This window comes from Corynebacterium poyangense, assembly GCF_014522205.1.
Taxonomy (GTDB): domain Bacteria; phylum Actinomycetota; class Actinomycetes; order Mycobacteriales; family Mycobacteriaceae; genus Corynebacterium; species Corynebacterium poyangense.
Map to the genome: position 1 here is coordinate 2,362,155 of NZ_CP046884.1, position 57,671 is coordinate 2,419,825.

General features: G+C 53.9%; 52 protein-coding genes and 1 tRNA gene (1 of these 53 only partly in view). 28 read left to right on the forward strand and 25 right to left on the reverse strand.

Annotated elements, in window-relative coordinates; all coding sequences use genetic code 11:
* Positions 1 to 258: 258 nt before the first annotated feature.
* Positions 259 to 1,569, forward strand: a complete 1,311-nt coding sequence (locus GP475_RS11230) for an ATP-grasp domain-containing protein (protein WP_187974452.1) — start codon at positions 259 to 261, stop codon at positions 1,567 to 1,569.
* Between the two features lie 626 nt (positions 1,570 to 2,195).
* Here GP475_RS11230 and GP475_RS11235 read toward each other — a convergent pair.
* The 4 genes from GP475_RS11235 to GP475_RS11250 all read right to left on the reverse strand — a co-directional run bounded on the left by GP475_RS11235 (position 2,196) and on the right by GP475_RS11250 (position 8,504).
* Positions 2,196 to 3,965: an ATP-binding cassette domain-containing protein gene (locus GP475_RS11235; RefSeq protein ID WP_187974453.1), complete on the reverse strand. Its 1,770-nt coding sequence runs from the start codon at positions 3,963 to 3,965 to the stop codon at positions 2,196 to 2,198.
* Positions 3,949 to 5,577, reverse strand: coding sequence for an ATP-binding cassette domain-containing protein (locus tag GP475_RS11240; RefSeq protein WP_187974454.1), 1,629 nt, complete (start codon positions 5,575 to 5,577; stop codon positions 3,949 to 3,951). Before GP475_RS11240 ends, GP475_RS11235 begins: the two co-directional genes overlap by 17 nt.
* Positions 5,578 to 6,420: 843 nt before the next feature.
* Positions 6,421 to 7,131, reverse strand: coding sequence for an ABC transporter ATP-binding protein (locus tag GP475_RS11245; RefSeq protein WP_187974455.1), 711 nt, complete (start codon positions 7,129 to 7,131; stop codon positions 6,421 to 6,423).
* A complete protein-coding gene (locus GP475_RS11250) occupies positions 7,131 to 8,504 on the reverse strand; it encodes an FtsX-like permease family protein (protein WP_394367388.1) in 1,374 nt (457 codons plus the stop codon). The genes GP475_RS11245 and GP475_RS11250 overlap by 1 nt, the downstream gene beginning before the upstream one ends.
* A 261-nt stretch (positions 8,505 to 8,765) precedes the next feature.
* Here GP475_RS11250 and GP475_RS11255 point away from each other — a divergent pair, with 261 nt between their 5' ends.
* From GP475_RS11255 to GP475_RS11265, 3 genes are all read left to right on the forward strand, one after another.
* A complete protein-coding gene (locus GP475_RS11255; protein ID WP_187974457.1) occupies positions 8,766 to 10,286 on the forward strand; it encodes a sodium:solute symporter in 1,521 nt (506 codons plus the stop codon).
* 236 nt (positions 10,287 to 10,522) lie between these two features.
* Positions 10,523 to 13,987, forward strand: coding sequence for a bifunctional proline dehydrogenase/L-glutamate gamma-semialdehyde dehydrogenase (locus tag GP475_RS11260; RefSeq protein ID WP_187975924.1), 3,465 nt, complete (start codon positions 10,523 to 10,525; stop codon positions 13,985 to 13,987).
* Positions 13,988 to 13,992: 5 nt separating this feature from the next.
* Positions 13,993 to 15,354, forward strand: a complete 1,362-nt coding sequence (locus tag GP475_RS11265; RefSeq protein ID WP_262485187.1) for an AI-2E family transporter — start codon at positions 13,993 to 13,995, stop codon at positions 15,352 to 15,354.
* A 9-nt stretch (positions 15,355 to 15,363) separates the two neighbouring features.
* Here GP475_RS11265 and GP475_RS11270 read toward each other — a convergent pair whose 3' ends face one another.
* On the reverse strand, positions 15,364 to 16,713 hold the full coding sequence (locus GP475_RS11270) for a M20 family metallopeptidase (protein ID WP_262485188.1): 1,350 nt from the start codon (positions 16,711 to 16,713) through the stop codon (positions 15,364 to 15,366).
* A gap of 32 nt (positions 16,714 to 16,745) precedes the next feature.
* On the reverse strand, positions 16,746 to 18,314 hold the full coding sequence (locus GP475_RS11275) for an AbgT family transporter (RefSeq protein WP_394367389.1): 1,569 nt from the start codon (positions 18,312 to 18,314) through the stop codon (positions 16,746 to 16,748).
* 147 nt (positions 18,315 to 18,461) lie between these two features.
* On the opposite strand from GP475_RS11275, the gene GP475_RS11280 reads away from it, so the two are divergent.
* From GP475_RS11280 to GP475_RS11295, 4 genes are all read left to right on the forward strand, one after another.
* Positions 18,462 to 18,995 carry a type 1 glutamine amidotransferase domain-containing protein gene (locus GP475_RS11280; RefSeq protein WP_187974459.1) on the forward strand — a complete coding sequence of 178 codons (534 nt, stop codon included), beginning with the start codon at positions 18,462 to 18,464 and terminating at the stop codon, positions 18,993 to 18,995.
* A 50-nt stretch (positions 18,996 to 19,045) separates the two neighbouring features.
* Positions 19,046 to 19,621 (forward strand): DUF1707 SHOCT-like domain-containing protein, encoded by a 576-nt coding sequence (locus tag GP475_RS11285; protein WP_187974460.1) that lies wholly within the window; start codon positions 19,046 to 19,048, stop codon positions 19,619 to 19,621.
* 63 nt (positions 19,622 to 19,684) lie between these two features.
* The gene (locus GP475_RS11290) at positions 19,685 to 20,875 is read left to right on the forward strand and encodes a pyridoxal phosphate-dependent aminotransferase (protein WP_187975927.1); all 1,191 of its coding nucleotides are present in this window, start codon (positions 19,685 to 19,687) and stop codon (positions 20,873 to 20,875) included.
* Positions 20,875 to 22,137, forward strand: coding sequence for a YibE/F family protein (locus GP475_RS11295; RefSeq protein ID WP_187974461.1), 1,263 nt, complete (start codon positions 20,875 to 20,877; stop codon positions 22,135 to 22,137). Before GP475_RS11290 ends, GP475_RS11295 begins: the two co-directional genes overlap by 1 nt.
* Here the strand turns inward: GP475_RS11295 and GP475_RS11300 are convergent.
* The gene (locus tag GP475_RS11300) at positions 22,031 to 23,362 is read right to left on the reverse strand and encodes a UDP-glucose dehydrogenase family protein (RefSeq protein ID WP_187974462.1); all 1,332 of its coding nucleotides are present in this window, start codon (positions 23,360 to 23,362) and stop codon (positions 22,031 to 22,033) included. The two genes, GP475_RS11295 and GP475_RS11300, sit on opposite strands and share 107 nt — an antisense overlap.
* A gap of 38 nt (positions 23,363 to 23,400) precedes the next feature.
* Entirely contained in the window at positions 23,401 to 23,967 is a 567-nt protein-coding gene (gene dcd, locus GP475_RS11305; RefSeq protein ID WP_187974463.1) for a dCTP deaminase, read from the reverse strand.
* A gap of 79 nt (positions 23,968 to 24,046) precedes the next feature.
* Between dcd and GP475_RS11310 the strand changes: the two genes are divergently transcribed.
* Positions 24,047 to 24,120 (forward strand) — tRNA-Gly (locus GP475_RS11310).
* Positions 24,121 to 24,526: 406 nt separating this feature from the next.
* Here GP475_RS11310 and GP475_RS11315 read toward each other — a convergent pair.
* The 7 genes from GP475_RS11315 to GP475_RS11345 are packed head-to-tail and all read right to left on the reverse strand — an operon-like array spanning position 24,527 to position 34,132.
* Entirely contained in the window at positions 24,527 to 27,535 is a 3,009-nt protein-coding gene (locus GP475_RS11315; RefSeq protein WP_187974464.1) for a DEAD/DEAH box helicase family protein, read from the reverse strand.
* A 5-nt stretch (positions 27,536 to 27,540) separates the two neighbouring features.
* A complete protein-coding gene (locus GP475_RS11320; protein WP_187974465.1) occupies positions 27,541 to 28,704 on the reverse strand; it encodes a restriction endonuclease subunit S in 1,164 nt (387 codons plus the stop codon).
* Positions 28,701 to 30,785 carry a type I restriction-modification system subunit M gene (locus GP475_RS11325; RefSeq protein WP_187974466.1) on the reverse strand — a complete coding sequence of 695 codons (2,085 nt, stop codon included), beginning with the start codon at positions 30,783 to 30,785 and terminating at the stop codon, positions 28,701 to 28,703. The genes GP475_RS11320 and GP475_RS11325 overlap by 4 nt, the downstream gene beginning before the upstream one ends.
* The gene (locus GP475_RS11330) at positions 30,782 to 31,039 is read right to left on the reverse strand and encodes a helix-turn-helix domain-containing protein (protein ID WP_187974467.1); all 258 of its coding nucleotides are present in this window, start codon (positions 31,037 to 31,039) and stop codon (positions 30,782 to 30,784) included. Before GP475_RS11330 ends, GP475_RS11325 begins: the two co-directional genes overlap by 4 nt.
* Positions 31,032 to 32,693, reverse strand: coding sequence for a DUF2326 domain-containing protein (locus tag GP475_RS11335; RefSeq protein ID WP_187974468.1), 1,662 nt, complete (start codon positions 32,691 to 32,693; stop codon positions 31,032 to 31,034). Before GP475_RS11335 ends, GP475_RS11330 begins: the two co-directional genes overlap by 8 nt.
* Positions 32,674 to 32,910 (reverse strand): ABC-three component system middle component 7, encoded by a 237-nt coding sequence (locus GP475_RS11340; protein ID WP_187974469.1) that lies wholly within the window; start codon positions 32,908 to 32,910, stop codon positions 32,674 to 32,676. The genes GP475_RS11335 and GP475_RS11340 overlap by 20 nt, the downstream gene beginning before the upstream one ends.
* Positions 32,897 to 34,132 (reverse strand): ABC-three component system protein, encoded by a 1,236-nt coding sequence (locus GP475_RS11345; RefSeq protein WP_187974470.1) that lies wholly within the window; start codon positions 34,130 to 34,132, stop codon positions 32,897 to 32,899. The genes GP475_RS11340 and GP475_RS11345 overlap by 14 nt, the downstream gene beginning before the upstream one ends.
* Positions 34,133 to 34,538: 406 nt before the next feature.
* On the opposite strand from GP475_RS11345, the gene GP475_RS11350 reads away from it, so the two are divergent.
* The 8 genes from GP475_RS11350 (at position 34,539) to GP475_RS11375 (ending at position 40,122) form a co-directional block, all read left to right on the forward strand.
* Positions 34,539 to 35,087 (forward strand): sigma-70 family RNA polymerase sigma factor, encoded by a 549-nt coding sequence (locus GP475_RS11350; RefSeq protein WP_187974471.1) that lies wholly within the window; start codon positions 34,539 to 34,541, stop codon positions 35,085 to 35,087.
* 327 nt (positions 35,088 to 35,414) lie between these two features.
* Positions 35,415 to 35,816 (forward strand): hypothetical protein, encoded by a 402-nt coding sequence (locus tag GP475_RS11355; protein ID WP_187974472.1) that lies wholly within the window; start codon positions 35,415 to 35,417, stop codon positions 35,814 to 35,816.
* A complete protein-coding gene (locus GP475_RS12690; protein WP_262485189.1) occupies positions 35,809 to 36,381 on the forward strand; it encodes a DUF2800 domain-containing protein in 573 nt (190 codons plus the stop codon). Before GP475_RS11355 ends, GP475_RS12690 begins: the two co-directional genes overlap by 8 nt.
* Positions 36,363 to 36,971: a DUF2800 domain-containing protein gene (locus tag GP475_RS12695; protein WP_262485266.1), complete on the forward strand. Its 609-nt coding sequence runs from the start codon at positions 36,363 to 36,365 to the stop codon at positions 36,969 to 36,971. Before GP475_RS12690 ends, GP475_RS12695 begins: the two co-directional genes overlap by 19 nt.
* Before the next feature lie 16 nt (positions 36,972 to 36,987).
* A complete protein-coding gene (locus GP475_RS11365) occupies positions 36,988 to 37,554 on the forward strand; it encodes a DUF2815 family protein (protein WP_449506119.1) in 567 nt (188 codons plus the stop codon).
* An 83-nt stretch (positions 37,555 to 37,637) separates the two neighbouring features.
* A complete protein-coding gene (locus GP475_RS11370) occupies positions 37,638 to 38,159 on the forward strand; it encodes an NUMOD4 motif-containing HNH endonuclease (RefSeq protein WP_394367437.1) in 522 nt (173 codons plus the stop codon).
* The gene (locus GP475_RS12395) at positions 38,156 to 38,893 is read left to right on the forward strand and encodes a hypothetical protein (RefSeq protein ID WP_223144661.1); all 738 of its coding nucleotides are present in this window, start codon (positions 38,156 to 38,158) and stop codon (positions 38,891 to 38,893) included. The genes GP475_RS11370 and GP475_RS12395 overlap by 4 nt, the downstream gene beginning before the upstream one ends.
* A gap of 17 nt (positions 38,894 to 38,910) precedes the next feature.
* The gene (locus tag GP475_RS11375) at positions 38,911 to 40,122 is read left to right on the forward strand and encodes a DNA polymerase (RefSeq protein ID WP_223144662.1); all 1,212 of its coding nucleotides are present in this window, start codon (positions 38,911 to 38,913) and stop codon (positions 40,120 to 40,122) included.
* A 4-nt stretch (positions 40,123 to 40,126) separates the two neighbouring features.
* Here the strand turns inward: GP475_RS11375 and GP475_RS11380 are convergent, their stop codons facing one another.
* Positions 40,127 to 41,074, reverse strand: coding sequence for an Abi family protein (locus tag GP475_RS11380; protein WP_262485190.1), 948 nt, complete (start codon positions 41,072 to 41,074; stop codon positions 40,127 to 40,129).
* A gap of 391 nt (positions 41,075 to 41,465) precedes the next feature.
* Here GP475_RS11380 and GP475_RS11385 point away from each other — a divergent pair, with 391 nt between their 5' ends.
* From GP475_RS11385 to GP475_RS12405, 4 genes are all read left to right on the forward strand, one after another.
* Positions 41,466 to 42,245: a phage antirepressor gene (locus GP475_RS11385; protein ID WP_187974473.1), complete on the forward strand. Its 780-nt coding sequence runs from the start codon at positions 41,466 to 41,468 to the stop codon at positions 42,243 to 42,245.
* Positions 42,245 to 42,688, forward strand: coding sequence for a DUF7768 domain-containing protein (locus GP475_RS11390; RefSeq protein ID WP_187974474.1), 444 nt, complete (start codon positions 42,245 to 42,247; stop codon positions 42,686 to 42,688). The genes GP475_RS11385 and GP475_RS11390 overlap by 1 nt, the downstream gene beginning before the upstream one ends.
* Positions 42,689 to 43,569: 881 nt before the next feature.
* The gene (locus tag GP475_RS12400; protein ID WP_223144663.1) at positions 43,570 to 44,127 is read left to right on the forward strand and encodes a hypothetical protein; all 558 of its coding nucleotides are present in this window, start codon (positions 43,570 to 43,572) and stop codon (positions 44,125 to 44,127) included.
* Positions 44,103 to 44,642 carry a virulence-associated E family protein gene (locus tag GP475_RS12405; RefSeq protein WP_223144664.1) on the forward strand — a complete coding sequence of 180 codons (540 nt, stop codon included), beginning with the start codon at positions 44,103 to 44,105 and terminating at the stop codon, positions 44,640 to 44,642. Before GP475_RS12400 ends, GP475_RS12405 begins: the two co-directional genes overlap by 25 nt.
* 226 nt (positions 44,643 to 44,868) lie before the next feature.
* Here GP475_RS12405 and GP475_RS11400 read toward each other — a convergent pair whose 3' ends face one another.
* Together GP475_RS11400 and GP475_RS11405 are read right to left on the reverse strand one after the other, a co-directional pair.
* Complete coding sequence (locus GP475_RS11400) at positions 44,869 to 45,090, reverse strand: hypothetical protein (protein WP_187974475.1); 222 nt, start codon at positions 45,088 to 45,090, stop codon at positions 44,869 to 44,871.
* Between the two features lie 121 nt (positions 45,091 to 45,211).
* Positions 45,212 to 45,994, reverse strand: coding sequence for a class I SAM-dependent methyltransferase (locus GP475_RS11405; protein ID WP_187974476.1), 783 nt, complete (start codon positions 45,992 to 45,994; stop codon positions 45,212 to 45,214).
* A gap of 243 nt (positions 45,995 to 46,237) precedes the next feature.
* Between GP475_RS11405 and GP475_RS12570 the strand changes: the two genes are divergently transcribed.
* The gene (locus GP475_RS12570) at positions 46,238 to 46,366 is read left to right on the forward strand and encodes a GNAT family N-acetyltransferase (protein ID WP_262485191.1); all 129 of its coding nucleotides are present in this window, start codon (positions 46,238 to 46,240) and stop codon (positions 46,364 to 46,366) included.
* A 136-nt stretch (positions 46,367 to 46,502) separates the two neighbouring features.
* Here the strand turns inward: GP475_RS12570 and GP475_RS11410 are convergent, their stop codons facing one another.
* Positions 46,503 to 47,024 carry a DUF1453 domain-containing protein gene (locus GP475_RS11410; RefSeq protein ID WP_187974477.1) on the reverse strand — a complete coding sequence of 174 codons (522 nt, stop codon included), beginning with the start codon at positions 47,022 to 47,024 and terminating at the stop codon, positions 46,503 to 46,505.
* A 114-nt stretch (positions 47,025 to 47,138) separates the two neighbouring features.
* Between GP475_RS11410 and GP475_RS11415 the strand changes: the two genes are divergently transcribed.
* Positions 47,139 to 47,576: a MarR family winged helix-turn-helix transcriptional regulator gene (locus tag GP475_RS11415; RefSeq protein WP_187974478.1), complete on the forward strand. Its 438-nt coding sequence runs from the start codon at positions 47,139 to 47,141 to the stop codon at positions 47,574 to 47,576.
* Between the two features lie 124 nt (positions 47,577 to 47,700).
* Here GP475_RS11415 and GP475_RS11420 read toward each other — a convergent pair whose 3' ends face one another.
* The 3 genes from GP475_RS11420 to GP475_RS11430 are packed head-to-tail and all read right to left on the reverse strand — an operon-like array spanning position 47,701 to position 49,847.
* A complete protein-coding gene (locus GP475_RS11420) occupies positions 47,701 to 48,399 on the reverse strand; it encodes a CoA transferase (protein WP_187974479.1) in 699 nt (232 codons plus the stop codon).
* Between the two features lie 23 nt (positions 48,400 to 48,422).
* The gene (locus tag GP475_RS11425; protein WP_187975931.1) at positions 48,423 to 49,277 is read right to left on the reverse strand and encodes a nucleotidyl transferase AbiEii/AbiGii toxin family protein; all 855 of its coding nucleotides are present in this window, start codon (positions 49,275 to 49,277) and stop codon (positions 48,423 to 48,425) included.
* Positions 49,278 to 49,289: 12 nt separating this feature from the next.
* A complete protein-coding gene (locus GP475_RS11430; RefSeq protein WP_187974480.1) occupies positions 49,290 to 49,847 on the reverse strand; it encodes a type IV toxin-antitoxin system AbiEi family antitoxin domain-containing protein in 558 nt (185 codons plus the stop codon).
* Between the two features lie 541 nt (positions 49,848 to 50,388).
* On the opposite strand from GP475_RS11430, the gene GP475_RS11435 reads away from it, so the two are divergent.
* Positions 50,389 to 50,796 (forward strand): SRPBCC family protein, encoded by a 408-nt coding sequence (locus GP475_RS11435; protein ID WP_187974481.1) that lies wholly within the window; start codon positions 50,389 to 50,391, stop codon positions 50,794 to 50,796.
* Between the two features lie 63 nt (positions 50,797 to 50,859).
* A complete protein-coding gene (locus GP475_RS11440; protein ID WP_187974482.1) occupies positions 50,860 to 51,357 on the forward strand; it encodes a MarR family winged helix-turn-helix transcriptional regulator in 498 nt (165 codons plus the stop codon).
* A gap of 343 nt (positions 51,358 to 51,700) precedes the next feature.
* On the opposite strand, the gene GP475_RS11445 is transcribed toward GP475_RS11440, so the two are convergent.
* From GP475_RS11445 to GP475_RS11455, 3 genes are all read right to left on the reverse strand, one after another.
* On the reverse strand, positions 51,701 to 52,771 hold the full coding sequence (locus tag GP475_RS11445; protein ID WP_187974483.1) for a DUF4272 domain-containing protein: 1,071 nt from the start codon (positions 52,769 to 52,771) through the stop codon (positions 51,701 to 51,703).
* 479 nt (positions 52,772 to 53,250) lie between these two features.
* A complete protein-coding gene (locus tag GP475_RS11450; protein WP_262485192.1) occupies positions 53,251 to 53,853 on the reverse strand; it encodes a cation transporter in 603 nt (200 codons plus the stop codon).
* Between the two features lie 77 nt (positions 53,854 to 53,930).
* On the reverse strand, positions 53,931 to 54,623 hold the full coding sequence (locus tag GP475_RS11455; protein ID WP_187974484.1) for a type 1 glutamine amidotransferase: 693 nt from the start codon (positions 54,621 to 54,623) through the stop codon (positions 53,931 to 53,933).
* Positions 54,624 to 54,837: 214 nt separating this feature from the next.
* Between GP475_RS11455 and GP475_RS11460 the strand changes: the two genes are divergently transcribed.
* The 3 genes from GP475_RS11460 to GP475_RS11470 all read left to right on the forward strand — a co-directional run.
* Complete coding sequence (locus tag GP475_RS11460; protein WP_187974485.1) at positions 54,838 to 55,467, forward strand: GNAT family N-acetyltransferase; 630 nt, start codon at positions 54,838 to 54,840, stop codon at positions 55,465 to 55,467.
* Positions 55,468 to 55,740: 273 nt separating this feature from the next.
* A complete protein-coding gene (gene uriR, locus GP475_RS11465) occupies positions 55,741 to 56,739 on the forward strand; it encodes a transcriptional regulator UriR (RefSeq protein WP_187974486.1) in 999 nt (332 codons plus the stop codon).
* An 18-nt stretch (positions 56,740 to 56,757) separates the two neighbouring features.
* Positions 56,758 to 57,671, forward strand: the 5' portion of a protein-coding gene (locus GP475_RS11470) for a sugar ABC transporter ATP-binding protein (RefSeq protein ID WP_187974487.1). Its footprint extends 616 nt past the window's final position; 914 of the gene's 1,530 nt are visible here — the first part of the coding sequence; the start codon lies at positions 56,758 to 56,760; the stop codon falls past the right edge of the window.

Sequence of the window (57,671 nt, forward strand, 5' to 3'; positions counted from 1 at the left end):
GGGGCATTCTTTACCCCACACGGAGAGCTCCATTTTTAAGAATAACTGTTTTTAGTCACGATATTTCCACACGTTATCGCCTAGGTACGACGTCAATCTCCCCCAACCACTATTGAAGCAATAACAAAATCTGATTAGCATTTGGGAATCAGATGACACTCATACCCCATTCTCTGAGATAAGCGATCAGCTTTACTCTCATTGAGGTTTCCGGTGGTCATTACGCACATACTGACTCGGAGGAAGGAAAATGCAGAGGTGTCCGTAGCTGAAGATGAACTCAAGAAAGCAGAGTGGGCGCTATTGGTGGGGGTAACCACCACCGGTTCTCACGCGGCAGATCAATGGTTCCGAGGTTTTCTGCAGGCTTGTCGACAACGGAATCTATTGATCTGCGGGATCGATTTCGAAGAATCCCTACGCGACGGAGTACCTCGAATCCCGCTTGACTGTTTAATTACACTTCCTGGTGCGTTTTCCCGGGATATCACCTCAGCCCACCTCATAACAGCAATCTCAACCATCCGGCAACGCTGCCCAGGTTCGGTGGTTGCTTCCGCCGCGTTGCGGGAAAACTACCAATTGCTCAACAGCCGTTTCGCGAAAGAACTTCATATAACAGCAAATACCCCTGAATGTATTCAGCTGATTCAAGACAAGCCTGCGTGCCGGGCTCGTCTTCACCAGGCAGGGTTTTACCAGCCACGCAGTCTTCGAATTCGTGGTGTTGGACCTGGGGACACTATTGAATTTGAAGACGTCTTCGGATGCAGGGTAAGCCATCCTTCAGACAACCCACGTGGCTGGATTGTTAAGCCGGCGACGGGAATGGGAAGTATAGGCGTCGAATTCATTAGCTCTCTTGATGAGATCTCGGCCCTTAACCTGAGTCTTTCTGACGATTATTGTTGCGAGGAATTTATTGAGGGCGACGAATTCTCTATTGAAGGCTTAGTGACGGCAAGCACAGTGCGTGTGTATGCAGTTACCGAAAAGACAACCAACGAGCGGTTCGTGGAAACTGGACATCGCCAACCAGCAGGAACGCAACAGCTGCCTAACCAAGCTGAACTAGAACAAGAGTTTCAAGACTGTATTACTGCGTTAGGAATTCAATGCGGACACCTCCATGCAGAATTCTGGAGGACACCGGAAGGGACAATAGTGTGGGGAGAATTCCATGTTCGACAAGGAGGAGATTTAATTGCGCCTGACCTGGTCACAGCCATCCGCCCGGAATTAGATTACTACGGTGAACTCATCGACTCTCTGCGTGGACTACCGCTACCACCTCTTCCTCCAATTCGCTACTGCGCCGGAGTTCGATTCATCGAGGTTAACGCGGGGATGGTTCAAGGAATCAGCGTGAGAAACACGCTGCCACCGGCCACCAAGGTTTACTGGCAAGCACAACCACTGGAACACCCCCACGCCGTTAACTCGTCCACTGCCAGAGGCTCGGTGCTCTTTAGTTATGGACGTGATCAAACCACAGTCAACGACAACCTCAACCAGGCAGAGAATTTATGCAAGATCGAAGTGGCTCAACTATCCAATGAGGGGCAATGATCATAATGTGAATAAAATCCGATACTGGGTAACTACTACTTCCCCATTGCGGTCAGTATTTAACTAAACCTAGAGATATATTTTCGCCCTTTAGTTCTTGTAAAAGCAGGATACCAATATCAATGGTATTGGCAATATATTAATCTATACCGGTTGCACCCATCCTTTCCTCGCATTATCCTGATATACACCGCATTAAATTAGCAGCTTCTAAATCTTCCTCATTCGGGAATTCTTCTTAGCCTGGAACTAAAATCCATATTATCCGGCTGCGAGCAACTTGGTGGTGAGCACTCATTAAAATTAAGATTTCCGATATTTTATGGTCTACAGGCCTTCTCATCGCTGTTATAACTGCAGCTCACAGTGTCAAGTTAGCTATTTTCCTGGCACTCCTTAACGCAGCATGGTATTTGACAATCAACCTCTTCTATAAATACAGAGATTAGCCGGTCCACTTTTATTTTTATAAACACAAATCATTTTAGATTACATTGCAGGACTGTTTCTTTCCCTAGGGGGAGATAATTTCTTTTCTTTAACTTTATATCTTGGTTTCACGGACCCGCCTAGACACTTGAGCATTCCTCAATCAGTTACCTATATCCGTGCTGCACTAGTGGCACTCAGTCTTTATGAAGTTTCCATTCGTGCACTAAACCACTAAAGGGATTTGCACCTCTAAGAAGCTCTTCGGGTTTGCCTTGAGCAGCAACACGTCCGGCATCAAGCATAATCACGTAGTCAGCGCGCAAAGCAGAAGAAAGTCGATGAGTAATCACCACTACTGACCCACCACAGCTTGACTCCTCAACCACACGACGCGCAGCGTCGACCATTCTTTTTTCAGCAAATGGATCTAAAGCTGAGGTTGGTTCATCAATAATAGTGATCAGCGCCTCATTAGCACCGAGTAGCCCGCGAGCATTTCCCAACCGTTGCCATTGCCCACCTGATAATTGATAAGGAGTTGACCAACTTTCCCCCAGGCGGGTCGCCGGCCCCTTAGGAAGCGCATCGACCACCTGGTGTGCGCCACTCGCCTTCATTGCGGTCTCGTGGTTTGTAAAAGGTCCAAAGTTTCCTAATTGTGGAAGTGTTGCGGTTTCACCAGCGGTTAGTTCCCAACGGCTGGGATGTTGAGGAACACCAGCTACAAACGGTTTCCTAGTGGTACTCGCCCAGGTTACCGTTCCATGGGTGGGGCGTCGGACTCCCCTGATTATCTGCGCCAGCGTTGACTTTCCGGATCCGTTTTCACCAACAATGGCAATCAGCGAGTGGCTAGGAAGTGCCACCGTAACGGCATTAAGCGCTGGAGTAGCGCTATGCGGATAGCTATAACTTACCTCGTTAAGAACAACATGACTTCCCTTGTTCTCGATACTAAAAAGCTGCTCTTCCTTAGCTAGTTGGGGTACTTCGGTTACAATTCTGCAGAATCGCAGGTACTCTCGTCGTGACCGCGCTATATCCGTGTAGGCGAAACGGACACCCGAAAGAACTGAGTAGAGCTGGAAGCTAGCTAATATAGCGAATATTGCGCCCGCGGTATCGTGTGATGTGATACTTCGCCACATAACCAGGAAGACAATCAGAAAATATGCCGCGCAAGAGCCCTCGTTCAGTAGGACCGCAGAGGTATTTGCCTTCAGGCTATGAGATGCCCAACGACGCACGATACGAGCATAACGGGAAATAAACCACTCGGTTGCCCCGTAAATGCGTAACTCCGTCGACGCTGAATCTTTGCTTGCCGTATTCGCAATTGCTGCCAGTTCAACCTGGTCAGATGCCATATCAGCCTCGGCTTTTTCCGCGAGTTTCTCGGCATGAACCCCAGCCCACACCACAGGCACACACGCTGGGAGTAATAACAAGAAATAGAGGTTAGTAACCACAGCAGAAAGCAGAATGACACAAGGGACAGCCAACGTGATAAGTGCGAAGTAGCCTCGTGCCAGTGCTTCACCTAGTACTGATTGACGAGAGCGGAACATCTCTAAGTCTTCCACTATCGACTTGTTCTCTAATCCATCAAGGTACTGAATGGCATTCAGGCTGTTGGCGATTTGTTTGTCCGTCGCAAACCCGATCCGAAAAGCCAGCTCAAGTTGTGCATGCCCGGCCACAGGACCAAGAACACTAAGCAAAGCCGCCACGACCAGGAAATATGTAACGCCCACCCACCGAGCAACAGGGAGATCTAGAAAGCGCCCGGATAGTGCGACGTTGACAGCAACCGGATACAGTGCTGTCCCGATAGTAAGCACGGTATAAACAAAAAGAACAATCGCAATCGGTAACGACAGATTGCCAACAAATAGGCGTAGCAATGAATCCAGCGGACCACTGCGTTTGGATGAAGACTGGACGTTGTTAAAGCGCTGAAACATCAGTGTCTCCCTCCCCCACCGAATTGATTATCCCTTCCATATCTGTTTCTGCAGGTTGCGAGCGAAGATATAAGTCCTGCTGAGCGTTAAACATCCGGGCATAAAGGCCTGACGCCTCAGCAAGAAGCTCTACGTGAGTTCCTTGCTGAATAATTTTTCCGTCATCAATAACAATGATCCGGTCGACGTTAACTACCGAGTGCAACCGATGAGTGACAACCACGACAATGTCGTCGTCCTGCGTGTTCTGAATCACCGAATCGTACAGTGCCTGTTCTGCTCGAATATCTAAAGAAGCGGTCGGCTCATCTAAAACGATAATCCGTCCCCAGGGGCCGGGCGGAGAAACAAGAGCACGTGCGATTGCTAGTTTTTGCCACTGCCCACGAGAAAAGCTGCGCTTACCCTTGTCATCCAAAAGCAATTCTGAAATCCCGAGTTGCTGTACGATGCGTGGAAATTCTTTATGCAAAACCGGCCGGCCCAGTCTCATTCCATCATCGGCGGATCCAGGAAACAACATGAAGTCTTGCGCAACGTATCCCACGCCTTTACCAGCGAACTGAAGTGTGGGAGAAACCCCACCGACGCATACTATTCCTGAAGTAGGCTCGCTATGGCCAGTAATAAGCTTGATGAGCGTCGATTTTCCGGCACCGTTTGGCCCAACCACGGCAACCTTTTCACCTGAACGAATAGACAGCGAAAGCCCGTTGAATATCAGCTCGTCTGAATAGCGAAAGTTGACATCGCGTAATTCAATTACTGTTTTTGAAAGATCACAATCCGTGGATATCGGAGCACCGGTTTTAGTTTTTCGCAGTTCAGTTGATTTTCTCACCATGTCATCGAAGTGATGAGCCCTAAGTTGAATTACACCCTGGTTTCCGAGCCCAGCAAGTCCAGGTAAAGCAATGATGACAGAGCTAAGGAAAGCCGGATAATCAATGTCATTTTGGGTAAGGACCCACGCAAAATAAAGGCCTAGGGCAATTATAAAAGGTGTATGAGCACAAAGACTGCGAGAAAACCCACCAAGTAAATCTTGCCGAATACCTCCGAGTCTTTGTTTCATGTGCTTGTGATAGCGCTGGGCCAACAATTGACCGACACCATAAAGCCTGCTTTCTTCAGCAAATTCAGGTGAGGTCAATGTCCGCCAGAAGAATTGGCTGCGGAGAGCATGTTCATCTGCGGTATTCTCCAGTTGCTTGTGCTGTTGCTGCGCAAAGACGAACGTTTTATGCCCTGAATACCAGGTTGTCAGAGCGAGCAGCAGAGCTAAAATAACATTCCATTGAGCAAGCACGACGAAGCAGACAAGCCCACTGAGCCGCTGCTGGAGAATATAAAACTGTAAAGATACACCTTCCTGACCAACCCACGATCTGGTTTGCTCACTGAAATCCGATTGGTGGTGTTCTAAGTCATAACGCAGAGCGTGCGGCTGCAGTGTTTCCTGTATTGAATACTGCAAGCGATAAATCATTAAATCAGCACATGCGTCTACTAACGGCACACCGATAAGTAGACCCCCAAAGAAAATCATCTCTCTTGCTGATAAGCCGCCAGAAGACGACAAATGTCCAATAGCATGTGATACTTCAAACATAAGGAGCAGTTGAAGTATTCGTGATAGTACAGTGGCAAACAACGCCCCTATAACCAGAGTGGGGGACATAAGCCGAGCAGACCGAAAAGTATTAAGAAATATTCCCTTGTACATAGGCGTGAATTGAAAGAGCAAACAGCCCTCCCATTTCCTCCATCATTTGGATATACCACGGGACAAAGATGATACTTCCGTGGCAGACAAACCGGTCACGGTCACAGCATGATAGCCACCGACCTAGCGCGGCTAATGCTGCTGCTCCAAAAAATCAGTGTGGATGAACATAGTTTTCTACCGCCTTCCACCGTGCATCCTTTTCGATTGTCATAATACCCTGTGTCACAAAATCGGGTGTGGCAATCCCCGAGCAGAAATCACCCACATCTAGTGAAAGATGAGGTAAAGAATTTAATTGGTCTCCTTCTATAAAAAGAAGGAATATCTTTTTTCTTTCATAGTACTCAAGCTATTTCGACCGGTCTCGGAATTAGTGCTTTATCTGTACTGATCCATCAGCATAAGCCGATTTTCGTTGACAATAGCTTTCATGGCCCTACCTTTAGCGCGGAGTTCTTCTGCGAAATCACGGCTGTGGCTGGTCGATTTTACCTGGGGGCCTCAAATCAGGTTTATGTCATTCGCCCTAGTAGCGTTTAATCTCCGCTGATCCCCTAATCCAAGACTATCGAATACTACCTAAACCCTGAGCTTGTAGGGCACGGCAGCTAAATTATGCAGTTTCTTTCTTCACGCGTTGTGCGCAGATAAACTAGTTCCTCTGGGAACTATGTCCTACGTCGGCTCGAAAGCAAACTCACCGGATACGCTATGTCCCTCAAGTAACTAATGCAAAGCGCTAAATACTTCCGCGGCCGAGGGGCGGCACAGTATTCTCCCTGTCCGGCCATCTTGAAGGACTACAACTCTATCTGCCGTCGCCGCTACATCTAGGTCATGCGTAACCATGACTAGAGACGTTTTCTCACTCACGGTTTTACGTAGCAAATCCAATACGCCGGAGCTGGTTTCCACATCCAAAGCTCCCGTAGGCTCATCGGCAAAAAGCACTTTCGGGGCACGCACTAGCGACCTTGCGATAGCTACGCGTTGCTGTTGTCCCCCGGATAGCTGGTTGGGGTACCTATTTGCATATTCCGCTAGGCCGACGTCGTGAAGAACCTGCTTGATCTTTCCTCTGCTTGGGTTGCGGCCGGATAGCTTCGCAGGTAGCCGGACATTATCAGCAACGGTCAGTGAACTGATGAGGTTGAGGTCCTGGAAAATGAAACTTGCATTGTCTCGTCGTACCGCCGCGACTTTACCCGGAGGTAGGGAACTGATGCCCTGGCCCGCTAGATACACAGATCCAGAATCAGGTGTGAGCAAACCGCTCAGGCAATACAATAACGTAGATTTTCCCGAACCTGACTTACCAACGATAGCGAGGAACTCACCCGAGAAAACCTCAAGGTCGATACCCTTCAAGACGTCGACCCTCTGCTTACCTTTCCCAAAGGATTTTTGTATTCCGGTAGCGGTAATAAGAGCGGACACTATTTACCCCCTAAAACGACCATAATAGATTGCTTCCTGAACCCGGCCAGCGTCACTACCATCAGCATCACAAGCGTAAGTCCCATCCCCAATGCGACCACCCCGACACCTGCCAAGCCCGGCAGTGTGAACGGTGCAGAGGGGATCGGCCCAGCAGAGAGGGCGAGGACCATCGCGCCCTCATTGAAAACAATGATTACATAAGCGCACACTAACGAGATGACTGTATAGATCAGTACTTCTACTACAGCCTTGATATAAGCTGCGCTTGGCGTAGAACCAGATACCACCAGGAGAGCATTATCTTCCTGTCGATGTGAAGCTGTTGCAAACACAATGGAAGAGGCTGAGACACAGGCTGCGATGACAGGTCCGGCAAGTAAGAGAGCCATTTGCTCAGGGGGAGCTGACACTGAATCAGAAGACCCGGCAGCGGTATAAAGAATATCTTTTAACTTCTCCACCCACGTGGTCATAACACCAACTGCAGCGGCTGCCAGGCTAATCGGTAATACGAGGGATGTAGTTAGGGAAGGGCGAGCAATTACTTCTCGGGAAGCTAAGAAGTGAGGTACATTGCCAGGCAGATAGGTGGTGAGTTTGGCAAGGACTCGGATCAGGGGTGAACCGATGACAGCGAATGTAAGACACAGAAGGATGCCCATACCGGGGTAAGTCGTAAGGAAATCACCTATTTTGTGCTGATCTGTAATAAGCTTTCCGTGGCCGATTGCTAAATATATCGCGATTACCCCTGCGACAAGAGCCACCCCCGTGATGCTTTTGAGCAAACGCGCAGGCAGAGAGGGAGTTTTGCCCCAAAAAGCAGATGATGCTCTAACACTTTCAACAAGGTTAGTCTGCACCACGTTGCGTGAGGTGCGAATACCAGTGAGCACACTCACAACTGCGGTAGTTCCCACACCGATTATCAAGGCAAGAGTTGGGATATTTTGCTGAAGTACCTCGCTGTGAGGAAGTCCACTGTGACCAACAAATCCAGCATAGGCAGGCCAGACCGCTATAGCAGCTAATACACCTATCACTGCCGACGTTGCACTAACAAGAAGTACTTCCAACAACAGAATCACTAAGGCGGTGCGCGGTAGAATACCGGCGATCTGCCACAGTGCGACGTCCCTTCGTTGCAAACGCAGGCAGGTACTCACTACCAAACTAAATGATGCAATACCTGTCAGGACGGTAAACGATAAGGCAACACCACCCATACTCACATAAGCCTGTTGCGCTTCTCCACTGATAGATACACCCGCGATGATCAGCGCCACATTCAGTGTGAGGACAATGGAGAGCGCAACTGCGGTGATGATGAGCGCAACCCAAGAACTCATCCCTTTAAGGACGGAGTTCACAGCGATTTTGGTTATCAAAAACCTTGCTCCCTAGAAGAAAAATATGTTCGGGCTTGCATTCACATTTTGGCACAGTAGCCATAACAGTACTCTTTACCTCCGGTGGCGCGCTCGCTCCACTACTCCCGGCGCGCCTTTAGGCGGCAACCCAAAGTTGTTGCATATTTAACAACTCATGTTTATCATAAGTCTACATAATGTGATCTGCAATACACTATTTGCGGGTTGAAGAACCCCGAACGCCAGATAGCGAGAACTCACATGAACTGGATTAATAGCCTGGTCATCATCGCCTACCTATGCTCCATGATGCTCTTCGGGGTATGGGGCCGAAAACGCACCTCTACTACGTCGGACTATCTTGTTGCCGGACGGAGACTAGGAACCACGCTCTACACCGGAACAATGGTGGCCGTAGTTCTTGGCGGTGCCGCTGCCGTGGGTGGGGTAGGACTGGGCTACAAATTCGGGATTTCCGGAGCCTGGCTGGTTATTGCCATCGGAGTTGGAGTGCTACTCCTCTCTGTTGCCTTCGCCCCGATTATTCAACGCCTGAAAATCTACACAGTCTCCCAAATGCTCACCTTGCGATACGGCACCGAATCCACCCAAGCGGCTTCCGTCATCATGCTCGCCTACACCCTCATGCTGGCAGCTACCTCCACCGGCGCCTACGCCTCTATTTTTGTGGTCCTCTTCGGCTGGGACCGCTGGCTCTCTATCCTGGTTGGCGGCTGCGTCGTTCTGATCTACGCAGTCGTAGGCGGAATGTGGTCCATCACCCTCGCTGATATGGCCCAATTCATCCTCATGACAGTAGGCACCTTCGCTCTCATGCTCCCCATCTCCCTATATCAAGCCGGCGGATGGACTGGACTTCAGCAACGGCTCGACGCAGAATTCTTCTCTCTCAGCGGCATCGGCGCCCAATCCATCATCACCTACTTCGTGGTCTACACCCTTGGTCTCCTCATTGGTCAAGATATTTGGCAGCGTGTCTTTACTGCTCGCACTCCAGAAGTTGCCCGCTGGGGCGGGGCACTGGCCGGGGTGTACTGCATTCTCTTTGGGTTAGTCGGCGCCATCATCGGCATGTCCACCAGGGTTCTTATCCCTGGCATAGAAGCTAGAGATGACGTATTCGCGCGGGTAGCTACTGATCTTCTTCCGGTAGGGCTCGGCGGTGTAGCCCTCGCCGCTGGTGTGGCAGCCATGATGTCCACGGCCTCCGGTGGACTCATCGCAGCCGCTACAGTAGCTCGCGCAGATGTCCTCCCTCTCGTTCGGAAAATGATGGGACAACACCACCCTCACCGGCTCAGCGCCTACGAAGCAGCAACCCAAGCCGAAGACAATGTCAGCGCCACTCATCATGCTGAGGAAGATCTCGATTCCAACCGTTGGTGGGTCCTGGGGCTAGGCGTCATCGTCCTCGTTCTTTCGCTCGCTGTGCCGGATGTGGTCGCCGCCCTCACCATCGCCTACGACATTTTGGTCGGCGGACTATTGGTCGCCATTATCGGCGGGCTAATCTGGCACCGCGCCACCGGCACAGCGGCAATGTGGTCCATGATTGTTGGCACCATAGGAACCCTCGTAACCATGGGCATCCTTGAAGCCCAAGCCACCGAAAGATTCGACGGGGTCTTCGCCAATGAACCTATCTACGTGGGATTAGGCTCGGCGCTCGTCGTTTTTATAGTAATCTCGCTGCTGAGTAAACCCACTGATCCGGCTGTGCTCGAAGCATGGAAAAACCGTGCGAAAACCGGTTCCGCATAGGAGGTAAAACTAGCGCCATGTGGTTTGACCAACAAGCAGAACTTCACCAGTTTCACAACGAAGCACGCGATCGTAGAACGTTTCCTCTTAGCCACTCTGGCTGATGAACTCACCGCGCGGAATACCTATCGCGCATACTCACCGAAGTGGGAACCACCAAACCTCACGTCGGTGAGTCGTCGACAATGAAAAATCTTTTCCAGCAATCCACACCCAGGAAAGCAGTGAAGATCAGCATGACTTCTCTTACCCCTCCGAAGAATAGTTCTGATATTGAATCCGTTATCGACGCAGCCGTCCGCCGCGCCCATGGATGGATCAACGCTACGAATTCTCCCACCGCTCAACAAAGCGCCAAGGAAACTAAAGCCGCCGAACAACTAGCAGCACTTCTCCGCGACCCCGAGGGGGTGCGCTTCACCATGGATTTCGTTGACCGGGTGGCTCGCCCGGAAGACAATGACGTGGCCATTAAGGAGATGGCGAAACTCAAAAACGCCCCTGATTTCTTGGGTCGAATAAATAAAGCCATGCTTGGGGCGGGAGCCTTGGCTGGACGTGCTCTGCCGGGGGTTGTTATGCCTATTGCCCGGAAGCGACTTCGCCAGATGGTAGGCCACCTCGTCCTTGATGCAGACTCTAAAGCACTCGACGCACGGCTACTGGAGGCGGAGAAAGACCACGTCCAGCTCAATCTCAACCTCTTAGGTGAGGCGGTGTTAGGAGAAGATGAAGCCCGACGCCGCACCCAACGCACCATCGAGCTCATTAAAAACCCTAAGGTCACCTATGTTTCAGTGAAAGCCTCAAGCCTATGCGCCCAACTCAACCATTGGGACATCGACGGCTCGACCGCCCGGCTGAAAGAACGTCTTCGCCCGGTGTATCGCGAAGCTCTCAAACAATCTCCGAATGTGTTCGTCAATCTTGATATGGAGGAATATCATGACCTCCACCTCACCATTCGGCTCTTTTGTGAACTGCTCAGCGAAAAAGAGTTTCTTTCTTTGCGCGCCGGGATTGTGCTTCAGGCCTATTTACCGGACACTCTCGAAGCCTTGGAACAGCTTATTGAGTTTGCGCATGAGCGTCGCGCTCAAGGCGGAGCCCCCATTAAAGTACGCCTCGTTAAAGGCGCCAATCTATCCATGGAGAAAGTCCAAGCAGAATCTCACGGCTGGGCGCAAACACCCTACCCCACCAAAGCCGAGGTTGACGCCAACTATCTGCGGCTTTTGGATGTAGCTTTGCAACCGGAGCACGCCGATGCCCTTAGCATTGGGGTGGCTAGCCACAATCTCTTTAGTATGGCCTTGGCGTGGGAGTTAGCGAAGAAACGCGGCGTCACTCAGCAACTTGAAGCGGAAATGCTTCAAGGCATGGCACCGGCCCAAGCCCGCGCGGTGCACGAGGTGGTGGGAACCATGATTCTCTACACCCCGGTAGTCCACGCCGAGGACTTTGACGTAGCAATCAGCTACCTGGTGCGACGTCTGGAAGAAAATAGCGAAAAACATAATTTCCTTCCCTCTCTTTTCGCTCCTGACATTGAGGGGCCGGATGAGCAAACACCAATCGACGAGCAGGAGCGTCGTTTCCGTACTGCCGCAGCCCGACGCTGGGAGGTTGCCGCTGGGCCACGCCGCACTCAAAATCGGCTTCACGAACATGGTGCCCAAGCACCAGGAGGACGTTTCCATAATGAACCCGACACCGATCCATCTTTAGCAGCTAACCGAGAATGGGCGCGCCACGTCTTAGCACATCACCCAGGCCCAGTAGAAACCCCCAGTATTTCTGATCCGGAGAGCATTGACACCTACGTGGAAATCGGTCTCCAGTACCAAGAAAAGTGGAGTGAACTCAGCGGAGCGCAACGAGCCGAAGCTCTAGAGAAAATAGCCGACGCTCTGGCAGATGCCCGGGGAGAACTCATCAGCGCTATGACGCATGAAGCGGGTAAAACCATTGGTCAATCAGATCCCGAAGTATCCGAGGCCATTGACTTTACTCATTATTATGCCCAGTGCGCTGCCCAACTTGACCAGGCTCGGAGCACCTTTAATCCTTACCGCCTCATAGCAGTAGTTCCTCCGTGGAACTTCCCGGTGGCGATTCCGGTAGGAGGCATGGTCTCCGCCCTAGCGGCTGGATCCGCGGTTCTGATTAAACCCGCACCGCAGGTTGTCCGCTGTGCGGAAATAGCGGTGGCAGCTATTCAGCGTGGGTTAACAGCAGCCGGCCATAGTCCGGAGTTGGTGCAGCTAGTCAATGCTGATGAAGGTGAGGCTGGGCGTCGTCTTATCACCCACCCGCAGGTGGACGCCGTAACTTTCACGGGGTCTTCGGACACGGCAAAACTGTTCCGCAGTTGGCGCCCGGACTTGCGGATCAATGCGGAAACCTCGGGGAAGAATGCGCTGATTGTCACCCCGGCGGCTGATCCTGATTTAGCAGTGGCGGACTTGTATCAGTCCGCATTTGGGCACGCCGGTCAAAAGTGCTCCGCAGCGAGTTTGGTGATTCTCGTTGGTTCTCAGGGTGAGTCAGAGCGTTTTATGAATCAGCTCCTGGATGCCGTTCGTACTATTGAAGTGGGGTACGGCACGGATATTTCCACCAATATGAATGCGTTGATTGAACCCCCTGGAGATAAATTGCGACGGGGTCTGACCGTGTTAGATCCGGGCGAAGAATGGTTGATTACCCCCAAACCATTGAATTCCGAAGAAACACTCTGGTCCCCAGGGGTGCGCGATCATGTGCAACCCGGCAGCTGGTATCACACCCATGAATGCTTTGGCCCCATCCTCGGAATCATGCGAGCCAAAGATTTAGCTGAGGCGGTCCAGTGGCAAAACTCCACCGGATACGGGCTTACCGGAGGAATCCACTCCCTAGATGATGATGAAATCCGCTACTGGATGGATCACGTTGAGGTGGGAAATGGCTACGTCAATCGTGGCATTACTGGAGCGATTGTGCAGCGCCAACCCTTTGGCGGGTGGAAGGCTTCCAGTCTCGGAGCTGGCGCTAAGGCAGGCGGCCCCAACTATGTGGCACAACTCGGCCAATGGTCCGACGCTGAACTCCCGGTTTCCCAACCGGCAGCCAGCATCAACCCCACCATTGCTCGGATCATTCGAGAAGCAAGTCCCGTTCTTGATGTCACTGACCAAGAATGGTTATGGCAAGCAGCTGATCTTGATCAACTGGCTTGGGACCAGGAGTTTAGCCGCTCTCATGATCCCTCGGCTCTGGTCAGTGAGGCCAATATTTTCCGCTACCGACCACTACCGGCACCGTTGACTGTTCGGGTCGGTGCTGGGGCTCAACCCAGAGACTTGCTACGCCTGAAAATTGCGGGAGAAATCACCGGCACCGGGGTAGATATGAGCGCTACTGCTGAGGTGGCTGGCAAGTTCGCAGAACTTGGTTTAGAACTGCGAACCTGCAGTGATAGTGCTTTTTCTCGGGAAGTGGCAGAAGCGGAAAGCGTACGAATCAGAACCGTGGGCGAGGTTTCCCCTGGACTGTGGGATGCTGCGGTGGTTTCTGGTTCCACGGTACTGAATAGTCCGGTCCTTGCTGATGGACGTCGGGAACTGCTTCCCTTCCTCCTGGAACAAGCGATTTCGGTCACTATGCACCGCTTTGGCGTGATCCGGGAAACCGGAGGAATTAGCCGTATGGCATATTAAGGGGCGTGATTGAATCTACGCAGAAATCAGGCGGATTTGACTTAGAGGAAACTGATCGCGCCGTTATTATCGGACGAGACGGCCGCTGGCTTTCCGGCTGGGCGCTTCGTTTCATCATCCTCGCAGCCGCAGCGTGGCTGCTCTGGCAGGGCTTAGGCTACATCTGGGTGGGACTTCTTCCCATCCTCCTCGCCATCCTGGTATGCACCGTGCTGTGGCCACCAGTGCGGTGGCTGCGCAAGCATCATTTCCCACCGGCACTCGCTACCATCACCACCATTCTTGGCGCTTTCGCTATCTTCGGCGGGATCATTGCGCTTATCGCTCCGAGCGTGGTGCAGCAATCCCAAGAACTCTTCAAGAAAGCTGAACAAGCCGCCTATCAAGGAATGGATTGGCTTCAAGGGGAACCGTTCCACCTTGATAAAGCTGCCCTCGAAGGACCGCTCAACGCCGGCTTTGACTGGGTTAAAGGGCAATCCACTAACATCGCCACCGGCGTTTTCACTGGACTGAGCGCAGCATCCTCAGTAGCTGTCACCCTCGTCGTCATGCTGGTCCTCAGCTTCTTCTTCCTGAAAGACGGAGTGAAATTCCTCCCCTGGCTCAGAAAATTCACCGGGAAAACCGCTGGCTGGCACCTCACCGAAGTTCTTACCCGCACCTGGAACACCCTCGCTGGTTTCGTTCGCGCGCAGGCACTGGTGTCCTTCGTTGATGCGCTCTTCATTGGTGTTGGTCTAGTAGTACTGAAGGTGCCGTTAGCACTAGCTCTTGCCGTCATCACCTTTTTCGCCGGGTTTGTCCCCATCGTCGGTGCCATCACCGCTGGAGCCCTAGCCGTAGCTATTGCCTTGGTATCCAACGGGGTCACCACCGCTGTCTTGGTGCTGGGCTTGATCATCCTGGTGCAGCAGTTAGAAAGCCACATTCTTTCCCCCATTATTCAATCCAAAGCCATGAACCTTCATGCTGCAGTGGTGTTGCTCTCAGTTATGGTTGGCTCTACCTTGTTCGGCATCGTCGGAGCTTTCTTAGCAGTGCCGGTAGCAGCAACCCTGGCTGTCTGGTTCCGTTATCACGCTGAATTGGTGTCTCTGCGTGCTGGGGAAATCACCATTGATGATATTGAGATTGCCACCGCTAAGGGCGAACAAATGAGTGGCTCCGAGGCGTTTGCTGCGGTTCGGGAACGAATGGCTGCTATGGGCCGTCGCAAGCCAGAAAGCGAAAAGAAACCAGCGCATAGTTCGACGTCGCTTAGCGCGCTGCGTTCTGAGCAGAAGCGGAAAGAAAAAGAGCGCGAAGGTGGAGTGCAAACCGCTGCGCCGGAGATTCCAGAGTCTTCTGAGAGCAAAGACTCCTAACGAAGTGTTCTAGCCGAATGTTTCGGCTACGGACATGACACCGCCGTTGTCCTCAAATTCCTGAGCGGCAGCGGCGGCAAAATTTTCATCGAAGAGTAAGTCGGCTGCCACCTCAGCCAAACCCACTGCACCATCAACCGCGGTGGTGGTTGCCTCCGGGGATTTCGTCCACCGAGCAAAAGCCTCAGTGTGCAGGGCTACATCGGGCGGGGATACTTTAATCATGGGGTGGATCCCGGGAACGCGTTGAGAAACATTCCCAAAATCGGTGGATGCAGCTAAGGTATCGGGGATCACCCCGGCGGGCAAGGCAACCCTACCTCGTCGAGCTTGAGACCGTGCCCACCGTGCCGCCATGACCGCATTATTTCGCACCGGCAGCGTTGCCGGATGCTGATCCCACTCTTTTTCCACCTCAGTCCCGGTCATCAACGCAGCCCCATCCAAGATGTCATTGACTCGTTTCGATAAATCCACCAGCGTTTCCGTGTGCAAAGACCGGACATAAATATTCATAGTGGCACTATCGGGGATGATGCTGGGCTGGCGGCCCCCCTCTGAAATTACGGCATGAAGCCGATCACACGGTGGCATCTGCTGCCTTAACAACCCCATCCCTTGATAAGCCAAACTTGCAGCGTCTAAGGCATTTCTCCCCATAAAAGGCTGAGCCGAGGCATGTGCAGCAATCCCCCGGAACGTAGCTTGAAGAGTTCGACGCCCCACCCACGCGTGGCTAGAAATATCGTGCCCAAAAGGATGGACCATCATGGCCATGTCTACCCCATCAAGCATTCCGCCGCGAATCATATATTCCTTGCCGGAATGACCTTCCTCAGCTGGTGTTCCAATTAAAATCACCCGGCCGGAATAGGAAAGCTGCGATAGCACCTGGTGCAAACTGATAAAAGCCCCCAGCCCAACAGCGGCAATGATATTGTGCCCGCAGGCATGGCCGAGCCCCGGAAGGGCGTCGTATTCCGCCATAATGGCGATACTTCGGTGGCGCTGGGGGTCAAAATCCGCGCTAGCAAACTCGGCGCGAAAAGACGTGCCTACCCCGTACACCCCGAGCTCAGGGTGGAAACCATGGGACTTAAGGTGTTCCACTAAACAACTCTGGGCATAGCGCTCCTCAAAGGCAACTTCTGGATGTGCATGGAGATCTTGCAGGATGTCTTCTAGTTCAGGACGAAGGTTTTCTGCGGCATCGGTAATTTTCTGCCAAACCTCTGTCTGATGGGAATAATCTGCTTTGCACTCAGCAGTTTCTTGGCGCCGCTCGGCTTCTGCCGCTGCCACCCCCTCAGCGATGTGTTGAGACACATAATCCAGATAGGCGGTTGATGGCTGGCGCACTCCAAGCACGTCCTTTCTGCTATAGCTTGAGGCTACGGTTTTAAGAAAATTGCTGCGGCAGGGCCTAAGGGCAAATCTAGGAAATACCATATTCCCAGCAGCGCGGCCCAGGCTACCCAAAATGGCACCACAAAGGGAATGAGTCTGGACATCAAGGTTCCTAGCCCCGCTTCTGTTTCATAGCGGCGCAGCAGACCGAGAATGACGATCATGTAGGGATTAAGTGGGGTAATGACCTGAGTTGCCGAGTCTCCGACTCGGAACGCCGCCTGGATGAATGCAGGGTCAAAACCGATGAGTGCGAACATGGGGACGAACACCGAAGCCATGAGGGTCCACATGGCGGAGCCGGAGATGATGAGCAGGTTTAAGAAACTGGCCAGAATGATGAAGGCCAGGATGGCGCCAAATCCGGTGAGGTGAATTGATTCGAGAAACGCCGCGCCGCGGACGGCCGTGTAGGTGCCGATGTTTGTCCAGGCAAAAAGGGCGACGAATTGCCCGAGGATGAAGGCCAGGACTAGGAAGTTAGTCATGTCTTTTAGTGCTTGACCCATCATGTCGACGACGTCTCGCATACCAGTGATGTTTCCGATCACTCGACCATAAATGAGGCCGAGGACAAGGAAATAGCTCACGACAATAAAGACAATGGAGCTAAGAAGCGGTGATTTCGGAAGATAACCACCAGATTCATTACGCCACGGTGACGAGGGGATCATGACGGCCACCACGATGAGGATGCTTAATCCCACCCCACCAAGCACTGACCACCTCAGTGCTGCCTTTTCTTGCTGGCTCAACTCGGCTGATAGTTCGGTTGTTTCCGAGGTTGGGTCATCGACAAAATCTTGTGGAATGTCTTGGCGGGTTAAGCGCGGTTCCAGAACTTTATCGATTATTAATCCGGCAATAAGCCCTAGGAGGAGAGCAGAAACAATATTGAAGTAGTAGTTAGAAACCGGGGTAACCTCATTGCTGTGAATATCCGGCAGCGTTTGCATGACGGCATTGGTTATTCCAGCGAATAGGGCGTCTAAACTTGTTGGCACGAGGGCAGTGGAATAGCCTGCTCCTACCGCCGCGAATCCGCCGAGAAGTCCGGCCACGGGATGCCGACCAGCCGCTTTAAAAACCATTGCTGCTAGAGGGGGAACAATAACAAATGCGGCGTCTGCCATTACCGAGGCAGTGACTCCGACTATTCCTACGGCATAGGGAAGAAAGAACCGTGGAGCAGAGCCAAAGAGAAAGCGCACCAGAGCCGCTAGCATCCCGGTTTTCTCGGCTACGCCAACCGCCAAGAGGATAGGAAGAACTGTGGTGAGGGGAGGAAACCCTAGATAGTTTTCACCTATTTTGGTGGTGATCCAGCTGAGGCCTTCAGCGCTAAAGAAGCCTCTGATCGCAGTTTCTTCTCCTTTCCCAGGAACCACGAAGGTGATGTTCATGGCAGCCATCGCAGTAGAGGCGATGGCTGTAAATAGGAAGAGACTTAAAAAGAGGGTGAAAGGTTCGGGGAGTTTGTTTCCCAGGAACTCTATGCTGTTAAGCGCCCGATCCATCAGGCGAGGTTTTCTAGTGGCGGTGGGGGTGGTCATTGGGGCCATCCTTGGGGTCACGAGGAAACGATAACAAGTGGTGGAGACAGTGAACACCGTGTTTTTCTGAAGACTAGAGCTTTTCCCACCTAGGTGTCTACCCCCAGCATTCTCACAAGCGAAAAAAATTTCGATACAATTTTATTTATGCATTCTTTGAAAGATAAGCACTTGGCGGTTGTTGCCACTGATGGTTTTGAAGATAGTGAGTTAACCTCACCTGTGAAAGCAGTGACCGACCTTGGCGCAAAGGTCAGTATTGTTTCCACGAAGGGTGGGGAAATTAAAGGGAAAAACGGCACCGTGGTGTCGGTGGATATTCTGAGTAAGGATGCTGTTGCCGAGAGTTTTGATGCTCTTCTTCTCCCCGGCGGCACCAGCAACGCCGACCATATTCGGATGGACCAGGACGCGGTGAATTTCGTCCAAGCAATGGTGACCTCGGGACGGCCAACTGCCGCTATTTGCCACGGTGCGTGGATCCTCTGCGATGCGGATGTTCTTAATGGCCGAACGCTCACCTCCTACCCCAGTTTAAAAACAGACTTGCGTAATGCGGGCACTACCTGGGTAGACCAGGAGGTGTGGTGCGATGCCGGTTTAGTGAGCTCTCGGACCCCTGAGGATTTGCCGGCGTTTAACGCCAAACTCATTGAGGAAATGGCCGAGGGGCGTCACTAAGAGCGTAATCTATATCTCTTCACAGAAATAACATCACTATTGTGGTGGGCATGGACAGCTCACACTATCGGATCAGTGATCAAGATCGCGCAGAAGCCATGGAAGCTTTAGGCATTGCGTTCCAAGAAGGTCGGCTTAATGTAGAGGAATATGATCAACGCTGCCAAGAGGTAACCACGGCGGTCAATTCTGCGGATCTCGCTGAGCTGTTCATAGACATCCCCCGGAAAACAATTAGCACCTCCGGCACCCCCCAGCGTATGTATTCCAGCCAGGAGATTGATCAACTCCGCCATTCTGGGTCCCGCACCAAACTAGGAATTGTCCTCACCACCGCCATCGTGGCAGGCGTCGCCGCAATTATCACCGATAGCGCCCTTAGCCCTCTTTTCTTCGCCATTCCCGCACTAGTTTTTGTGGCCCTGTATTTTCTCCACCTCGGCCCAGAAAGCTGGCATACGCCTTCTCGACGACAGCTGGATAGGGAACGACTTCGCCAGCTCAAGATGGAAGAAAAACGCCAGGCGTTGGAGCAACGAGCTACTCGCCGTCAAGCACAGCGTGAGCTATCGACAAATGCTATGAATTGGGCTTCGGGGATGCTTCAGGGCAAGAACCGCCATTAATGTGGCACACTTGTCAGGGTGAGTGAGAAAATTCCGCCCCGTATTTTAGATCAGTCCGACAAGATGAAGGACGTTCTGTATGAGATTCGTGGGCCAGTTGCCGCTGAAGCAGAAGCGATGGAGCGCGATGGGCATCGGATTCTCAAACTGAACACCGGCAACCCGGCCATCTTCGGTTTCGATGCCCCCGATGTCATCATGCGTGACATGATTGCGGCGCTTCCCTCCTCCCAGGGCTATTCCACCTCCAAAGGGATTATTCCGGCCCGACGCGCCATCGTCACCCGATATGAGCTGATTGATGATTTCCCCCGCTTTGACGTTGATGATGTCTTCTTAGGCAACGGGGTTTCTGAATTAATCACCATGACCACCCAAGCCTTACTCAATAATGGCGACGAGGTCCTTATCCCCATTCCGGATTATCCCTTGTGGACCGCCGCGACGTCCCTGGCGGGTGGAACTCCGGTGCACTATCGCTGCAATGAGGAGGATGACTGGAATCCGGACATTGAGGATATTCGCTCCAAAATCACCCAACGGACCAAAGCCATTGTGGTGATTAACCCCAATAACCCCACCGGCGCGGTGTATTCGCGGCAGGTGCTAGAGCAGATTGTGGAGATTGCGCGGGAACATCAGCTGTTGATTTTGGCCGATGAAATTTATGACCGGATTCTTTATGATGACGCGAAACACATCAGCATCGCCGAGTTAGCCCATGATCTGTTGTGCATTACCTACAACGGGTTGTCGAAAGCATACCGAGTTGCTGGATATCGCTCCGCCTGGATGGTGCTGACCGGCCCTAAAACCCATGCTCGTGGTTTCATTGAGGGTTTAGAGCTGCTTGCCGGAACCCGGCTATGCCCCAATGTTCCTGGTCAGCATGCTATTCAGGTGGCTTTGGGTGGGCGGCAGTCCATTTATGAACTCACCGCGGTGGGGGGCCGGCTGCATACTCAACGCGATATTGCTTATGAGAAGCTCAACGCCATGGATGGGGTGAGCTGCGTTAAGCCGCGCGGCGCGCTGTATGCTTTCCCGCGCCTAGATCCCAATGTCCATGAGATTCATGATGATACCCAACTCATGCTGGATCTTCTCAGAGCCGAAAAGATCCTCCTGGTGCAAGGAACTGGCTTTAATTGGCCAACTCCTGATCACTTCCGGGTTGTCACTCTCCCCTGGCCGTCTGAGCTGTCTGAAGCCTTAGACAGGTTGGGGAACTTCTTGGCGAGCTACAAACAATAATGGGTAAGCATCATTCAGTAGCCTCCCAGCCGCGGCACGTGCCACGACTGATCCTTACCGTCGCGCTCATTGTCTGCGGGATTCTTAGCTTGGTGGGACTGGTGCGCACCTGGCCGTCGTCGGACCCAATCAATGTGGCACCGGAGTTTTCTCAAACTTTCACCTTCAACCTGAAGCAAGTAGCCGGCACCGTGGAACTGGTGGAAGAGGGAAGTTGCCAGTCTCCTTCCGCCCAACAAGTGTTTGACAGCGGACCAGTAGATTCCCTAGAAGCCGGGGAGCAGGGCTGCCAGCGGGCGATTATCAGGATTGATGAAGGCCCTGACGCCGGCCGCCATACGCTATTAATCAGCAGTGGTATGCCCGGAGATCCGGAATACCATGAGGGCGCCAAAGTCCTTCTGACCTCGTCCGACGGCCGCTACGCCTTTAGCGATTATGACCGTGGAACAGCGCTTCTTATCTGGGGTGTTGTCATAGCCCTCGCGGTGATAGCTTTTGCCGCTTGGCGCGGACTGAGGGCTCTGCTTGGGCTAGCGATTACGCTGAGCATGGTAGTGATTTACCTGCTGCCGGCATTACTGCGCGGGGGCAATGGTATTAGTCTTGCCGTGATTGGCGGAGCCAGCGTCCTTTACCTAGTACTCTTCCTGGTTCACGGGGTGAACTGGAAAACCGCCTCCGCCTTAGCTGGCACTCTTATTGCCTTAGGGCTGGCTGCGGGGCTGGCTAATTGGATGATCCATTCGGCAAATCTGCGCGGACTAGGTTCAGAAGATAACTTAAAAATCCTGCTCTACCTGCCCGATGTGTCCGTTCGCGGTCTCATGCTGTGCGGCTTTATTATCGGTGCGCTGGGTGTTCTGAATGACGTCACCATCGCCCAAGCCTCCACGGTGAATGAGCTGGCGGCGCTCAATCCTGCGAGTAGTCCGTGGCGGCTATTCCTAGGCGCTATGAAGGTGGGGCGAGACCACATCGCCTCCATGATTTACACCCTGGTGTTGTCTTATACCGGAGCGGCCCTACCGTTATTGCTTCTTATTGAGCTGTCGGAGCGTTCATTCTGGCACATCTTAAGTAGCGATATTGTGGCTACCGAGTTGCTGCGCTCTGGAATTGGTGCCCTAGCGCTCACCTTAGCTGTACCGCTGACTACCCTGATTGCTGCGGTGACCGTCCCAGCGCACGGATCTGCCAGCCAGCTGCTGTCCACTGGCGAGCATCAAGCACATTCCGCGCATCAATCATCCGCGGAGTAGCCACGATAGCGGCAGCGTGTACCGGGTCTAGCTGAGTAAAACACTCCCACTCGGTAGCAAGGATCACCAAGTCCGCTCCCGCCAAAGCACTCGAAATATCTGGGGCATAACTTAAGGTGGGGGATACTCGACGCGCAGTATCATTAGCTTGGGGATCATAGACTTTCACCTGAGCCCCGGCTAAAGATAGTTCTCCGGCCACCGCCAAAGCCGGGGAGTCCCGAACATCATCAGAATCGGGTTTAAACGCCGCCCCGAGCACCGTAATCGTGCTGCCGCGAAGATCATTACCTAATAACTCTTCGGCCAGATGAATTACCCGCTTACGGCGGCGCAGGTTGATCTCATCAACTTCTCGGAGAAAAGCTAAGGATTTTCCCGTTCCTAGCTCCCCGGCGCGGGCCATAAAGGCCCTGATGTCTTTGGGTAAGCAACCGCCGCCAAAACCCAGCCCCGCGTGAAGATAACGAGGCCCAATGCGTGGATCACTCCCCAAAGCCTGGGCTAAAGCCTGAACATCCGCACCGGTGGCTTCACAGATCTCTGCCATGGCGTTGATGAAAGAAATCTTGGTGGCCAAGAAAGAATTAGCGGCTGTTTTCACCAGCTCGGCGGTGGCTAAATCCATCCCCAACACCGGTGCACCATCCGCGCAAGGCTGCGCATACACCTGCCGAAGAATCTGCTCCGCCCACCCGCTTTGAGTTCCCACCACAATGCGATCCGGGTGGAGAGTATCCTCCACCCCGTGCCCCTCCCGGAGAAACTCCGGATTCCAGGCGACTTCCACCGTCACCCCCGGAGGGCGCACGCTGTTTACCCGCTGTTGAAGTTGCTCGGCAGTGCCTACCGGAACAGTGGATTTACCTACCAGCAGATGATTGCCCGACGCTAACCTAGGCACCAAGTGATCTACTGCTGACCACACTTGGGAGAGATCGGCCGCCTCAGAACCAGGGAGCTGAGGCGTTCCTACGGTGAGAAAATGGAGGTGAGAAAACTCAGCTGCTTGGGAGAAGTCCGTGCTAAAAGAGATCGAGTGGGCGTCGAGCGTTCTTTTTAACAGCTCCGGAAGACCAGGCTCATGAAAGGGCAACTGCCCCTGAGACAGTGCCGCTACCCGTGCAGAATCAATATCAATTCCTACAACCTCATGCCCTAAGGCAGCCATACAAACCGCATGAGTAGTACCCAGATAACCCAGGCCCAGCACAGTTAACTTCATGAGGCCAGTTGTACGGGAAGAAAGTTACGCACAGATGATCAGTCGCGGAAATTTAGGTAGGCGCGCGAGGGCGTAGGGCCACGTTGACCCTGATACTTAGAACCCAAAGCCCCAGAACCATAAGGAGTTTCCGCCGGAGAAGACATCTGGAAGAGTGCTAACTGCCCCACCTTCATCCCCGGCCATAAGACAATCGGAAGATTAGCTGTGTTAGACAGCTCCAAGGTGATGTGACCGGAAAAACCAGGGTCAATGAAACCGGCGGTGGAATGAGTAAGAAGGCCCAGGCGACCGAGCGACGACTTACCCTCCAGGCGTCCCGCCAAATGCGGAGGAAGAGTGAAATGCTCCAACGTGGCGGCAAGAACAAACTCACCAGGATGGAGAACAAAAGAATCCCCCTCAGCCACCTCCACCAAACTAGTCAGATCCTCCTGCTCTAGCTTGGGATCAATGTGGGTGTACCGGGAATTATTGAACACCCGAAACAACCGATCCATGCGAACATCAATGCTCGAAGGCTGAATCAACGAAGAATCAAAGGGGTCAATCTGGAGGTCACCGGAGTCAATAGCGGCACGGATATCACGATCAGAAAGAAGCACCCCTCTAGTCTACGGGGAGCTGCTCGACGAGGAGGCGATTTGGTAATGCATGTGGGTGGCGGTAGCATACGTGAAGCAGGCCGATGTAGTTCAATGGCAGAACATCAGCTTCCCAAGCTGAATACGCGGGTTCGATTCCCGTCATCGGCTCCACTTAGACGTCCATTTTGATACAACGCCCAGCTTGGCTGGGTAGCGGATCGGAATGGGTGTTTTCGCTTGTCAGAGCGGGGTTCTGGCGGATCGTGCGTGCATGGCGATGACGCAGCCAAGGCTGCGCGGCGGCCCCGCGAGGTTCATTCTGTGCCCTCTGGGTAGGTCAAGGGCCGCGGCGGCGGGGAATGTCAAAAGGTATCGCCTGGCGTCAAAAGGTATAGGGGCGCGTCAAAAAGTATTGAGCAGGCATCAAAAGGTACGGGGTTGGGCGGTGTGTCCAGTCAGCTGTCAGCTGTCGAGCGGGTTGCGGTGGCGGAGGCGCACGGCCTCCATGTCGCGAGACCCCCGACTAGCTACCCAGCGAGGTGAACCAGTCGGGGCTTCGCGGGCGTCGTAACGGTTCCTACGATTCTTCTTGGAACTTTTGTTTCAAGGCGTCAAAGATATCGTCGGAGAACGCTTTGATGAGTTCCTTGCGGGCGTCTTCTTGGTTGAGTAGGAACTTGTGCCACTCGGTGTTTTGGGAGTAGCCGGCGATCAGGGCGTCTTGTGTTTGTTCCTCAACGGTGTGGCGGAAGCTGTTCTTGCTGTTGACCTTGGCGCTCTGTTGCACTTTCGGGTCTTTGGCCAGTGTTGCTTGGAGCGAGACTAGCGAGCCGGCCGCAATGTCGGTATCGAAGGTTGTTCCGTAGCGGGCGTTCCAGTCCTGGATGATCTTCGACAGCTTTTCGAGCTGTGTCTCGGTGAGTCCGCTGCCCGTGCCCTTGGCGATCTTGACCTCTGGTTCCGCAGTGAGTGTTTCGTTTTTGTGCTCCCCGCTCTTCTTGACATTGAAGTCCTCAATGGTGACTTTGTCGCTGAGGTCGAAGTCGAGGCCTCCTCCGTGTCCGGCGTCGACGGCTCGGATGAGGCTGGTGCAGAAGTTGTAGTCCATGTGCATGGACTTGTCTTCGAAGGGCATGACTTGCAGGAGGAAGGTGTATTGCTTGATGAAGTTTCGGATTACCCGGCGTGCTTCGTCAGCTTCTTCCTCTTCCATGCTGGCAACGATCCGGGCGGCAGCATCGATCAGCGCCCACATTTTCTGCTTGTCGCGATGCGTCAGTTGATTCTTGGCCAGTAGCTCGTTGTATTCCTCGACGTCGTCGATTTCGAGGATTTGCAGCTCGCACAGTCGCCGGTAGGTTTCGCGTACGTCACTGATCGTCAGAGGATCGGTGAGCGTCGTGGTCTCGTAGTAGGGTGCGAACGCTTGTTGGATGTCCTCGAAATCGTTGGTGAAGTCCAGGATGAACGTTCGCTTGTCGTAAGCGATTCGGTTCAGCCGGGACAGGGTCTGTACAGCGGTGACACCGCGCAGGGTCTTATCGACGTACATGGAGCACAGTTTGGGTTGGTCAAATCCGGTCTGGTACTTGTTGGCAACGATGAGGATCCGGTAGTTGTCGGTGTCGAATTCGTCAGCGGTGTGATCGTCGCTGAAACCATTCAGTCCTGCCTCGCTCCAGGTTTTTCCGTCGACCTCGACGTCACCGGTGAACGCCACCAGGGCTTGGTGTTTTCCTAGCCGTGTCATGTCCGCGGCCCGCATCTTCTGGTAAGCGAGGAAGTATCGAGCCGCTTGCTCGCGCCCGGCGGTGACAATCATGGCTTTGGCTTTACCGCGAAGCGTTGGCGCAACCACTGACGTGAAGTGTTCGATCATCACGCTGAGTTTGTTCGTGATGTTTTCATCTGAGGTCGAGATCATGTGTGCCAGCTCGCGTTTGGCCGCTTTGCTCTCGAGTTCAGGATCGTCGTCGACGGCTTTAACGATCTTGCAGAACGCGTCGTACGTGGTGTAGTTCGCGGTGACGTCGAGGATGAATCCCTCATCGATCGCTTGGCGCATGCAGTACAGGTCGAAAGCTTCAAAGTGGCCAGCCTCGTTAAGCCTGCCGAATTGTTGCAGTGTCCGCCCCGTCGGGGTGGCCGTGAACCCAACCATGGAGATGCTCGACTGCCGCGATGATGAGCGCATCCCTTGAGCAACGAACTGAGCGAGCTCGTCCAACGACGAATCCGGGGCATCCCCACTAGCGAGGGCAGCATTGATCGAAGCCATGTTCTTGCCACTGGTTGATCCGTGTGCCTCGTCGATAATGACCACGAAGCGCTTACCTGAACCAGCGAGCTCACCAGCGGACAAGTAGAGGAACTTCTGTAACGTGGTCGCCACGATCCGGTAGCTACTCTTGCGTCTGGTTGGGTCCAGCCCGAGTGCTTTGCCCAGGTCGGCAGAGGTTTTGTTCTTACCCATGACTCGCACAACACCGGCGTCTTTCGCCATGTCTGTGACAGCGTCTTGGAGCTGCTTGTCAACAACTTTGCGGTCGGTAGCGATGATGACCTTGTCGTACAGCAGCTCGTCCGTGCCGGGCTTATAGAGGCTGGCAAGCTTGTGTGCCAGCCACGCAATCGTCTTCGTCTTACCGGACCCGGCCGAGTGTTCGATCAAGTAGTTGAGCAGTAGCGGGCTGCGCAGCATGTCGCTGGAGACTGCACGCACTGCCCGTAGCTGCTGGTAGCGCGGGAAGATGGGACGCTCTCCGACCTTGCGTCCGTGCTTATCACGCTTGGTTTCGATGTAGATGAAGTCATACAGCAGGTCGAAGATCGTGGTCTTCGTCCAGATCTGCTCCCACATGTAGGACGTGTTGACGCCTTGTGGGTTGTAGGGGTTTCCTCCAGTGACATTATGCGGATCTTCCCCAACGGGCTGCCCTTGGTTGAACGGCAGGAAGAAGGACTCGCGGCCTTTGAGCTCTGCGCACACGTAGACTTCGTTCGTGTCCATCGCAAAATGCGCCAGCGCCCCGATCTTCGGAGAAAGCAGCCGCGTCGTACAGTCACGCTCCATCTGGTACTGAGCGATGGCGTTCCGATAGCTACCCGAGGCCGAGGTATTGCACTTGAGCTCGACAGTGAACAGCGCCAGACCGTTTAAGAAGATCACGAGGTCAAGCCGCTCACCGTCCTTGTGATACACCTCTTCCATGATCGACAACTGGTTCGCATCGAACAAGTCCCGTGACTTTGCATCAAACCCGGCCGAAGGGCGCGGATACACCAAGTCAAGCTGAATCCCGCCGTTAAAATCCACACCGTTCCAGATCGCACGGATCAGCCCATCCGCAGCGATCTTGTGCATGATCTTGTTACGGATAGTGGCGTCAGCGCCACCGTTATAGGCAGCCCGCAACAAGTCCAGTTTTTCTCCCTGCGTGCGCTCTAGGAACGCAAACAGTAGCTCTTCATCGAGTGCCCACACCGGATCAAATCGATCACGGGGGCGCTCAATATATTCCCTTGATCCAACCAGCTCATCAATAATCAGACGCTGGAACGCCTTCTCATTAATAGGATTCGCCACAACCACTACGCCACCTCACTCACACGTCGCTTACCAGTCACATACTCAAAAATCAAAGACTGACGCTGCTGCTGCAGCAACTCTAACTGCCTTTCTTTAATCGCTAATATCTGATTGAAATTGTCAGTTCGAGACTCTAGATAGGACACAATAGTTTCCTGTTCATACAGGGAAGGTAGCGGGGAGAATTCATTCATAACCGTTTCGACCGCTAACCCTGGCTGAGCGGCAGTCATGGATAGTCGGTTAAGATTCATTGCAAGAAGTGCATAAAATGCAAACTGCTTAATATACTCAGATCCCTCAGTGACCACGATGGCATGATCGGTTGCCCAGAATGGTGCCATTGCGAAGTGGACATTTCCGCATAGCGCACCTTGTCGACCAATGAGAACGCGATCAACTGAGTTGTTGTACATTGAATAATAACCGCGAATTCCATTTCCTCCGTAAACAGGAACGGTATCAGAATCAGCGATATCATTCGAAGTGAGGTTGTCGCCACTCTTCATCATGCACAGATACTTGAGTCTTTTTGCTTGCCAATGTTCGGGGATGTCGCCAATCCAGTCCACGCCGCTTGGCTTCATTGGCACCGAAGGATCAAGTCCCTTAGTCACAGCCTCATAGATCAAAGACTTTTTGAGCTGCTCCATCGTTTCCAACTCCTGCTGCAAGAGGTGAATCGCTTGATCAATCTTGCCTGTTTCCTCATCAAGCACAGCCGCAATTATCTGTTGTTCTTGAAGTTTTGGGCGTGGAATAAAGAATCCTCCTAAAGCGGTCTGCGTCATGCTGGGCAATGTGCTTCCAGATTGTCGCGATTTAAAGTCAAGACACAGAGCGGCATAGTAAAGGTACTTGAGATTATCGTTTCCGCGTAGAACCGAATAAAACATTGTGTCTACCGTCCAGAATTCACCGGCGGCTAACAATGGTTTGTCAATCGTTCCTTTTCTGCCGAATAGAATTGATTCCCCGTCATGAAGAAAACTGGTAGTTGAGCCAAACACCCCTCCTGATCCATAGACAGGGATGTCGCCGCCGTCCGTTTCCACCTCCTTGCCATTTCGGATTTCCAAGCAATCTTTCAAGCGAGAAATTGACCATTCCCGAGGAATATTTCCAATCCACTCGACTCCACTGTTTTTCATTGTTTCAGTAGTCATCGCAGTGTCCCCAGAATATCGGCTAATTCCTCTTCGAGTTGGAAGAAACGATCCATGAGCACGTCAGAGGATTCGGGTTGCTGGTATTGGTAGAAGTAGCGGGTGAAGGGGATTTCAGCTCCGGTCTTGACTGTCTTGTCTGTCTCTTCGTCAACCCAGACTGCGTCGGGTACGTATGGCAGGACTTCGCGTTCCATGTAGTCTTCGATGTCCTCGGTGAGGGGCACGATCTCGGTGTCTTTCGTGGCCGGGTCGAGTACGACATTGCCGCTGCGGTCGTGCTGGAGGGGTGCGGTCTTGTCCATTTCGGAGAGGCGATCTGCGATCTTTTCCAGCATTGCTTTGGTTTGTGCTGTAGTCTGTTTGACACGATGGTCTGGCAAGTCAGCCACGACGACTCGCAGGTGTTTAATGAATTCCTTCGAGTCCTGCCAGGTCTGCTCAGTGATGTTTTCCCGTAGCGTGTCCAGCATTTGTTCGAAGACTGGTTCGGCCATCTCCAGTGCGGCAAGAGTCTTGTTTTGTTTCGCGTCCCGGTCGGCGGGGTCGATCAGGCGTAGCTCTTCGAGCTTTGCTGGGTTGTGCATGGTGTCAGAAAACTTGCCTTCAGCTAGCTCGGCGATGCGTTCCTCGCTGATCCGGTAGTTGCGTTGCAGGGGCTGATAGATGGCGTATTCGTGGTAGATGAATTCGCTCGCATCAACAATCTTGCAGTTCTCGGTTTCCGCGAAGTCGGTGTAGGTAGCGACGATCTGGTCGATTTGATCATCGGCGATGAACCGGCGTTTCTTGCCAAGCGAGCGGCGCATGGGGCTCCACAGGCTTCTGGCGTCAATGAGCTGCACTTTGCCTCTGCGGTCGGGCCGCTTGTTTTTCGACAGTACCCACACGTAGATAGAAATATCGGTGTTGTAGAACAGCGAGCTCGGCAGCCCGATAATTGCTTCGATGTAGTCGTTTTCGAGCAGCCAACGTCGCACCTGCGATTCCCCAGACGAGGTACCACCCGAGAACAGCGGGCTGCCGTTAGAGATGACGCAGGCACGGCCTGTGCCCTTTTCCATCTTGTGAATGATGTGTTGCATGAATAGCAGCTGCATGTCGCCAGAGGCAGGCAGACCTGCGGGGAATCTACTGAACGAGCTCGGCTTAGCGTGCTCGTCCTTGACTGCCTTCTCCACACCTGTGGCGGCATCTTTTCCACCCCAGGGCTGCCCGAAAGGCGGGTTCACGAACTGCAGGCGCATGTATTCGCCCGGGAAGCAGTCTTCCTTCATGGTGTCAGCGAGCTGAATGTTGTTGGCACGCTGGTTCTTAATCAGCATGTCTGCCAGGCAAATAGCGTGCGATTCCGGGTTGATTTCTTGCCCGTACAGGTAGACCGACGCCTCTGGGCACATCTCCGCGAGCTCTTCCTTCGCCACGGATAGCATGCCTCCCGTACCGCAGGCAACGTCAGCGACGTTGATATTTTTCCCAGGCTTGAACAGGTCTTCGCTCCCCTCAGCAAGGCCCAGTCGAACAAGCAAACGAACGACCTCACGCGGAGTGTAGTGGTCGCCGGCCTCCGCGTTTTCGGAGAAACGCCGGATAAGTTCCTCGAACATGTAGCCCATGGCAACGTTGTTGATCCGCTCTGGGGCCAGGTCGAGTTCCGAGAACTTACGGACAACGCCGGTGAGGCGGGCGCCCTTGTGCATTTTGTCGATTTGGGTGAAGAAGTCGAGGCCCTCGTTCTTGTCGAGGATCATGCGGATATTCGGGGAGAACGCCTCGAGGTAGGTCTTCAGGTTGCGGTGAAGCTGGCTGGGCTCTGCGAGCAGTTTTTCGAGGGTGTAGCGGCTCGTGTTGTAAAACGGATAGGAGCTGACTTGTTTGAGGATCGCATCCGGTGTGGTGTTGTCTTCCTCGTAGACCGTGCAGACGGCGTCCTTGGTCGCCTCGAGGGCGCATTCGAGTCGGCGGATGATCGTCATCGGAATGATGACGTCCTTGTACTTGTCTGCCTGATAGGTGCCTCGTAGCGTATTGGCGATGCTGAAGACGTGATCCACCTGCTTCTTTACGTCAGGTTGGCTCATGCCTGGTCTCCTTTCGTGTCGGAGGCGGGTATGACTTCGACGATGTCGCCGATCTGGCAGTCAAGGACTTGGCAGATGCGCAGAAGTATGTCGGTGGTGACGTTTTCGCCGTTGTTGAGCCGCGCTATCGACGTGGAGGACAGGCGGGCTTGTTCCCGGAGGTCTTGTTTGAGGAGGTCTTTGTCGACCAGTAGCTTCCACAAAGGCTTGTAGGAGAGCCCAACGCGGAGGTCGAACTCGATTCGTTTACTCACTGGCGGTGGCCTTCCTCTTCTTCTTTTTGCTCCACGAACGTCCGAACAACTCACGGCCGGGCTCGAGATGGATGAACGCGGATTCGGTCAGGGTCTGCTGTGTCTGGGTGGAGTAGCGGCTGATTTTGTCGATGGCGAGGAAAACCTGCTTGTGTTGGCGTGCGTAGGTCTGGACGATCCCGTCAAAGGCTTGGTCTTCGATGGGCTGCACGAGCATGGAGTCGTGTGCGATGGCGGGCAGCAGCGAGTTCTCTAACAAGGCGAGGTCGAATGAGATCAGACCGCGCTGGGTAGAGCCGGTACCCGAGTCATCCTCGATCGAGTAGGAGTATTTGTCTACCGAGTGGATCGTGATCCTGGGCGGGGTGCGTTCCTCGCGTGTGATCTCCCCGTCGATGCGCTGCATCGCTTGGTTGAGTTGGTCTTCGATGTCTTGGAGGATCGCGGCGGATTCTCGTTTGAGGGTCTCTGCGGCTTGCGCTTTAGTTTCTTTGAGCGTGGCTTCTTCCGCGTAGGCGTTGTTAGCCGCGTGGAGAGCTCGGATCCTTCGGTCGAGTTCACCGTAGGCGCGGATTTCTGCCTGGGTGGTTGTCGGTGCGACCGACAACGCGCGCAGATTCTGCCCTAACTCTTCGATCGCCTGGGTGAGTCGTTCGCGTTCGTCTTCGAGTTCGGTGGTTTCCTTCCGGAACTGGCCGTGTAGTACCTCTCGGATCTGGTGGTGGAAGCGTTCAATGTCGTGGATGCGGGCAATCTCGACGTCTGGGAAGAACTCGGTCAGCGCGTCAAACTTGCGTGTTAGACCGACTTCTTTGTCGAGTCCTTTGGCTCGTCGCATCGCCCCCAGTTGCCGGTTGACGTGGTTGAGTCGTCGTTGCAGTGGTTCACGTTGGGCGTGGATCTCGTCAATCGCGGCCTGTTGGGCGAGGGTGTACTCCTTCGCCGATAGGCCTGCTTGCCTGCCTGCTTGGTCGCGATCAGCGGTGAGGTCTTCGATAAGTTTGCGGTTGTTGTTGACCTCGGTGATGGTTCTCGCGCGAGGTAGGTCATAGTAGCGTCCGGCAGCGTTGAACAGGTCGAGCTGGCGTTTGGCTTCATCGCTGGCTGCCACGAACGCTTCGAGGGTCTGGTACTTGTTGAACAGTTTCAGCAGGCGTTTGATCCCGTTGGCTTGGGTGTCCGCCGGGTAGGACAGCAGCGGGTGGTCGACATCAGCGTTTTTTCGCTGCCAGATCCGCATAAAGTTGCTGATCGCCGCTCGCAGCGTGATACCGGCGGCTTCGAGACCGTACTGGGTGGCAACGAACGCCGTGAAGGTATCCAGCGGCATGCTCCTCACGGGGCGGTATTCGTTGTCGCAGACGGTGACCATCTTCGGGGTGTCGGTGGCACGCCGGAAGTAGTGGGTTTCACCGCCGAGCAGGAACGCGAAGCGGATCTCGTGATGACCGACGTTCTTGATGACGTCTTTGGCTTTGTCGATGTAGTCACTGCCACCGAAACAGAAGTCGATAATGAGCAGCGTGGTGGACTTCCCGATCGAGTTCTCGGTGTTCTCGGTTCCCAGGATGGTGTTGAGCCCCTGTTGGAGGCAGAACGGGCCGGGGCGTCGCTCGTCGTGGAAGAACGCGTCACTATCGAACTCGACCAACATAGTGGAGCACCTCCTCGGGGTAGAGCAGCTCGATCTGACCGAGCGCGAAGAGGCAGTCCAAGGTTTCAGCGAACTCGTTGATATCCTCGAAATGAGAACGGGTTAAGGTGTACAGGTTCAGCGGTCTGAGGTCTTTCCCGTCGAGCTTGTTCAACAGCACCGGGAACTTACTGATAGTCGACTCCGAGTACGGCGTGACTTTGCTAGGCAACCTCATCGAACACCTCGCAGTTCTGCACGAAGAATGCAGCAACGATCCGCGACGCATTCGGATTGGTCGAGCCCGAGTTCGTGTGGATCCAGCTCGCGACCGCGTCGAAGATCTCTTGCTGATCATCGGTTACCTGGCACGCGTTCTCGTAGAAATCCGCGACTTGGGTCGCGATCACGGTAAACCGGCTTCGGTGTTTGCCTTCCAACTCCCGAAAGCCTTGCTCTACTACCCGGTACCACTGCAACACCAGGATCAAGATCCGCTGTGAGAGCTCATAGAACTCGGGGCGGATCTTTCTCGCCACCGGTATGGCCTCCAACCTCAGCGGAGACGCGCCACCGGTGAGGATTTTCTCTCCGAGCTGTTCAATGATGTCACTGATGGCCGGGTGGAGCTGGGCTTCCAGTGCGGCATCGCGCAGGCCCTCTGCGGCATTCCTGCGACCATAGACAGCTCTGAGCTTCACCAGTGAATTCTCGTCAGAAAACAGAACGCCGTGGGCTGCCACCAGCTTGGCGCACTTGAGACACACAGCCTCACTCGCGGTTTGTGAACCGTCATCATCGACGGGGAATGTGATGACCTCGAAGTGTGCGAGGCGTTGGCCTTTGACGCGTGCGACAAGTTTTTCTTTGCCGCACAATGGGCACAAGTCGTTGTGGCGGGCAGCAAGCACCAGCCCCTCGGCCGTCATATCCGGTTCGTGTCGTTTCCGGTTCGGTCGAGCGATTGCCGACATGAACGTCGCCGCCCAGAACTGTTCATCACTGCGCTCAGCAATCGCGAGGAGCTTCTCCGCCTCCTTCAAGCTGACCTCTGGGTCGTCCTTGATGAGCTGTACGAGCTCAGCAGTGAAGTCATCCTTGCGTGTAGGCACAATCTGGCTCTTCAGCTTGCCGAACTCCCTCACTCCCGCCACGTACACGTTCTTATCGAGCAGCGCTGGAGCAAACCCGGTGTGCAACTCAATCTTCTGGTTCATCAAGTCGCTAACTGTCTTGCTAGTGCGCCAGACCTCGGCCTGATCTTTGTCGATGATCGGGTAGGCGTCTTGAATCCACCGCAGGAGCCTCTCGACGACATAAGCATCGGTCGACGTCATCTTCGGACGAGCCTTCGACGGTCTCTTCACCGCCGGACCCGTTGGAGTGTTGTAGACCGCCACCGGCTGGATCAGCACCTTCTGCAGCGCTTTGGCGAAGGTCGCGAAACACAGCTGAGTCACCAGCGACCTCCTTCCAGAAAAAACACTCCAAAAACACTCCAAAACTGGGGCAGCGACATTTAGTACCCCGATTTTTAGTCTCGAAGTACCTCGAGCGGCAACCCGCAGTGACTTAGACGACAGTCTTAAGTCTACCGCAAAGCCCCTTCGAAGGAGCCTGCAACTCTCTTAGAGAGCCAAAGGCGACCGCGGAACCTGTGTGGCCACGACGGTTCCGTGACCTATAGGTGCCGCGTGCTGATCACACAAGGCCGTCAACCATCAGGGAGACACGTAAGAGCAGCAAGTGGCAGGTACCCACATCGGGTGCCTGCCATCTCGTTTCTCTACCCATATTCCCCTGAACAGTTGACACCGAGCTTGCTACCTCTAGCGGGTCTCCCTCCAGCAAGGAGGGACAACCCCAATGGCTACCGAGCCAAACACATACACGGTCCAACTCTTCGTGGAACGAACCCAGAAGGCCAGTGAACGCTACCCAACCCGACTGGTCAGTTACCGCATCACGGTTAGTGAAGCCGAGGTGATGGTCGAACGCGACTTGGCGATACGTCGAGCCGGTGCTGAGAATCCTGACCAGATCGGGCCTCGCACTATCGAGCAGATCGCTGACGAGTTGGGTAAGCAAGACTACAACAATGCGAAGAAGCAGCTCAGGCACACCACCTACCGGTCTGCCTCGGGTAGGGATGATGAGGAAGATGTCTCGATCATCGACGTTTCCCTCTCCCGTGAGGGTGAGGATCCTGCCCAGAAGTGGATGAAAGTACAAGCGGTACGCGACGTACTTGCCCGCATGGACACAACCGACCGTGAAGTACTGATCGCGATCCACATGCACGGTTACACCCAAACCGAGGTGGCGAAGTGGTTGGGGGTTTCCCAACCTGCGGTAGCCAAGCGGCTTAGTCGTGCGGAGGAAAAGTTCCAGCAAATGTGGGCAGAGGGGTTATAAACCGCCTCGTTTCGAGGCCCTTCCTATACAAGGCCACCCCAGCCAATCCCGGCTCCCGGTCTTGTATAGGAAGGGAGGCCCACTTTGGGGCACCAACTACATCTTGACCTTACAGACCCACCGGTTCGTGAAAAGCCTCGTGGGTTTACGACGGGTTACTTTACGCGAACGGCTCGCCCGACTCGTTCTCGGTGACCCCGCGCGTTTCACCATGATCGAGCCCGGTCACAGCGTTGAGCGAGTCACGATCACCGAGCGCTCTGATAGCGACGATGACCTGTTGGCTTTGGCCGACGCGGTCGGTGTCACGGGCAGGGGTGATGCGGCGTGAACATCACCAAAGCGAATAAGCGTATCGCGGCACTGAACCAGATAGCTGAGGGCGTGGCGTTGCTCGCTCAAGTGATCGAGGAGGAAGCATGGGAATCGCTTGAGGATCACGCTGGCATGCCAGGTGTGCGTCCGCTTGCTGCTGCCCAACTGGTGCAACCAGCGATCGAGCAGGCCGAACCACCCTGGGAGGAAGAACCACAACCTTCCAATGCTCCCGTTGCACCGTCTGTTTCGTTGGAGCAGGTACGCGGCGTGCTGGCGGGCCTGTCGCAGGCGGGGCATACGGCGAAAGTGCGTGCACTGATCCAAGCCGCAGGTGTGGAAAAGCTGTCTGAGGTTGCCCCAGGCAAATACCAGTGGCTGTTGGAACAGGCGGAGGTAATCACCAATGCCTGACCAACATGCACTGCTTAGTGCCTCTGGTGCGCACCGGTGGCTTTCCTGCCCACCCTCCGCACGCTTGGAAGCAGGCCTGCCGGAGTCGACCTCACAGGCGGCGGAGGAAGGCACCGTGGCGTACTCCTTGGCGGAGTGGAAACTACGCCGCGCTCTCCATCAAGCACCCGCCATGAAGCCTGTCTCGGACTGGATTGATCCTGAGATGGATCAACTTACTGACGACTACGTCACCTTCATCCAAGAACGGCTACGAGAAGTAGGTAAGAGGTGTGCTGACCCGGTGGTGCTGATCGAGCAGCGCCTGGACTTTAGCCACATTGTCCCTGGTGGCTTCGGTACTGGGGACTGCGTGATCATCGCTGAACCCACACTGCAGATCGTCGACCTGAAATACGGGCAAGGCGTCCTGGTAGACGCCGAGCACAACCCGCAGTTGATGCTCTATGCCCTCGGCGCGCTCAACGCGTTCGGCTCTCTCTATGACATCAGCGAGGTAGCGGTCACGATATATCAGCCCGCCGCTCCAACGTCTCCACCTGGACCATCCCGGTCACCGACCTAGAGGCCTGGGCGGAAGAAACCGTCAAACCCCGTGCCGTGTTGCCGGCTAAAGGTGAGGGCGAGTTCGCGCCTGGCCAGTGGTGCCGGTTTTGCAAACTAGCCCCTACCTGCAGAGCCCGCGCCCAAGCCAACCTGGAACTAGCCCGCCTGGAGTTTGCCCCACCAGCCGAACTCACGGACACAGAAATCGCGGACGTACTCGCCAGGCTCCCGGAACTGAAAGCGTGGGCAAGTGATGTAGAGGCCTATGCGCTGTCGTTAGCGGTGAATCAGGGCAAGCAATGGACCGGTTTCAAACTGGTCGAAGGCCGCTCCACCCGCCGCTATGCGGACGAACAAGCCGTTGCTGAGGCGGCCCAGGCTGCAGGGGTTACTGATGTGTGGCAGCAAAAGCTCAAAACCATCACCGCACTGGAAAAACAGCTCGGCAAGAAACGCTTCACAGAACTCTTCGGGGATCTCGTGATCAAACCGCCGGGTAAGCCAACGCTTGTGCCCGAAACGGATAAGCGCCCAGCGCTCACTCCTATGTCCTTGGCTGACAGCGAGTTCAGCCCCATCACTACAAACACCAAGTCCAAGAACAACTAAGAAAGAGGCAAAACAAATGACTACGAACACTATGCAGAACCAGAATCCGACCCGTGTTGTCACCGGTGAAGTACGCCTGTCTCACGCGCACGTGTGGGAACCCAACTCCATCCAGGGTGGCAAACCCAAATACAGCGTTTCGCTCATCATCCCTAAATCCGACACTGCCACCATCGCTGCCATCGAGAAGGCTGTGGATGCGGCAACCGAGGCCGGGATTGGCAAGTTTGGTGGGAAGCGCCCCAACAAGGCCGCGTTGAAGCTGCCGTTGCGTGATGGGGATATCGAACGCGAAGACGACGCCTACCAAAACGCGATGTTTGTTAATGCCAACTCGATCACCGCACCCCAGATCGTGGATGAGAATGTCGCACCGATCCTGGACCGCTCCGAAGTGTATTCGGGCTGCTACGCCCGCGTGAGCCTGTCGTTCTACGCGTTCAACACCAACGGAAACAGGGGTATCGCCTGCGGGCTGGGAAACATCCAAAAGACCCGAGACGGAGAACCATTAGGGGACGGGCACATCAGTGCCGAGTCCGACTTCGGACCCGCCACCGGCGGCGATGACTTCTTGAACTAACTAGCTCTACTCGTGGAGGGAACTGCCCTTCGGGGTGGTTCTCTCCACATGTTCTCTACAGGAAAGAAACGATCAATAAAGAGATCTGGAAAGACATCCCTGGGCATGAGGGCTGTTATCAAGTAAGCAATATGGGGCGTGTGCGTAGCATTGACCATGCTGTTCGTGGGCTATGCCATTACACAGGTAAACCCTTTAGGAGAATAAGTCCAGGAAAAATCCTCAAACCTGGGCGTTACTGCAAGTCCGGTCATTTAAGCGTTGTTCTTGGCCGACGAGGCAATGGTAACGGCAGACCAGTTCATCAACTTGTCATGCTGGCATTTATTGGTAAACCCCCGGAAGGAATGGAGGTGTGCCACATCAATGGGGATCCAACCGACAACCGGCTCGTCAATCTTCGTTACGACACGCGCACCCAAAACATTCTTGATGTCTACCGTCAGGGTAAGCCTTGGCGAAAGCTGACGATAGAGGATGTCTCTCGCATTCGATTCGCGTTATTTTGCGGGTGGCGCGGGGTCGAGCTCGCCGAAGAGTACGGCGTGAGTCAATCATGCATTAGCGCGGTCAAGACAGGTAGAGCCTACGGGTGGGCATCATGAATACCTTGAGCTGCGATATTGAATCTTTCAGCCCAGTCCCACTCGCCAAGGCAGGGGCGTACCCGTATGCCGAACACTCTGACTTCGACATCCTCTTGTTCGGTTACTCCATCAACCACAGGCCTGTTCACGTCATAGACCTCGCAAGTGGACAGGAGCTACCCGAAGAAGTGCTATACTCCCTAGCGGATCAGGGTGTGGTGAAGTGGGCGCACAACGCCACGTTCGAGCGCATCTGCCTGTCAGCGTGGCTGACCCGCCGCAATCCCGACTTGATGGATGGGCGGAAATATCTGGATCCGGCGCAGGGGCGGTGCACCATGATCTGGCGTGCCTACCTGGGGTTGCCGATGAGCCTGGAACAAGCAGCCACCGTCCTGGATCTAGGCGTGAAAAAGGACAATACCGGCAAGCGGTTAATTAAGCAGTTTTGCACCCCAACAACCCCAACCCTGTTAAGCAATAGCGGCACTCATAACGGGCCGGAGTCAGACCCCCAGGCATGGAAACAATTTATCGACTACAACTGCCGTGACGTGGAAGTAGAACTAGCCCTCCACAACCGGCTCTCACCTTTCCCACTCCCAGAAGCCGAGTGGGAAGCCTACGCGTTAGATCAGCGCATCAACGACACCGGCATCAGCCTCGATAAAACCTTGGTCGATAACGCTGTGGACATCCACGAGGCGTACCGGAAGAAAACCTTACCCAAGCACAAAAACTCACCGGCCTAGAGAACCCGAACTCTCCGATGCAGTTGAAAGAATGGCTCACCACACACGACTGCCCCATAGAGTCATTAATCAAGGATGAGGTAGAAACTGCGTTAGAAACCGCAACCGGCACAGTCAAAGAAGTTCTTGAGCTTCGCGGTGAACTAGCTAAATCGAGCGTCAAGAAATACCAGGCCATGCAAACCGCCAGGTGTCATGATGGTCGGGCGCGCGGCCTGATCCAGTTCTACGGTGCCGGCCGCACAGGGCGCTTTGCCGGCAGGTTGGTCCAGGTGCAGAACCTGCCCCGCAACTATCTGCCCGACCTCACACAAGCGCGCAATCTCGTTACTACCGGGAATGGTGAAGCACTGGAACTCCTCTACGACTCCGTCCCTGACACGCTGTCCCGGTTGATCCGCACCGCCTTCATCCCCAGCCCCGGCAACCGGTTTGTCGTTGCTGATTTCTCTGCGATTGAAGCCCGCGTGATCGCCTGGCTCGCCGGTGAAGAGACCACCCTCGAAGCTTTCAGGGCGGGTAAAGAACTGTACTGTGAGACCGCCAGCCGCATGTTCGGCGTACCCGTGGAAAAACACGGGGCCAATAGTGAACTGCGGCAGAAAGGGAAGATCGCAGTTCTCGCCCGCGGCTACGGCGGCTCCGTCGGCGCGCTTAAAGCCATGGGTGCACTCCGCATGGGACTGGCCGAAAGCGAGCTAAAGCCGATCGTGGATGCGTGGCGGGCAGCGAACCCCAACATCGTCCAGTTGTGGGGTGACGTTGATGAAGCCGCCATCGCTACCATGTCTACTCGCCAACCGGTAGAACTCGGGCAGCTGAAGTTCAGCTATGAGGCAGCAATCCTTTTCACCGCCCTGCCCTCAGGTAGGTGTTTAGCGTATGTGAAACCCCAACTCGGTGAGAACCGGTTCGGAGGCACCTCCATCACTTACCGGGGACTCACTACGGGCAGGAAGTGGGGGCGGCTGGAAACCTACGGTGGGAAGCTGGTGGAGAACATTGTCCAAGCTATCGCCCGTGACCTTTTGGTTCATGCCATGCACCTAGTCGCCCAGGCTGGGTTTCGGATTGTGATGCACGCCCACGACGAAATCATCATCGACCACCCCACCAACGCAGGCAGCGTCGAGGAAGTCTGCCAACTCATGTCCCAAACCCCGCCCTGGGCTGCAGGGCTACCACTGGATGCGGATGGATATGAATGCGGGTTTTACCGCAAAGACTAAGGAATTAGAGAGTGAAGGTAGCTTCGTGGGGAATTCCTAGGCCGGTGTGCTGCACCAGCGGGTTGGTGAGGAAGTCATTGCGGATGAGGCTCGCTACTTTCTCTGGCCACGTTGTTCCCGGGGACGCCGCACGCACCAGAGCGGCCATCACGATCAAGGCACCAAAGATCTGCTCGCTCTGCCCCTTGGGGAGCATCGAGAATTCCGGCAGCGTGCGTAACGCTTCGGTTGGTGCTGGCGTGAAGGATTTGTTCCACAGCCGGGCATGGTGAGCACAAAAGTTTCGCACAATCGTGAGTTGTTCTGTCCATCGCACGAGCGGGGGTTGCATCTTCACTTTGCGCTGCTGATTCCTTGACAGGATGCTCAAATCTATGGCGATCCCCAGATCCTCCGTAACTCGCCGTTGATCACTAGCTGGCAGCCCTTCGAAGAGGCGTGAAATATCGGCAAAGTCAAGCACTTCAGCCAACACCCAAAACGGATACTTGCCCGCATATCCAGCTCGATAGTGCTTGATCGATTCGTTCCGGCTGCCTGCTCGCTGAAGACGCTTCCCAACAGTGTCCATCCAGTTCTGGTGATTGAAGTTGGTGCGAAAACGGCTTGGGTCACGGTAGGTCAAAGGATCTTGCTCGCACAGCACTTCACCAATACGGGTGCGCATCGCGATTTCGATCCGTTCCATCCCGTCATGGACAAGGGAACGCAGTTTTCTGTCGGCCTCATACAGCTCTACCGCGTCACTGAACCTCGTCCCAGGGACAAATGTGTCCTTGCGGCCGCCGCTGGCAGTCATTTCTCTAGCCGGATACCAGTAGGCCGATAGCCGGTAGTAGCTCACAAAGGACAACCATTGCTGCGCGAGGTCGGTGTCGACTTCCATGCCTCGACCGCGCAGCAAATCGATGTGCTCACTGATCGTGGCAGCCTGTTTAACCGGCTTCGGCAAGATGACACCTCCTCCCAATAGAGATCCAGCCCACTCTCGACCGAGGTCGAGGCGGGCTGAACGATTACCTCGAGATTAGCACACATCCACCCACGGGCTCCTAGACACGACAGAGGAATCTCAGACTGATCGGCACACCGCAAGGGCTGTGCCCATCATTCCGCCCAGCCCCCTCACCATCGCTCAGGTCCACGAGCTCATAACCACCCCGACCATCTGGGCGAAAGCCCTGCTCCTGGACGCTGACAGGTACAAATGCGGCTTCTACATGAAGGACTGAAAAACCAGTTCGGGTTGGAGGTTATCAAAGTGGGTGTCTCAAAGCCCTCCTACTAGGAAGCCATAACTTCTCCATATTGTCGATTGGCGGCTTCCTAGAAAGGAGCCGGTCATGGCTAGCAACACACTTCAATCCTTCAACCACGAGCATTTCGGTCAGATCCGCACCATCGAACACGACGGCACCGTCCTGTTTTGTGGCCGCGACGTCGCTACCGCACTAGGGTACGCCAACACAAACGATGCACTAGCGCGCCACTGCAAGGGGGTCGTGAATCACTACCCTCTTCAAACCCCTGGCGGCACCCAACATGCCCGGTTTATTACCGAAGGCGATCTGTACCGGCTGATCGCAGCATCGAAACTGCCCGCCGCAGCGCGGTTTGAGTCGTGGGTGTTCGACGAAGTCCTGCCCTCGATCCGCAGACACGGGGTGTATGCGATTGATGAGCTACTGGCTAACGATGAGTTCCTCGAACGAGCCATCGCCACTTTGCGTGCGGAGCGCACTAAGCGTCTGGCTGCCGAGCAAGCGCTAGCAGAGGCCAAGCCCAAACTGACCTATTACGACCAAGTCCTTAAAGCTACTCGGGCGGTTGCGATTAGCCGCATCGCCAAGGATTACGGGATGAGCGCGCAGGAGTTCAATCAGCTCCTGGCTGATCTACACGTTCAATACAAGCGAGATGGCCAATGGCTGCTCTACGCCGAACACGCCGGTCATGGTTACACCAAGTCAGAAACAGGCACTGCTAAGAACGGCTACTTGTGGATGCACACCAAATGGACCCAAAAAGGCCGCCTGTTCATCTACGACTTGCTCAAAAACTCTTGTGGCCTGCTGCCCATCATTGAACGCGAAGAACACGAGCGCGAAGGGCGGGGCGAGTAATGAGTGCTACCGCGATTGATGTGGGGATTGCGCGTAAGAACCGTGAGGGCTATGCGGACCCCACCATGTATCAAGCCCTCACGCACCTCCAGCGCGTCGAGTACGGCTACCGGCCCCTGGTCTACATCTGCTCACCCTACGCCGGGGATACCGAAAGCAATATCGAGATCGCCCGAGAGTTTTGCGCAACAGCGGTTGCCCGGCGCGTAATCCCGCTGGCTCCGCACCTGTTGTTTCCGCAGTTCATGGACGACACAGACCCGGGCGCACGCGGGTTGGCGATGTTTTTCAACCGGGTTTTGTTGTCGAAGTGTGAGGCCGTGTGGGTTTATACGGCGCGCGTGTCGGTGGGGATGCGTGCCGAGATTGAGTGGGCACACCACCTTGAGATACCCGTGACTTACTTCGACGCAGGTTTTGAGGAGGTGAGTGTGGGTGCGTGAGTTGAAAATCTCCTATGGGCGCTCCCGGTTTGATACCGCCTGGCGTAACGCCACGGTCACGTGGGAAGACTTCGCCGCGCGCGTGCCTACTACGGTGCGAACGCCTGAAACCCTTAAGGAGTTTTGTGCAATGCCGCGTGGGGAGCAAAACCGGGTTAAGGATGTGGGCGGGTTTGTTGCCAGGCATCTCGCCCACGGCAGGCGCAGGAGCGGGAACGTTCTGGCGCGCTCAATGATCACCCTCGACCTCGACACCCGCCTGCCGATGCCTGGTCGCACATCCAGCAGGCGCTGCGTGGGGTGGCGTGCCTGGTGTATTCGACCCATAAACACCGCCCGGATGCACCCAGGCTGCGCCTGGTGATCCTACTGGCGCGGGACGTGAGTGCTGAAGAATATGTTCCGGTTGCCCGGGTGGTGGCGAAGCAGGTGGGGATTGATTGGTGTGATGATTCCACCTACGATCCCGAACGCCTCATGTACTAGCCTCCGACCTCCGGTGGGGCGGTGTTCTTCCACGCTTCTCAGGATGGGGTGTGGCTTGACCCAGACCAAGTACTGGCTAGTTTTGATAATTGGCGCGATGCCACCACCTGGCCGATCTCAAGCCAACAAAGCACGGTGAAGCCGTATTCGGGCCGCAAGCTCGCAGACCCTAGAGGCAAGAAGGGACTGGTGGGGCGTTTTACCGCACCTACCCCATGAGTGATGCCACCACCACTTTCCTCCCAGAGGTCTACGAACCAACAGCGCACGAGAACCGGTTTACCTATCGGGCAAGAGAATCTACCGGCGGGCTGGTCGTTTTCGACGACCTGTTCGCTTACATTTTCCATGGTACTGATCCCGCCGGCAGACGGGCACTGAACGCATTTGACCTGGTGCGTATCCACCTCTATGGGCATTTGGATGCGGAAGCGAAAGCTGACACTCCACTCAACCGGCTGCCCTCGTTTACGGCAATGAGCGAGCACGCAGCAGGCGATGAGCAAGTCCGTCTCCTACTCGGCAGGGAGAGACAGGCCCAAGCAGGAGCCGACTTCATCCCAACCAGAACCAGTGACGGCGAGTCCGGCGGTGATGAGTGGATGGCGGGCTTGGAGTATGAGAAACGCTCCGGGACACTGAAAAACGACCTCCACAACCTCACCTTGATCCTCCAGCATGATCCGAAGCTCGCCGGGATCGTGTTCAACCAGCAGGCCGACAGTATGGAGATCACCGGTGCAGTGCCGTGGCAGCACCCGTCTAGGTTTTGGAGGGACCAAGATGATGCCCAACTGGTGTGTTACATCAATGCTCACTACGGCACGCTTAGCCAGCGTAACTACGCATCGCGGTCACCAAAGTCGCAGACGACCGCTCCTACCATCCCATCCGCGACTACCTCGATGCCCTATCAGAATGGGACGGTGTGCCCCGTGTGGACACCCTACTAGTGGACTACCTAGGGGCTGAGGACTCTGCCTACACCAGGGCGGTAACCCGCAAAACCCTGTGTGCTGCGGTGAAGCGGGTATGGGAACCGGGCAGCAAGTTCGACTCCATGCTCGTACTCAACGGCCCACAAGGCATCGGCAAATCCACCCTCATCGCCAAGCTAGCTGGCCAGTGGTTTTCCGACTCACTCAACCTGTCTGACACCAAGGATAAGACGGCGGCGGAAAAGCTCCAAAGCTACTGGATCCTCGAGGTCGGAGAACTCGCCGGGCTACGCAAAACCGAAGTCGAAACCCTACGCTCATTCCTGTCTAGGCAAAACGTTATTTACCGGGCTGCGCTCGGACGGCGCGCCACCCCACACCCCAGGCAATGCATGTTCTTTAGCACCACTAACGCCGAGAGCGGATACCTGCGTGACACCACCGGTAACCGCAGGTTCTGGCCCGTCATCACACCCGGCACCGGGACTAAACATCCTGGGACATCAGCCAGGCTGAGATCGACCAGGTAAGGATCGCTGAACCTCCACTTAGACGCACATTTTGATACCTTGCACGACAAGGTCGGACGGAAAACGGGATGGGTGTTTTGCTGTTGACGCAAAATATCTGGATCATGGCGACCACTAAGAAGCGCCCACAAAACCGGTCTGCGAGTGTGGGCTGCGCACATTACGGTCAGGCCTCGAGCTTCGAATAGTTGCGTCGCGTGAGTTTGCTACTATCCAGTTTTCCGGATTAGGATCCATCCGCTGCTGTGGTAGTGATCGCAGTGGTAAAGGAATTGAACTGCTGGAATTCCAGTGTTGAGGGCACCACGTCAAGTTCAAAATCAGCCCGGTGATCTCCCTGATAATGGGGCATTCCGCCGTATGCAGGATTAATGAACGCTCGCCAGACAGTGACGTCATGACGTCGAGCTGGCAGGAAACGCCAGCTATCGAATGATAATGCGTACACGCCCCCAGTTTCGAAGCCCTCGTTCAACCTTTTCCACTGAGTGATGGAAGGAACGATCGAAAACCTACCGGCTCGCCGCGCGGCTACCGTAGCGGTATAAAAAGTCCGGCGACTGCGCCACTCACTTGCTCCGCCTTAACAGTAAGAAATGTCCCTGGCGTGTGGCGGTGAGCCCGGCAGCATGAGCCTCGGCAATAAGTTCCTCCGGGGTGGCGGGATAGACACGAAAAACCGATTCCCGCTGGGCAAGCAGCTCTTCGCCCTGATGTACCTGCCAGGTCATCTGCCAACAGTCACCGTCATCACCGGAGTCCAGGCGCGCCCACCCCGAGTACCGTAGCCGGCCGACCGATGTCTGCGCGTAGCAGTCACCAAGATGTGGATCGGTGGCATTGACCGTGTGCGGGGCTGGTTCGGCAATAGGATCCACGCCTGGACCATCTGCGGTGAGGTCCTCGTCGGTATCGGAATAAAAAGGTCCAATAATGAGCACGCCTGTGTCTGTCAGATTCCTGGCTGCCCAGGCAAATAGTTGCGCCCGGGAGTCGGGAGAGAGGTGATCAAACATGGCGATCGCTGTGACCACGCCCACCGGCTCGGCCAGTTGCGCGCAGAGGTCGGCTGCAGCCCACGGAAGTACCGTAACGCGCTGACGTAACGAGTCACAGGCGGTGACTTTACTCATAAGGCCAACGCGCATCTCCCTTTCGGGTTCGCAGGCAAGAATTTCACCGGCACACTTCTGCGCAAGTGTGACTGTTGTAAGTCCCGTTCCTGCTCCTAGATCAACAGCGAGGGCAGACTCACCCTCCCAAGGGGCGAGTACGCTGCGCAGCTCGGGTTCGACCATGTGCCAGTAGTCTCGAGCGATGGCGTCGTACCATTCAGCTTGGTGATACTCCATGCGCTCATCTTAATGACAATGGTTCTCATATGCTGAATAGTCACCCCATCTATAACGACGCCTCTCCGGGTACCCTGACAGGAAATTCTGGGCCGCCGTGCGGATCGTGGGACCCTGCTCGAGGGCGATAAAATCATCCTCCGCAAACCGCAGCCATGTCCAAACGCTGGAGTATCAACGACAGCCCCCTGACTGCGGATACTCCATCACGGCGAACGGCATGCTCATCGCCCACCTCACCACGTGGGACTGCGCATTGCTTTTGATGAGCTCGGCGCACACGGAACCGCAATCCATGTCTGGGAGTTCAACATCCGCGCCCTCCACGTCTATAAGCAGCTCGGCATGCTGTGTGAAGAACATGTCCATTGAGGCACGGCGTCCGCTGGGGTTCCGCCTGTACTGGCTGAGCGCGTTAAAGAATAACAGTGTGGGATGCTGTTTTCAGTTCACTGCAACTACTTGCAAATAGAACATGTCATGCACACTCAGGTATTACTTGGACAGTTCAGAGATTCATGACCAATGGCCCCCTCCTGTTACTAAGGCGTACACGTTGGCGACGAACAAACAAGATCGCTGTTCTTGAAAAAACCTCACATAGGGCCATTGCTACCAGCGCATTAGCCCAGGTAGTTTGAGAATGTAGTTGTAGCTTCAGGCTTATTTCCCCAATTGTCGGTGCTCCACCGTGGAGAGCATAGATACCGAAAACTAGACGTGAACTCATGCCAATAATCCAGAGAGTTGCAGCTGTAGGACTTGCTTTTGCGAAAATCATACCCTCCTGCCCGTAGACCAGTGTCAACAATCCGCACCCTATCCCCAGCAAAAGGCCACAAAGGCATAGGATCCCGACGAAGAAGATGTCTGATATGTGATTCGGAATTCGTCCGAAATAGTCGTAGACACCCCACAGGACCAGCCCGACGGGCCAGAGAAGACCGTGAACTGTGAGTTCGCGTCCCTTGAGTTGCCGCAGCACCAGGGCGATTAAACCGATGGAAATTACTCCTTCACTCAAACTCATATATCTTCCCTCCATTGTCTGCTGGCAACCTTCGACAACATAATGCATCTCTACAGATATATCTGTCAAGATTAATTTCTCTGTGTCAGAATTGTTTCAGCGAGGGAGGAAGAAATGAACGTGATTGAGCTCAATTCCCTAGCTCGAAAACTACGTGAGGTGGCACTAACCGCCAGCCAACATGAGGACGACGCAAAGCTTTCTATGGCACAGCTCATGGTGTTTGAGACCGTCGCACGCACTCCCCGAGTTTCAGTAAAAGAGATCACTGAGCAAACTGGGTTGGCACAAAGCTGGGTGTCAAAAATAGTCGCTGGACAATGCGAAGACGGAGTGTTCGTTCTCTCGCAAGACCCCGGAGATCGACGGAGAACCATAGTGTCTTTGTCCGACCAAGCTCAAAAGGCGACCTTCCGAGATCGCGGTGTCGTTGACATCGATGAGGCACTGACGTCCACGTTTCCGCACCTGTCACCAGAAGCTGTCACGCAGGTGAAGGGTTTGCTCACTCAGCTACAACACGTGCTCCAGGATGACGAGAAGCATCCGTAACTTCTGGATCAGATTGCACCTTCCTCCGAAGCCGATTTTCCTTAAGTGATGGGGAGGGAACAAGAACGAGTACAATCGAAGTTGTGGCGTCATATCTATGCGCCATTCTGGCGCAACGATCGAGTCACCATTTCAGGTCAGCGGCGCCATACCCTTGCGGGGCAAAGCGATGCACTAGGGGCGTCGTTCCCATATCAAAAGGAAGCGCGACCACCTCGAGTACATTTTCGGGTGTTGAGTACTCGAGAAGTTCAGGAGAGGAAAGACTCCCCACCTCGCTCGGACCTTCCTGATCCAAGCTAAACAATAAATCTGCGGTGCGCTGCAATGATACTGAGGCGTAGCAGACTCCGTCACTTTGTTGATCTGGATGCAGCATGTGCAGTACTGACGCTGCGATGGCATACCCGGTTGCATAGTCCAACGCCTGCACGGGAAGCGCACCCGGTCGGCCCGACTCTCGATCCTCAAGCCGTGAAGCGATTCCACAGGCCACCTGCACAATACTGTCAAAACCTGACCAACTACCCCACGGTCCGTCCACATCCCATGCGCTTAACTGCACGCCAATCAACCCAGGAAATCTTTCAACGAGTTGGCTAATCCCACAGCCGAACTGCTCCAATGCTCCAGGGCGGTAGCCGCCTATGACAACATCCGCCTCAGCAGCCAGCTTCAGAACTCGTTCTCGCTGCGCTGGGGTGAACTGCACCCAAGGTTTTCCTCGGGTGACACCACCCTGTGGGTGTGCAAGCCAGGTGTCACGGGAGCGAACCGCGGCAACAACGGCACCCTGGCTGCGGGCAAGCGTCTCGGCTTCCAACGCTAAAGAACTCGCTAAGCCGCTTAGGGTTCTGTTGCTAGATGTGTGGGTTCGGTTTCAGCAAAAACGGGATCGATGAACTGTGCTACCAGAGCTACTTGTTCATCTAGTTGGGTTTCACATTTTTGTTCTAGGTGCTCTTTCCGACGCCAAGCAGCCCATTTTAGTTGCGCGATGTCTCCGTAGCCTGCAAGGTGTGGACCGACTGGTTCCAACACGACACCGCGGTACTGGGCAATAGCTTCGGCGGATCGTCGTAGCTCGGATGCATCAAATCCTTGACGGCATAGTTGCACAATATCGAGGTAATCACGCCATCTTGTGCTAGTGACACCTCGTTCGAGAATGGTGACAGTTTTCTCGGCAATTATTGTCTCCGCAGAGTATCCAAGCATTTTTATGGGATCACCGATTACTCGCTCGATGGTGATCCAGCGTGGATTTGGCACGATGGGGTCGCCGATAGACACATCCCACACAGACGTGCCTTGCCAAGGACCAATTGATGCCTTCACACGCACGCGGAAACCAGGATAATCAGCTGCATCACGAATGTTTTGGATGCGTATACTTTCTACATTGAACACAACCCCGTCGTGCGTCGGAATAGCTGCAAGGTGAGTTACTACCTGGCGGAGATGTTCCGGTGTGACATCAGCGCTGATCGCGTTCGCATCTGCGTCTCTGGTCGGGCGTCGCGCGCCGTATGCAGATAAGAGGATGCCACCTTTAAGAACAAAGTCCTGGCCGTGCTCGCTGCGGCTGAGGCGATCAAGAAAAGATTCAAGTAGGTGCCGAACAAGATACTCTTGAGTGGGGGTTGGATCCCCGGTGCGTTTAGCTACAGTTCTCGCTTTGATTTGCAGCGCCTTATATATCTTGACCTTCTGTCATGTCAGCATCTCGAGAGCACGCAGTAAAGGGGTTTTAGCTCGAGGAAGCTGAAGCCCGATCTGGATCAATCGGTTTGGTTTCCCGCCGCGTCGCAGCCACTCTTTCAGTGCATCGCGGGCAGTCTCGTAACCAACGTGCCCCCGTAAGCGGAAAGCATCAGCAATACACCGCTCCGGTGAATAGATTCCAATCCTTAGGTCACTACCCTCAATTGGTATCGTATCGCGACCGATATCAAACGTAGACGGGTCGAAATGGTGCCAAGTGATAGCTTGATCGGTCGCAGGGCTGCGAGAACCCCGAGGAATAGCCACGTCAAGAGTGTTGGGGATAGTGTCTACCAGGTCGTGGTACGAAAGTGCTGAGGTAAGACAGATACTTGACTCAGGACGACGTGTAGCAGCTTCAATCAGATCCCAGTCAGTAGCCGATTCCTGCGCGGGTAGGTAGATACCCCGCGCGATGCGGATGAGATTGCCCTTCTCAGTAGCCCGGTAAAGGCTGCTGCGTGAATAACCTGATCGGGCGGCTGTAGATGGTTGAACTGGTAGCAACGGGTCACCTCCACCTAAGTGAGATAAATCGTATACACATAATCATATCTAATGCCGTTTTGTTTCACTGCAGCCTGACTATCGTGAGCCCACAACACCCCCACTCTCACAAGGAAAAAGCCAGGATCCATGTATTCGAAGCTGACACGGTCTCCTCACTCAAGAGGTGAGGATATTGAAATTGAGTCAACGGATCCCATGAACGGAGAATGACAGGTTTAGCCGTCGCGCCACAGTTCACCAACCCCGAGCATGCGCAGTCCTCACCGCGGGAGAGTAAAAAGTCATCGGTTTAACTCAGCGGCAACTTTTCCAGCCAGATCTGGGGAGTACTTTCTCGAATCCGTAACCTTCAGACCATCTTTCATTCCCGAGTCACCGCATTAGCGCATTCCGCATGTGGCAAGGAAAAGTTGTATTAGATGACATGCCTCTCAACTCTTCACAGTAGGCAGGTCACGACCCGGAAGCCAGCTATCAAACGCCGGTGAATCCCCTACCACAGTTGCCAAATATCGCTCATTTCACTAATATGCATGACATGTCATGGATTACCGAATTTAGCGCCTCTATTAACCTCGATCACTCAGCCGATAAGATCGCCAACGTCATCCTCGATGCTGAGCGTCTTCCCACGTGGAATCCGGCATTCACCCATGTGGAACCGCAAAGAAACGACGGAAAATACCCTCTTGTAGTGCAGCGCATCTTGCGCGGAACTCTGGAATATTCGCGTATTGGAAAAGAAATTACATGTCACATCATGATTCCAGGGCTCACCGAGGAATCTACTTTCACATTGACCTCCAACGGAACCGGCACCACTGTGACTCATACAGTTCGCCAACGCGGCCGGCTATCAGCCATCATCGGAACCCATGAGGCATCTTTGGTGCCGAATAAACGTCTCACTAGGCTGGCTCATCTACTCAATTCCACCCGGCAGTAGCTATCCTGGCCCTAGCTAACCTGCCCATCGTTCCCGAGAAAAACCGAGAAAACCACATCGCAGATGAATGACCACCCAACAAGCAGCGCCGAAGTATTGCGCTACCTGATTTTGGCCTTGCAGCGGCAGGGCAACCGGGAGCTCAATAGTGCTTATGCCCCCCTTGGGCTTACCGCCTCTCAGGCAGAGGCAGTGGAAGTCATCGGCACGTTCGGCCCATTGAGCACCAAAGAGGTTGGCCAGCACCTCATCTGTGAATCCGGCAGCCCTAGCCGGTTGCTTTCCACTTTGGCTGCTAAGGGCCTCACCGTAACTGCCATATCCACCACTGACCGTCGCACTACCCTCCACGCCCTCACTTCCGCCGGTCGACAGACCTTAGCGAAGATACAAACCACCAAGAAAGTCTTTGAAACCAGGCTGGGCGAGCAACTAAAGGAGGCACAAGACACCTACCCAAATAACATCTTGGCCCAGCTGGCAAAGATGCTAAACGACCCTACTCTCCTTAGGGCGATGCACCGCAGATTCCCTCAGCACTTCCCGCCGCCCAAAAAATAGTCCGACGCATGAGGCAGTCTTTTGTATGCTCATCCTCTCTCCACAGCTTTAAGCGGCCAGGAACGAGGGAGTAATAAACAACTTCAAAACAACTCTAAACAACTATTCTGAGCTGCTAAAACAACCGAATTAGCGGGTAGTTTTTCGGCCAGTTGTTCCTTAAGTTGTTACAAAGTTGTTTAAAACAACTCTGCAACAACTAAGCCCCTGACATGAGCACCCTATCCCCGAAGGTGGGTGCCCGAAAAATTGCCCCGACGCCTAGTCGGAGCGACCATTCCCGGAGCGAATAAATACTCTTTTCGCTCCCTAATGGCGGATCCACGCGCCCTGGAGCTCTGGATTAGATGGAAAGATCAATCTCATCCCAGTCGTTGTGGGGTTCACATAGCCACGCCAGAGCTTGATGCCATTGCATGAGTTGAGCGTCTTTCCTGTCCGATATCGTGACCGGACGCTTGAAGATCCCAAAGCGTTTAGGCCGCATCCGTTCATGGATAGAAACCCATCGCAAGCTCCTGATGAACTCATATTTTTCGCAGAGCTCTTCTAGTGGGATAAATCCTTCAACAAATTCATATACTGCATCTTGTCCGTTCTCTAATGCCCACCCGGTAACTTCCTTATACTCGTCACCGACTTCACCTTCCGGCAGTTGCACCAGCCCAAAGGTATAGGCCAGCATAAGCGCTGATTGCCCTTCCCAAGCCAACTCCAGTGCAAGGGCCACGAGCCCTTGCACCTCATCGCTAGCGTCATTAAGGTTTAGTTGCTTATCAAGGGGCAGGCTAATTTCGCCACTTTCTACTAGATTCAAAAATTGAGTTTCATTCTCATTCAGGTTCTGAAAGGCGTCAGGCATACTCTCCTTTAACTGCGCCAAGGGGAGTTCCTCTCCTGACATGAGCTGAAGCCCTAGTTCAGAGAAAACCGCCAGGCTAAGGAAGCGCTGCGCTACCTCCCGAGGTTGCCGAGGGGAAATCTCAAATTCGCTGCGTACTGGAGGTAAAAACCCGGGAATTCGGGCCTTGAAATCCCGCTCAATCTCGGCGCGCACCCTCTTGGCTCGCGCTACGGCAGCGGGGTGGTAAGGCACCGGAGCATGGGCAAAAATCTCCTCACCATCGGGGTTGAGCAAGGCTCCGTCGGGTCGGAACCAGATGGCGTTGACCTGTTTAGCCCAATCCGCGAACTCCTCAATAGAGTCCACGTCAAAGACGTATTGCCGTTGGGTCTGCGAAATATGATTCATCACCGCCCACATCTGTGAGGTCATCTCTTCCCCGCCGACCTGCCAGACGAAAACTACAAAATCCTTGAGATGGTCTGGCATCTCTGGGTCATCAAGTCCACGCTGATGGTTATACGGCGCAGGGATCTCTTCACAAACTGTGGCGTATGCATTAAAGAACATGTCTTAGGATTATTCCAGACCTAAAACCAATTTGCCATCAAAATAACGACGCTCTTTAAATAAACCTAACTGCTCACCGAGCTATTTCATCAAGCCAAGACCAGAGGGGAACATTAGGGCACCAAGAAGGCTCGTCGTAGGCAGGTACCCCCGCACTGAAATAGCGATTCTCTATCCTGTCTCATCAAGTTTGATAGAACCTAGCCCTGCTGGCTTGTCCATTTTCTGCGCCAATAAGCAACCAATATTTAAGAAAAATGGCCATCCTTAAGGAAATATCCTAAGAAAAGGAAAAATCTGTTCATTCATAGAATGTTGAAAGATAGAAAGAAAACTCAGATGGTGGGTGTAGTCGAGCGCAATTCGTGGACGGAGATAGCCTTGCGACGCTCGATCTTAGGGTTTTACCGTACTTAAAAGGTGCTCGAAACCACTTGAACTCTTTAAGTAATTTCCTGTAGATGTGCCGGCTATTTTTCCTAATCCAACTCCAACTCCGGATCCTCGGCACGCGCCTGCTCATAAACTTCTTTGGCTGCAGAAAAGTTAATTGCGCCGATGATGAGCCCCGCCACTATGTCTGGCCAGGCACTCCACCACACCATGGTCAACACACCGGCTAGCAGGATGAGAATATTAGCTAGGACGTCATTGCGTGCCGCCAGCCAGGCGCCACAGACCAAGGCGGTTGAAGCTCCACGCAAACGCATGAGCAATAAAGCACAAAGCAGATTAAGGACCATGGCGAAAACAGCGGTACCGGACAGCGTTAATGGCTCTGGAGGATCGCCGCTTATGATCTTCAATGCGGCCGTTCCGCAAGCTGCTATCGCCGGAAGGAGAATCAGCCCGGCTAGTCCGAAGCTCGCTTTCCTGCGACTTGCCACCGACCACCCCAGCGCAGTGAGCACTAAAAGATTGATCAGGAAATCTTCCAAGAAATCCGCGGCATCGGCAAATAGGGCCGCAGAACCAATAACAGTGGCAATCGCTAATTCTAGAGCAAAGCCCAGCAAGTTAAGGCCGGCTACCCACGCAACAAGGCGTCGGGCATGGGAATCTAGAGTCGTAGAGCTAAACACCGAAATAGATTAACCCATAGCTCTACCATAGGTCCGACGCCCACCTGTTCCCTCCCCATCTGAAACCATGCCCTTAGCTATGATTTTCCTGTGCTCAGTGCAACAAATCTGGTGATGAGTTGATGCGCCGCCGTAGTCACTTCTGCCCAGTATTGCCGAGCCTGCTCAATTAGTTCGGCCTCACGTTCCGGGGATGCCCCTGGTAACAGATGAATATCTTCTTTGATCCACTGCTGAAGTCGGTTCAATCCAGCTTCGGGGTGAAATTGCACTCCCCAGGCACACGGCCCAACCCGAAATGCTTGAGGATAACGTGCTGATTTCGCTAGAAGCACCGCATCCTGAGGCAGTGGTGTTATACCGTCGCTATGATCTGAGGCCACCCATATCTGCTGTGGGAGGCCACAAAAAAGGGGATCTTTAGCAGCAGTTTCCGTGAGGGAAATCTGGGTTAGACCTAGTTCTGTTCCTGCGGAACTAGCAATAGCTACTCCGCCTCCAGCCGCAACGCTGAGCAGTTGTGCCCCTAAACAAATACCCAAAACAGGTATTTTCTTTTCTATTGCTATAGACAACAACTGCCGGGTACGGGGCAACCATGAATAGTCCTGATCCTGATAAGCATTCATTGCCCCGCCCAGAACAATCAAGGGTTCCTGGAGTATGTCAGGCAACCGCTGGCCGAGATAGGGCCGATAAACTGTAGCCCCAGGCGTCCACGACACTAATCTATCGAGGTCGGCCGATTCTTGGTGCTCAATAATTATCATAAAAAGTACTCTTTACGGTGAAACACGGCTTTATCCACATTCTGACTTTAGTCATTACGCGGTAATTATTCTTAGCACATCGGCTATTAGCGAAAACAAGAATTGATTAAGCTTTTCACTGAAACAGTGATAACAGCGGGAAAGAACCACTACTCTGCTATAATCTCTAAACCATCTTGTTAACACCATCATCAAATAATAGTAGGTAACCTTAATGTCTTTTCCGCCTCACTATGGAGACCGTCTCATTATCGACTCTGGTCTAGTGCAACTTGAGCTGTTCCACGACGGCATAGAGGAACAAGTAAAAGACCTTCTCCTGAATGCTGAGATTTTTCCTGATATCACTGCCCCCTATGTTTTCCCCTGGTACCGAGGCTTAAGAGCGTCGCCTAAAGACAATATTCAATCCTGTATTGAGTTCAATAAAGACATCATCAAGGATTCCACCACCTCCTCGTGGCGACTCCCGTTTTTTATTCGCTATCACGGCAACTTGATAGGAGGCCAGGAAATTCGTGGACATACCATCGGCACTAACCTCATCATGTCATCAGGATCCTGGCTAGACCTCAAATCCCAAGGCCAGGGTCTAGGTTCCACGGCGAGAAGGGTCGCTCTCACCTATGCCTTTAACCACCTCAACGTCTCCACAGCTTTTAGTTTTTGCTCCGCCGCCAACCATGCTTCGGCCCGAGTTTCTTTAGCCTGCGGCTACCAGGAGGTTTCTCCGCACAAAATTCCTCCGCTTCCCGGCGAACACCTCACCTCCGACATGCGAGCTTTCCGGCTCTGCCCGCAGTCCTTTCTTGCCAAGTCCACGACCATCTCCGTGACTCATTAGGAAATCACTCCAAAAAACGGCGAGGCTCCGGCTCTTTTTCCTGGCACGACTGCCCGACGCCAACAGCCTGCTGCCGCTTTACCCATTGAGATATGAGTAGCACCACTATTATGGGGTAACTATTGCCTAAAACACAGATAATGACTAATATCCATTAATTCAAACGTTTGCATTGTGGTCGGCAGCGCTGCCTCCTAGCACCTCACGTGAGAGCATTGCCCCACAACTAACCGATTAACTGGCTATATGTGTTCAGTGAAGGAGTGTAAGGAGATGCCTCAAAGGAGCACCCCTACTCTCAAAGAACTAGCGCGGTTGGCCGGTGTTTCGGTATCCACTATTTCTCGAGCACTCGCCAATAACCCAGCTATCGCCCCGGCCACGAGGGAAAAGATTCAGCGCTTAGCCAAGGAACAGGGATACCGTCCCAATGCCCAAGCTCGCGCTTTGCAAAGCCGAAGAAGTGGCAGTATCGGACTGATTGTGCCGAGTCTGGTCAACAGCTATTTCGCGACTATGGCCACCCAGGTCCAAGCTGAAGCAATGGCGCATGGGCTTAATACCCTGATTGTGAACGCTAACGAAAACCCCGACACCCTCAACGATCTTTTAGATAACCTCTCCCACCACCAAGTTGATGGCGTCCTCTGTGTTCCTTTAGAGGAATCTCGTGACCGCATTGAGCAATTAGCAAGCACCATTCCCGTGGTTCTTATTGACCGGGATTTGCCGGATTCACAACTCTATAGCGTGACCTCTGATCCCGCCCCCGGAATGCGATCCGCACTTAAACTCCTCAAGCACCATCACCTCCTCCCCCTTGGTTACCTGTCCGGCCCGATGAGCACCTCAACAGGCCGAGAGCGCCTCACAGTTTTTCAACAAGGGTGCGTCGACTATGAAATAGATGATCCTCGAATATTCCTCGGCGGATATGAACAACAACGCGGCCTAGAAGATGCCCTCACCCTACTCAAACAGGGCGTACGCACCCTCTTTGCCGGTGATTCCATGATGACCATTGGTGTCCTCCAGGCCTGTCACCGTCACCGGCTGAGAATTCCCCACGATGTCGCCGTAGTGGGGTTTGACCGTCACCCGGCTTTTGAACTCCAACAAGCCCCTATCACTGTCATCGATCAGCATGTGAGTGACATGGCTACCCTTGCGTTTCGCATCTTAATCGGAGTTATGGCAGATAATCCGCCAGATCAGCGTCGTACTTATATCAACACCACGTTAATAACTAGAGAATCTACCCAATGTTTATAAACGACCAGGAGGTGAAGAGTGGAAACCATCCTTGAACTGAAAAACGTCAGTAAATCATTTGGCCCAGTTCAGGTGATTAAAGATGTTTCGTTGAAAGTTCATCCTGGAAAGGTGCAAGCCTTACTGGGTGAAAACGGTGCCGGTAAATCCACTATCATCAAGATGATGGCCGGCGTTTACCAACCAGATTCGGGTGAAATTATTGTCGACGGCCAACCGGTCCGCTTTCCTAATACCAAGGAAGCGGAAAAATACGGCATCGCCACTATTTATCAGGAGCTGAACCTAGTCCCCAGTATGTCAGTGGCAGAAAATATCATGCTCGGGCGTACTCCTGCCACCGGCGGCCTGGTGAATTTCCCGGAGCTCAAGCGCCAGGCCCAGGAAGCACTTGACGTTATTGGACTAAAAGTTGGGCTCAATGACGTAGTTGGTGACCTCGGCATCGCCAAACAACAGCTCGTAGAAATAGCCAAGGCTTTGTCTATGAACGCCCGGCTTTTAATCCTTGATGAACCTACCGCGGCACTAACAAGCAAAGAAATAGATCAGCTCTTTCGCGTCATTGATCATCTCAAAACCCAAGGCGTAGGCATGGTGTTTATCTCGCACCATTTAGAAGAGATTGCCAGGATCGCGGATTCCGTCAGCGTACTTCGCGACGGCCAGTTCATCGCGGAGGTTCCAGCCACCACCCCCGAACGAGAATTCGTCAAACTCATGGTGGGAAGAGAAATTGATGAACAGTATCCCCGGGTCAAAGGCGACATTGGTGAACCAGTTCTCGAGGTTCACAACATCTCTCATGCCCAGCATTTTGAGAACATCTCTTTTCAGGTACATGCCGGGGAAATTCTCGGAATTGCGGGACTGGTAGGCGCCGGACGCACCGAAGTCATTCGTGCTATCGCCGGGGCAGATTCTTATGATTC

Excerpts from the sequence above, each read along its gene's own strand:
- GP475_RS11235 (WP_187974453.1), bottom strand. The coding sequence starts at position 3,965 with ATGTTTCAGCGCTTTAACAACGTCCAGTCTTCATCCAAACGCAGTGGT.
- GP475_RS11240 (WP_187974454.1), bottom strand. The coding sequence starts at position 5,577 with ATGTTTGAAGTATCACATGCTATTGGACATTTGTCGTCTTCTGGCGGC.
- GP475_RS11255 (WP_187974457.1), top strand. The coding sequence starts at position 8,766 with ATGAACTGGATTAATAGCCTGGTCATCATCGCCTACCTATGCTCCATG.
- GP475_RS11260 (WP_187975924.1), top strand. The coding sequence starts at position 10,523 with ATGACTTCTCTTACCCCTCCGAAGAATAGTTCTGATATTGAATCCGTT.
- GP475_RS11275 (WP_394367389.1), bottom strand. The coding sequence starts at position 18,314 with ATGACCACCCCCACCGCCACTAGAAAACCTCGCCTGATGGATCGGGCG.
- GP475_RS11280 (WP_187974459.1), top strand. The coding sequence starts at position 18,462 with ATGCATTCTTTGAAAGATAAGCACTTGGCGGTTGTTGCCACTGATGGT.
- GP475_RS11285 (WP_187974460.1), top strand. The coding sequence starts at position 19,046 with ATGGACAGCTCACACTATCGGATCAGTGATCAAGATCGCGCAGAAGCC.
- GP475_RS11290 (WP_187975927.1), top strand. The coding sequence starts at position 19,685 with ATGAAGGACGTTCTGTATGAGATTCGTGGGCCAGTTGCCGCTGAAGCA.
- GP475_RS11295 (WP_187974461.1), top strand. The coding sequence starts at position 20,875 with ATGGGTAAGCATCATTCAGTAGCCTCCCAGCCGCGGCACGTGCCACGA.
- GP475_RS11300 (WP_187974462.1), bottom strand. The coding sequence starts at position 23,362 with ATGAAGTTAACTGTGCTGGGCCTGGGTTATCTGGGTACTACTCATGCG.
- GP475_RS11320 (WP_187974465.1), bottom strand. The coding sequence starts at position 28,704 with ATGACTACTGAAACAATGAAAAACAGTGGAGTCGAGTGGATTGGAAAT.
- GP475_RS11325 (WP_187974466.1), bottom strand. The coding sequence starts at position 30,785 with ATGAGCCAACCTGACGTAAAGAAGCAGGTGGATCACGTCTTCAGCATC.
- GP475_RS11335 (WP_187974468.1), bottom strand. The coding sequence starts at position 32,693 with ATGTTGGTCGAGTTCGATAGTGACGCGTTCTTCCACGACGAGCGACGC.
- GP475_RS11340 (WP_187974469.1), bottom strand. The coding sequence starts at position 32,910 with ATGAGGTTGCCTAGCAAAGTCACGCCGTACTCGGAGTCGACTATCAGT.
- GP475_RS11350 (WP_187974471.1), top strand. The coding sequence starts at position 34,539 with ATGGCTACCGAGCCAAACACATACACGGTCCAACTCTTCGTGGAACGA.
- GP475_RS12690 (WP_262485189.1), top strand. The coding sequence starts at position 35,809 with ATGCCTGACCAACATGCACTGCTTAGTGCCTCTGGTGCGCACCGGTGG.
- GP475_RS11365 (WP_449506119.1), top strand. The coding sequence starts at position 36,988 with ATGACTACGAACACTATGCAGAACCAGAATCCGACCCGTGTTGTCACC.
- GP475_RS12395 (WP_223144661.1), top strand. The coding sequence starts at position 38,156 with ATGAATACCTTGAGCTGCGATATTGAATCTTTCAGCCCAGTCCCACTC.
- GP475_RS11375 (WP_223144662.1), top strand. The coding sequence starts at position 38,911 with ATGCAGTTGAAAGAATGGCTCACCACACACGACTGCCCCATAGAGTCA.
- GP475_RS11385 (WP_187974473.1), top strand. The coding sequence starts at position 41,466 with ATGGCTAGCAACACACTTCAATCCTTCAACCACGAGCATTTCGGTCAG.
- GP475_RS11390 (WP_187974474.1), top strand. The coding sequence starts at position 42,245 with ATGAGTGCTACCGCGATTGATGTGGGGATTGCGCGTAAGAACCGTGAG.
- GP475_RS11405 (WP_187974476.1), bottom strand. The coding sequence starts at position 45,994 with ATGGAGTATCACCAAGCTGAATGGTACGACGCCATCGCTCGAGACTAC.
- GP475_RS11410 (WP_187974477.1), bottom strand. The coding sequence starts at position 47,024 with ATGAGTTTGAGTGAAGGAGTAATTTCCATCGGTTTAATCGCCCTGGTG.
- GP475_RS11415 (WP_187974478.1), top strand. The coding sequence starts at position 47,139 with ATGAACGTGATTGAGCTCAATTCCCTAGCTCGAAAACTACGTGAGGTG.
- GP475_RS11435 (WP_187974481.1), top strand. The coding sequence starts at position 50,389 with ATGTCATGGATTACCGAATTTAGCGCCTCTATTAACCTCGATCACTCA.
- GP475_RS11440 (WP_187974482.1), top strand. The coding sequence starts at position 50,860 with ATGAATGACCACCCAACAAGCAGCGCCGAAGTATTGCGCTACCTGATT.
- GP475_RS11445 (WP_187974483.1), bottom strand. The coding sequence starts at position 52,771 with ATGTTCTTTAATGCATACGCCACAGTTTGTGAAGAGATCCCTGCGCCG.
- GP475_RS11455 (WP_187974484.1), bottom strand. The coding sequence starts at position 54,623 with ATGATAATTATTGAGCACCAAGAATCGGCCGACCTCGATAGATTAGTG.
- GP475_RS11460 (WP_187974485.1), top strand. The coding sequence starts at position 54,838 with ATGTCTTTTCCGCCTCACTATGGAGACCGTCTCATTATCGACTCTGGT.
- uriR (WP_187974486.1), top strand. The coding sequence starts at position 55,741 with ATGCCTCAAAGGAGCACCCCTACTCTCAAAGAACTAGCGCGGTTGGCC.